Raw genomic sequence first — 54565 nt, 5'->3', positions numbered from 1 at the left:
CGGATACGCGACTCCGTGGCGTGGAGCGAGGTGACCGGGGTGAAGCAGACGACAGTGGTGGATTACGTCATGGGCTTCCACCGCATCGAAATCTCCAGAAGCCGTTCCGCCACTCCCCTCTGGCTGGTGGCGCCGGGAGCGAAGTCCGCCCTGGTGCAGGCTCTGCTCGACGAGGGCAGACGCAGCGGCGCCCTCCAGTGAAGCTCCGCCATCTTGAAGTGGCTGGTCAGCGGGGTGGCGTGACGTGACCTCGTTTCGGGGTGCTCGTGCTGGTCGTGGGCGGCAGTCTGGGGTGTAGATCGTCCGGCGGGGTGGTTTTGCCGATGAATTCACCGCCCTCGAAGGGTCTACTCAGCGACACGACCGTTCTCGACAGGAGTGCCATGTCCACCATCCAGCCAGTGATCATCACTGCCGACCAGGATGTCCTGGTCAGCTTCTATACGAAATTGTTCGGTGCTGAGGAGATCTTCCGGGTACCGGCGGAAGGCCCGGCCTTCTACCTCGGCTTGCGCATCGGCGACACCGACCTCGGGCTGGTGGCCAAGACGAACCCGGGGACCGGGGCGGCACCGCGGATCCTGCTCAGCATCGGTGTCGACGACGTCGACGAGACGCTCGGCCGGGTGGAGGCTCTGGGCGGCTCGGTCCGCGGCGGCCCCAACGACATGCCGTGGGGACAGCGTGTCGCCCACATCCAGGACCCCGACGGCAACCCGGTGAACCTCACCCAGCCGATCCCGGCTCAGTGACGCTGATCCGGGGTGCTTGTGCTGGTCGCGGGCCGCCTGCGGTAGAGATCAATTTCCTGTAGTGGCCTCGATGTTCGTCAGTACGAGCAGCGCGCGAAGCAGGTGGGTGGCGCGGGCGGGGTCGGTGCGGAGCTTGGTGAGGATCCGCCAGTTCTTCAGGTGGGCGAACCCGCGCTCGACGGGCGCGCGGCCAGCGGCCAGAACCCGGTTCGCCGTCTTCTGCCCGGGGGTGAGCTTGCGGTAGCGGGTGGCCTTGAAACCGGTCACGATGACCAGGTCATCGGGGTCGTCGGGCTTGTCCACGCCGAGGAAGCCCAGGTCGGCGAGCGCGCCGAGGCCGGCCACCCTGAGATGTTCGACGAGATGGTCGTGGCGGGCGGCGGTGGCGTCGTGGGTGCGGCCGGGCCGCGCGGCGGAGATCCAGATCAGGCGGCCCCTCTCCGCGAGAGCGGAGGTGAGCCGACGTCGAGTTGGGTGTAGTGGTCAGTGGTGCGGTCCTCTCCGCGAGAGCGGAGGTCGTCGGGCTGGGGGAGAGGGAAGCCCGCTCGCGTCTGATCCGCTACCAGCTGCGGAAGTGAGCCTCTGGACGCCAGTCAGGGCGCTGCCAGCCATCCAGAGGCTCACGCGGCGATCGGCCGCTTACCTACAGGTTTGTCTTCCACGCGCGGATCTCGAGGCCGACGATCGGCGCATCGGGATCGAGACGCCCGGTCATGACGAGCCAGTTGCGTACGGCGGCGGCGACGTCACCGCTGGCTGCGTCGACCATCCTTTTGAACTCGACGGCATCGAAGCCCTGCTCGCCGGATCCGGGACCGCCGACGTTGTGGCCGTACGCGCGTTCCTCGGTGCTGTCGGGGCGTTGGACGACGTTGCGTCGCACGCCGGGGGAGTCAGCCAGGCGGCCGGCGTCATGTGTGAAGGCCTTCTTCTTGGCCCGAACGGTAAATGCGATTTTGCCCTGGTTTGCAGCAGCTTCCTCGACGATCGGGCGGAGCCGGGATGCTCCAGAAGCAATATGCTGCCGACCGGCCCGTGCAAGGGACGACGTCCACTCCTTGTGCCGTTCTGCGCCCCTTCCCACCGCTTTCTCAGCGCGCACCACTTCTTTCCCCCGGACGTGGGCCCTCTTGCCTTCCCTGGTCAGTCGCGGCCGGACGTGCCCCGCCGCAAGGGCCTTGAGGCTGTCGATGTCGCGGGGACCGCCGGCCTGGACCTCCTGGACTACGGCGCGCAGGGCCTCCACGAAGCTGGCCCCCTTGTTCTTGGTGAAGAACTGGCTGACCAGGGACGGGTTGCGGCCGATGATCTCGCCGACCTGCTTCTTGTTGAAACCCTCTCGGATCAGCCCATCGGTCAGACGCGCGGCCTCATTGCGCTGGGCACGGCGCCCGCGGCCTGTCGTTCGCCTTCTGCGCGGCGTCACGCGGCCACCCCCTCATCCCGGTCGTCGTCCTCGGCGCACTCGTGATCGGCGTACGTCGTGGTGTCATCGCCGAACTGGGCGCCGCAGCCGTGGCACTCCCATTCGGCACTCCACGTCACCTCTCCGTCGCAGCCGCAGTCGTGCCCGGACGCCGCGGTGTCCTCGTCGTCCCACACTGCCTCGCCGGACGCGCCGCACTCCGGGTGCTCCCACACCCCGCCCCATGCCACCTCAGCGTTCACAGCTCTTCCGCCTCCAGGGCCTGCCGGCCGAGGGCCTGCAGCACGTAGAACTCCTCATCGCTGGTGGGGGCAGTCTGCTCCCAGACCATGGCGCCCTTGAGCAGGTAATCGCCCGGCTCACCGCTGTAGGGCCAGTCCGGGCGCACCGAGCTGTAAATGGCGTCGGTGCGGAACGCGAGGATGCTCCCGGCGGGCAGGTGCAGCGCACCGGCACGGGCGGGCTTGCCCGTCTCCGGGTCCTTCGTGCCGGTCGGCCCGGACAGCAGCGCGGCCCGGGCCGCCGACCACACGCCGGCCGCCCACTCCGGGTGCGCGTACGGGTCGCGGGCGAAGCCGCCGTTGCGCTCCCAGGTGACGTGCGTGTCCGTCAGGCCGGTCAGCCGGGCGCCGTCCGGGATCTCGGGGACCTCGCCGCCGGCGCCGAGCTTGAGCGAGCCGGTGGTGATGCGCGGCCGTTGCGCGAACGTGCCGATCCCGTACAGCAGGATCGACCGCACGGCGCGGGAGGCCAGGCGCGCGGCCTGCCGCTGCTGCTCGTCACCGTGGACCTCGCCCACGGCGCGCAGCGAACGCCACGCGTCCTTCAGCTTGTTCGACCAGTCCTTGAGCGGGTCGCCCTTCTCCCAGACCAGACCGTCCAGGATCTCGATCCGCCACGGCTGGAGCGGGTTGCGCAGCGCCAGGTTGACCTCGGCGCCGCCCGCCCAGGTGACGAAGGTGCGACCGCCCTCATACGGGTAGTGCCAGGACCGCTCCCCGGGTGCGGGCGCCGGCAGCAGCCCAACGTGGTCCCAGTCCTTCGGGATCGTCACCCGAACCTGCCAGTGGCTGGGGGAGAACAGCGCGTCGGCCTGTTCCTTCTCGCTCATGGCGGCGAACGCGGCCGCGGTCACCCGCTGCGGGATCCCGACGCCGGAGGTCCAGGTGTGCTTGGCGTAGGCGAAGGTGCGGTCTGCCTCGTACCAGCCGGGCACCCGCTCCGGCACGCGCGGCGGCGTGATCAGCTCGGTGCGGCCCTGCCCGGCGGTGGCGTGCAGCAGACCGCGGATCTCCTGCGACATGACCGGGTAGCCGTCCGCCCACTTCGCGCCGGCCTTGGCGGGGATGGTCCGCGACCACAGGTCCCGGCCCGTCTGCGACGGCGAACCCATCAGCACGACATCGTCCCAGTGCCGGCGCAGCGCCTTCCACAGTTCGACGAAGGCGGCGCGAACGGTGGCCGGGTCGACGCCAGCCGGATCGAACCACTCCCCAACCGACCTGATCTCGGTGTGCTGGTCCTTGCCGCGCTGCCAGCGGCCCACCGGGTTGCGGGGGTGGACCAGGTGCCCGGCCTGCCGGTCCTTGCCCCGCGAGGACTCCACCTGCCATCCCTCCGGCAGCGGCCCGTTCAGCCACTCGGCCACGGCGTCCTTGAGGAACTGATGGCGCCCGGCGTTCCGGTGCCATGGGTCGCCAGCCGTGATGTAGATGCGCTCCACATCCGCCGGGACCGTCGCGTACACGGCGGTGAGGATCTCCGCGACGCTCGCGCGCCCCAGATCCAGGGTGACCGTACCGGCCTGCCACACGAGCACGCCGGTCGCGGTGTCCAGGAAGGCCATCTGCCGCGTGGCCTGCTTGAAGTTGGGCCTCTTCGACGTCAGGTTCGGCTCGGCGTAGATCCACCGATCGCCTTCGGCGCCCTCGGGGATTGACGGCAGCGTCCGCTCCCGTGTCCCGTCCGGGAGGGGCGCCAGGGTTGGAGTGGCCGGCACCGCGGGCGAGGGGGCCGTCGTCTTGGCAGTGACGTGGTCACCGGCGGTCGCTGGCAGCTCCTGTTCCTGGTGCTCGCCCTTGCCGGCTCGCGCCTCGCCCTCGCCGGTGGCCGCCGCGCGCTGCGTGGGGGGACGCAGATCGGGCGCCGGGGCACCGGCCGGTTCCTTGATCGCCTGTGCTGCCGTCTGCGGGTCTGTCCGATCTTTGGTGGGGGAATTGGCCGACGTGGCCTCCTCAGGCGCGCCGGCGGGCGCTTGGGGGCCCAGAGAGGGCACCAGGGCGACGACGTCGATGACGGATACGCCGGCCGACGTCGCGATCCTCTCGGCCTTCGCTTTCTCGAACCCACCAAGGTCCACGATCTTCTGGTTCCGCAGGGCCTGCAGCTTCTCGAGCTCGCTCTGGATCTTCGCGAGCTGCCGCGCGAGGGGCTTGATCTCGTCCCGCACGTCGCGGAGCTCGGCCAGGCCTTCGCTGTAGGTCTTGTTGTCCATCTGCCTCATCCCCCTAGACCTGCGCCATGTCCTTGAAGCGGCTCATGTGGAGCTGCGAGGCGACTGTGATTGTGCACTTTGGGCCGCCCCTGTGCTTGGCCAGGATCAGATCGGCCTCGCCTGCCCGCGCGGACTCGACCTCGTACGCGTCCTCTCGGTGGACCAGGATCACAATGTCGGCGTCCTGCTCCAGGCTGTTGTGCGCGACGATGCCGTCCGCGATGAAATTGTGGGTTCCCTTCACTGTGGCGTCGTAGACCTGCAGCGGACCGAGGGGCTCGATCTCGGCAACCTCGTCCCAGAACACGTCATTGGTGGCGTGTTCGCGGAGGATGTCGGAGCCGAGGGCTTCGGCACACCGCATCAGGCGTTTCCGGGAGGGCTTGAACTTGTAAAGCGAAGTGCCGCAGTATCGGAGATTGATGGCGGCCTGGAACTGTCGTTCGGTAAGCCCGGCGCGCCTGCGCTCCTGCTTCACCAACTCCCAGACTTCCCGGGGGAGCGTGTCCACGTTGGTGTTGGTGCGACGTCCCTCGATCTCTGCGAGGAGCTGCTGTGCGCGCTGACCGCGTGCCCCGTGCACACCGATCTCCCGGCAGAAGGTCGTCATACCAGGGCCGCTGGAGATGATGACGCGGTAGCCAGGCCGTGTGGAGTTCTCCTCCTTGGTGGTGCAGAGGCTACCGGTGATCCCGAACCGCCCGAGCAAGCTCAGGATCGCGTCGGCCAGGGCGCGGCTCGTAGTGGCGTACGAGATCGACGGGATACCGGATGCCATGCTGGACGGCTCGGCAACCCGTCCATCCGTTACCCACAGATGCCGCAGGAAGATCGCCACTTCTCCGTTGGTGGCTCGGTAGAGCACGTTGGGGATCTGCTTGTCTTGAGAGCGCAGGTTCTCGATGCCGAGTTTCGTGAACCAGGCGTTGATCGGGTTCCGCTTGCCGTGAGTGCAGTGGTAAGGCGCCGGAAGGTAGACGTGCTCCCAGTTGCCCTGCTTCACCCTGCGGGGCGTGATTCCGAACTCCGCACGTGCCGCAGCTTCCACGAACAGCCGGTTCGCCTCATCCCCGGAGGTGTAGTGCACCGGTTGCTTCTGGAGCACGCAGCCGTCTCCGATCAGGTGAGCGAGAAGACCGATGCGATGCTCCGTCCACCCCAGGCCACTCACCAGCGGTTCAGGTGTACGGCGTGGTACGGCGATGCAGTCCTTGGGATTCAGCTCCTCCAGGGGTTTCCAGCCTTCGAACGTGAGGAACTTGTAGTTGCCGGAAGCCTTTACTTCGTGGCCGGAGCGCATCGTGAGGCGGAAGACCTCCTTGACACCGGAGGGGAAGACGTTGGTGACGGGTGCGGGAACGAGGCGGTGCTTCTCATCGAGCGACCACACCAGGACGCCTTCGTAGCCGTTCTCCATCAGCTCGGAGAAGGTGATCGGGGCGCCCGTGTCGGCGCGCATGAGCGTGGTGTCCGCCGTAAGGCAGCCGCTTTCACGCAGATCGGAAACCATGGGCTTCTTGTCGGCGCGCTGTTCCGGGCCTCGGGTGAGCTGGCAGAGCGCGATCACGGGCACGTCAAGCTCCTTGGCCATGAGCTTGATGTTCCGGGAGATCTCGGTGACTTCCTGCTGCCGGGTCTCGGCGTGGCGACCGCCATGGCGCAGCAGCTGCACGTGGTCGATCACGACCAGGCCGATGCCATGACGCTGCTTGAGTTTGCGGGCCTTGGCGCGGATCTCCATGACCGTCATGTCCTCGGTGTCGTCGATGAACAGCGGCGCGCTCTGGATGTCGGGCATACGGCGTGCCAGGCGGTCCCAGTCCTCGTCGGTCATCTGGCCGGACTTCACGTGCTGGAAGGCGATGCCGGCCTCGGCGGAGAAGACCTTGGCCATGAGCTCTTGGCGTCCCATCTCCAGCGAGAAGAACGCGGATGGGATCTTGTCTTTGATCGAGACGTGTCGTGCGATGTCGAGGGCGAACGTGCTCTTCCCCAGGCTCGGGCGCGCGGCGACGATGATCATTTGGCCCGGCATCAGGCCGGACGTCACGCCGTTGAGGTCGGTGAATCCTGTGCTCAGACCGCGCAGGCCCGCACCCTGTGTCGCTCGTTGCTCGAGCGCGGCCAGCCCGTCCAGGGCAGTGTCGGCGAGCGCGAGGGGATCACCCTTGGTGCCCTGCTCAATGACGGCGAATAGCTCAGCCCGGGCGCGATCGGCGGTCTTGGCGGGGTCTCCTTCGCAGGCGTATCCCCACTGCGTGATCCGCGTTCCGGCCTCGGTCAGGCCGCGGAACACCGCCCGCTCGCGGACGATGCCGGCGTAGTGCGCGGCGTTCGCAGCGGTCGGGACCGACTGCACCAGGGTGTGCAGGTAGGAGGCGCCGCCGACCCGATCCAGGGCGCCGGCCTTCTTGAGCTCAGCAGCGAGAGTGATCGGGTCGATCGGGTCGACCGGCTCGCCCCGACCGTACATGTCCAGGATCGTCTCGTAGATCGTCGCGTGGGCCGGCCGGTAGAAGTCACCGGCTCCCTTCAGCACCTCCGTGACGTCGGCGATGGCGTCCTTCGACAGCTGCATACTGCCGAGGATGGTCTGCTCGGCGCCGATGTCCTGGGGCGGGACGCGCTCGAAGTCGGTCGGCAGACGCCTGCCGTCACGCGCGGCCGGTACGAAGGCTTCGCCGCTGTAGCCGTGTCCGTCCTCGGGCGGCGGGTGCTCTCCCCGGAACGTCTGGGGGATACTCAAGGTGACTCCTTCGAGAGTTGAGCGGCGGCCGGGCCTTTCCAGGGGACTACCGGCCGTCGCGGCGTTTTTTAGTGATTGTCTACTCAGCCGTACGCGCTCGGCCGGTGACTGCGGGGTGGCACTTCGGGCAGCGCTCCTGCTCGTCATCACCCACATCGATCAGCCGCTCCATCAGCGTCCGCGGGCGCTCGCCCCGGTTGCACTCCCCGCACCATTCCGGGATGCCCGGACGGGCGGAGGGAATCATCGGCCCGACATTGTTGCCGCTGGTCGGGAAGATGCTGGACCTGCGCTCGAGCTGCTCCACGCGGTGACGCAACACAGCCTTGTGGTTGTCGGGGGGCCTTCTTGCCGTCCTCAGTCCGACACAGCCATAGGGCCAGCGAGCTATCCAGCGCCCACCCCGCCTCCAGCAGCGCCTCGGCGAGCTCTGCACCCAGATCCCTGGCCTGCTTACGGCCGACCGCCCAAGGGCGTTTCAGTTCAAGCAGGAACTCCGTCGCTGCCTGGACCTGCTCGTCGGTCGCATGCCGCACGGACTTTGCCTTCCCCCGCGCCGCAGGCGTCTGCTTGTTGGAGGAGGAGGTTCCTACCTCCCCCTGGGGGGTGTGTGGTGAGCACTCCCGCTTCCCGGAACGCCGGACACGGTGCGACCTGCAGGAATACGCCGTCGACCGCTTCCCGGAACGCCGGATGCGGCGTTCCCGGTTCCGGCGTTCCGGGAAGCGGTGTGACCTGCGCTTTTGCCATCCGTCTTGTCCGGTTCCGGCGTTCCGGGAAGCGGTTGCTCGGCGTGCGGGAAGTTCGGATCCTCCTGAGGCTCCCAGGGCTCCGCCGGCGGGGCGTAGTCGGGGTTGTACGCCGGCTGCCGGTACAGCTCGTAGCGCACCTTCCCAAACCGGCCCGGAGCGCCCTCCCAGTCCGTCCACTCTCAGGAGCCCGCGAAGGACTGCGCGATCACCTGCGCGCCACCGCGTACGACGTCGTCATGACCAACCGCCATGACAGCGATCCGCGGTGTGTGCAGCAAGAAGAATCTGTCCTCGCGCCGGAAGAGGGTCAGGTGTGCCCGAGCGCGACACCTGGCCTGATCGGACAACTTCAATGCACAGCATTGGCCGGCCCGACCGACGCGAACCGGGTCACCACCGGGCGCGCAGCACGCCGTCGCTGTCGGGCAGGGCGGCGCAGAGCAACGGGTGGCGTTCCCCGAGGTACGCGGGCAGGGCGCAGGCTGCGCGGGCGTCGGCCACCAGGTCTGCGAGTTCCTGGTACTCGGTGTCGTCGACGATGGCGTGGCTGATCGTCCCGTCCTGCGCCTCCCAGACGAATTCCACCGGTCCCATCGGGCGGGAAGAGCCCGCTCAGGCCGTGTCCCTCCGCAGGCGGCTCCACGCCGAAGTGGGCGAAGCCGGTGACTGCGGGCTCACGGATCTCGAGGCGGTCGATGCCTGAGGTCTCCGCGAAAGCCGCGATCGCCGCCAAGTACGCCGCTTCGACCGGCCCGTGGTCGCTCATCGTGTCCTCGGCGCCGACGTAGTGGCCACGCTCGTCACGGTCGGCGGGGTCGTACTTGGTGATCCGGTGGACGAAGGCCGGTGACACGCTGCTCCCTGGACGGTCAGAAGGGGTGCCAGCGTAGTCTCCGGTCCCGGTTCCGTAGTCGGGGGTGCGTAACCCGACGGCCGTCTGCCGGCCGGTCCCGAGAGAGAACCCGACAGCCGACGGCATGCAACGTCCACGAAGGAGGTCTGGTGCACGGTCACATCAGGCACGCCATGGCCACGGTTCTGCTCGGACTGTCGACGAGGTGCCGGAAACGCTGACGCGTCCGACGTCACCCAGATAATCGAACAGGTTTACGATGCGAGGGTGGCAAGCGAGTACGATTTTCCCAATGACCTGCGCCCAGCAGGAGCTTCACCAGAACCGGGCCCGCTACGTAGCGCTCTGCCGGGGGCTCCCTTGGTCCCTGGTCCCGCTCCCTGGGTACAACGACACGGACGTCTGGCGGCACCGCTCTCGGCCCGACTCGCCGGGCTACACGCCCGAGCAGGTTGCAGAGGAGAAGGAGTTGCGGGAGCGGCTGACTGAGCTGTCCATCACCGTGGCCACCCATCCGTACTGGGAGACCTTCACTGGCGAGGACCGCGTGGCCGCGCGAATGGCACTGAAGCAGCAGACCCTGCCCGATGGGGAGGCGTAGCTGTGGACCATGGCGGACGGCCCCGTGGCCCGGTGGGCGGCGGCCCGGCTGATGTGGACGAGCTGCCACCGGATCTGTCGCGGCTGCGGGTACTGGAGACCTGGCTGACTCTCTATCGGGACCGGGTCCGACAGCGGATTTCAGTGCTGGAAGCCGAGCAAGCCAGGCGTCCCACGGAACCACCGAGGCTCCCGGACTGGGTGATCGAGTACGGCATCGGGCAAACACCGTCGGCCGTTCATATCGGCGCCTGCAGCATGATCGGGAAGCGCGGACGGGGAGTCCCGCGGGATGCGGCCCGGCGCGCTCTTGCTGAAGGCGTGGTCGCCTGCACCTTCTGTCCGCCGGACAGTGAGCTGGGCTTCGTCGGCGCCAGTCGGCTCGGTCCCAGGCCCCCAGCTCACGCTCGCGCTCGACGGGGAGCTGGACTTCCACGAGGTCCTCGGGGGCGATGCGGAGTTCCGCGATGGCGCGGCCGGCGCGCCTCACGTCCCGGTCGTCGTACGTCCACCGTGCCTTGTGCTTGTAGCTGCGCAACGCGAAGTCGCCGATGACAGTGGCCGTGTTGGCGGAAGAAGTCGGTACGGAGCAGAACGTCGGGGGCCACGAGGACGCCGCAGTCCTGCGTGATGTCGGCGAAGATGACGCGGGCTGACTTCGGGCTGATGAGCATGGCGGGATGGTGGCAGCAGGATCTGACATCAGACGAAGGCGGCGCGATCCTCAGCGAGCGGACCGGCCGCTGGGCCTACCTGACGCCGACCGCGTCGGCCGCGGTGATGCTCCTGCTCGCCTCCACCAGCCAGAAGGAGGCCACCGGCCAGTACGCCGAGCGGTATGGCATCGGCGTGGAGCAGGCCGCCGCCGAGGTCCGAACGGTCGCCGAGGCACTGGCCGCGCAGGGCCTCGCCCTGGGCGGCCAGGCACCTGCCCCGACGCGCCGCCGCCGGTGAGGGTGGCGGTCGTGACCAGCATGGAGGCGTACTCCACCGTCCGCACCGGCACCTTCCCCGAGCGCCTGGCCGCCGCGGCCGGGCTCGCGCTCGGCCTGGTGCTGCTGCGGCTGCCGTTCCGGCACACGGTCCGGGCCGCCCGTCTCGCCCGGCGCCTGGGCCGGCGCGAGCTGGACGCGGCCCGGGCCGAGGCCCTCGTCGGCGCAGTACGGCACACCGCCCGCTGGTGGCCCGGGCGTGCAACGCGTTGCCACCCGGGCGGGGATGACCGCGAGCGGGGAACGGCTCCGGGAGCACATCGGCTGGCTGACGACGTGGGTCTGCGAGCTGTACGCCGTGTCCGCCTGGACCTGGGAACCTGAGCAGATCACCATCTTCCTGTTGCACCCCGGCTGTCCGCGATCAGGGAGACCGTCCTTGGCTTCAGTTCAGGATGAACATTCCGATCTCCGGAGACGACCCGGCCGATCAAATCGAACACCTTGAGGCGCGTCTCACGGCCGAAAGTCCCCCCTTAGTGGCTGTTGTCGTTCCTGGAGTTCAACTCGGCGTCTCCGTCCGAGGCATGGCTTATGTTGCCTGTTCCGCGCACCCTCCAGCCAGGCACCTGAGCAGCTGCGAAATCAGCAACACAGCGGTACCAGGCAACCCATTCGCCGCAGCCTGAGCAGCGCTGACCGACCGTCGAGCGCTTACGCTCGAGGGCAAGGCCAACGTCGCTCTGCTCGGCCCGCCCAGGGTCGACAGGACGCACATCGCCGTCGCCCCCGCGGCCTGCCGAGCCGGCTGCTCGATCGGGGCGGCCGGCCGGAGGTCTATTGCCACCGGGCCATGCTCACTGCGATCCGGTATCTCGTGGACAACGGGATCAATTGGCGGGCGATGCCCGTCGACTTCCCGCCGTGGGACCGCACCTACGCATTCTTCCGCCGCTGGCGCGACAACGCCTGGTCAAGGAGTTCCACGACCGGCTGCGCGCGAGGGCCCGCGAGGAGCTGGGGCGGGACGCGCAGCCGACGGCCGGTGATCGACTCGCGGTCCGTCAAGGCGGACGCCGCCGTCGGCGCGGACAGCCGGGGCTTCGAGGCGGCAAGCTCGTCAACGGCCGTTATCTTGAGCCCGCACCGGGGTGTCCTTCATTGTGCGTGAAGCAGTCTGAAGTTCGCCCGTCTCCCTTGGCGGATGCGGTTATCTGCCGCTGTCCATCACGCAGGAGCTGGAGGTGCGATGCGTGTACAGCGGGTGTTGGCGCCCGACTCGATGGCGGAGTCGTGGACACCACTGGGGAACGATCTGCGTCCGGTCGGTCCGGTGGAGTCGTTCCTGTCCTACTTGACGGCGATCGAGCGGTCGCCGAACACCATCAAGGCGTACGCCCACGACCTGAAGGACTGGTGGGGCTACCTCGACGGCCGCGGCCTGGACTGGACGACGGTTGATGATCCGCACCGCGCCGCCTCGACGGTCCAGCACCGCCTGTACGAGGTCAGCGACTTGGGTCTTCCCCGCGCCCGGCCGGCCGGCGACGGTCACGACGACCGGCCGGTCCTGGCGAGCAGCGCCTTTGGTCCATGCCGGAAGGATCACCCGGGTCAGAACGTCGCGGCTTTCGTCGTCGGACAGCATGGCCGATACGACGTCCCTGTCTCTCACCGGTTCTCCTGGGCAGCCACGAGCGTCTCTTGCTGATCTGCAAGTCCTGCTCTTCGTAGGTGTCTTCGTGTGCTGGCCAGCCGCCAGAACGATAAGACAACTATATCACATGTGCATCACGATCGCGGAATATGGCATGCCTGAAGGTGTCTGTTGTGCTGCCTGGCTGATGCGTGACGGGGGACGGCCTGGCGATTCGCGGGCACGCAAAAGGCCGGCGCCCAATCCGCCGAAGCGGGTGGCAAGGGCGCCGGCCAACCGAAAACACACACTCCGCGGGAGAACCCGAGAGGCGGTCTCATTGGTGAGTGTATCCGTCCGGCGCCACGTGAGGTACGCGCTTCCTTGTCGATGGTGACGTGAAGGGGTTATTGTTGTCTCGCTGGTGTGTCGTGGCAGCACGCCGGCACCGAACACACCTCACGCAAGGAGAAGCTCATGCCCGTCTACCTCGCCCGGCGAGATGCCGACCACCACGTCCAAGAGCTCGAAGCCCCCGCCGTCACCGACGCCGCCGAGCGCGCCTCCGGCTTGAGCGCGCAGCTGGCCTGGCCGGCCAGCGCCGCGGCCGCGTCCGCCGGACTTGCCGAGCTCGCCCGTGGCCTGGCCGATGCCGATGTCATCGCGCAGTGGCACCCCGACGGCCTCCTCCTGCCGGACCTCGCCTCGGGCCCGGGCGACACCGCCGGCATCCGCGTGACCACCACGCGCCGTGCCCCGCATGCCCTCTATGTCATCACCGCCGCCGACCTGGTTCCGCTCACCCACGCCGCCGTCGCCCTCGCCTACCGCCGAACTGCCTGCCGGACCCCTCAACCACCTGACGCCCGCCCTGGGCGGGGCACCCTCGCCGGCGCCCCGCCCGCACCGTGATGGAGAAACGAAGAAGATGATCCGCGCCGGACGCCTCAAGTACGCACAGACCATGGCCGACCTGGCCGCCCAGCTGGGCATGCCGCTCGGCACCTTCCGCAACAAGAAGCCCCACACTCAGGAGGGGCACCCCGCCCCGATCAGCTCGCCGACCTCGAGGGCGCTGCTGTGGGACAGCGAGCAGACCGAAGCCTTCCACGCCGGCCAGCCCGTTCCGGCCCTGCCGGAGGTCGACGACGAGGAGGACCTGCTGGACCGCCACGAGGCCGCCGCCGAGCTCGGCGTCTCGCCGGCCAGCTGGAACAAGTACAAGGGCGACCCCAAGCTGGCCGAGCACGTGATCCTCGTCCCCGAACAGGACGGTACGGAGCACTGGCCGCGCCGCGTGGTGCGCGAGTACAAGGCATCCCGGCCCGGCCGCGGCGCAGGCGGCGGCCGCCGCACCGGCAGCGGCGACATGATCCCGCGCGATGAAATCCTGCCCCGGATCGCCGAACTCCTCGACGACGACCCGGCCATCACGCTCACCGAGGTCGCCGACATCCTGGGCATTGCGAAGTTCCCCACCGCCCAGGCCGGCCTCGCGCAGCTCCGCGGCCGACGCATCGCCGACCTGGTCGAGGTCACCCCCGAGCTCAGCCCGCTCGAGGCCGCCGAGCGCCTCGGCTACCCCACCGTCACCCACCGCGGCGCCGCGACGATCGCCGAGGCTGAACTGCGCATCCGCCGCGCCCGACCGTACCTGCAGCAGGTCGCCGACGCCCTGGCCGAGGCCGGCGTCGCCGAGCCGGTCCAGGTTCAGGTGCGCCAACTCGCAGGCGAGCACCTGGCGGCAGCCGTGCCGCTCGCCGCCGGTCAGAGTTCCCCGGCGCTGGTGTGGGACGAGCGGTACGGATGGCGCACCGCGACCAGCCGGCGCCACCCGATCGGCAAGGACGCCGGCACCGCTCCGGAAGGCGAGGGCATCCGCTACCTCGGCAGCGGCACCCGGCCGGAGCCGGCCGAGCTGCTCGAGCAGCTCGCCGACGGCCGCAAGGGCTGCAAGCGCCCCAAGGTCTGAAGCCGCGGAGGAGTCATCCGGCCTGCGGGTAGCTCGCCGCGGGTCCCACGGTGCCGGAGGCCGCCGGTACTGCACCTGGCGATGCCCGCCTGCGCCATGCCGCGGGCAGTGAGCGTGAAGCTGCCACGGCGTAGCGCAGGGATCGTGGAACCAGGGTCCGAGATCGGTGTCTGTACGCGCAGCCGTCCGTACAGGTCGGGATCCGGTTGGCGGTCCACCAACGGTTGGTCGTCCACCGGCCCAGTCGGCAGGATGACGCGCGCCCGACAGGAACCCGCTGGTCACGCAGTTGGCGGTACAGCTAGGGTCGCCGTATGCAGCGCACGACCGTGGACGGAGTGACTGTCCTGTGGAAGCAGGGGCCCGCGCCCCTCACAGCGACCCTCACCTTCGGATGTGGTGTGCGTGACGAGACGTACCGGACCCGAGGGGTCACGCACCTCATCGAGCACCTGGCGATGAGCTCGCTGCCACGGCTCCATCACGACCACAACGCGTCGGTGGACCTGGAGGCGACCCGGTTCACGGCTTCCGGCCGGCCAGAGCAGGTACGCGCGTTCCTCGAGACCGTGTGCGGGGCGCTGTCGGACCTGCCGTTGGAGCGCATGGAGAAGGAGGCCGGCGTCCTGACGGCGGAGGGCTCCGCCGGCGCGGGACGCAGTGCGTCGTTCCTGCTGAACCAGCGCCACGGGATCAGAGGGGCGGGGCTCGCCCTCTACCGCGGTCCCGGCTACGACCGGCTGACGGTCGACGCGGTGCGTGCCCACGCCGCCACCTACTTCACCCAGGGCAACGCCGTACTGCAGCTGACGGCCCCGCCGCCCGACGGCCTGCGCCTGCCCCTCCCCGCTGGCACGCGCCCCTTGCACCAGCCTGCTCCGGCGCGCTCCGGCCCCGCCTGGGAGGAGTCGCCCGTAGGAGGGGCCGCGATCGCGCTCGTGACACCCGTCGGATCGATGGCCGCCAGGCTCGGCTTCGCGCTGCTGACGCACCGGCTCACCGAACTCGCTCGGCACCACCGCGGTCTGAGTTACGCCGTCGACACGGAGTGCGTGCTGCGAGACAGCCGTACGCAGGAGACCATAGTCGAGGTGGACGCCCGTGCCGGGCAGGAGACGGAAATCGCGGAGCTGCTGTGGGCCGAGGCGGTCCGCCTCGCCACGGACGCATGCACGAAGGCGGAACTCGACGAGGAGATCGAGGGCTTCCGCGAGGCGTACGGGGACCCGCGCGCCGCGGAGCCCGAACTCGACCTGGCTGCCTGCGCCGAACTATTCTCACTGCCCTACCGCGACGCGCAGACCCGGATCACCGCCCTGCAGGCGGTCACCCCAGAGGAAGTACGGGCCTGCTTCGAGAAGGCCCTGTCCGGCGCGCTGCTCGCCGTGGCGGAGGACGTCGAGCCCCGTCTGGCGTTCCCCGACGGCAGGGTTCTGCCGAAGGGCGGGTGCGGGAGGTCCGGTGAACTTCCCGCAGGCGAGGTGTTCCGTCCGCCGCTGTTCGCCCGGGCGTTGTTCCGCGAGGCGCGGGCCGCCCGCCTGGTGCTGACCGCTTCGGGCATGGTCGAACGGGACGGTGACGGAGAACTGCACGAGATCCGTTTCGATGAGCTCGCCGGCGTGGAACGGGACGGCGATGACCGCACGCTGTTCGGCGCGTGCGGATGCGTGATCGTCGTCTCCCCGGACATGTACAACAGTGCCGACCGCTTGGTGCATGCGGTGGACGCCGCAGTTCCCGCCGGTCTCTCGTACGAGGTGTCGGAGCTAGCACCACGGGACTGCGACGACGCGTGAGGTCACGTGCGGGCAGCGGCCGGATTCCTGCGCAGCGCTTCTCCAGGAATGCGCAGGCCTCCGGGAGAGGCTGGCACCACCACGTCACCCTCGTCTCCGTCGCATACGCCTTCTGCACCCTCCAGCGCATCACACGGTCCCCGAAAGAGACGGCGTCGGCCTGAGTCTCTACCAGGCCGCCCGCGCAATGCAGCTACTCCTCGCGGTCCGGACCGGCGCCTGCCCCACCTGTCACCGCGACATGCCAGAACCGATACCGAACTGACCAAGCACTACTAAGAGTTGTCCCGTAAATGATCTTTGAGTTGCCTCGGGCTGGTGGGCTGCCGTACCGGCCGTCCGCCTATCCGGCGAGGGCGAGGTTGTGCATCCGGGCGATGCCGAGCATGGCGTGGTGGATGCCGTCGCCCTTGAGACGGCAGTCGCGGAGGATCTTCCAGGTCTTCATGCGGGCGAAGACGTGCTCGACCCGGGCCCGGACCTGCTTGTGGGACCGATTGTGTTCCTCTTTCCACTCCGGCAGTTCAATCTGACCGCGCTGCCGGCGGTGCGGGATGGCCAGTCCAGTGCCCGGGTATCCGCCGTCGGCGATCGTGAGGGTCTTGCCGACGGCGGCCTTGGCGCCGGACTCCTCCCACGCCTTGCAGTCGTTGCGGTTCCCGGCCAGCGGCCGGCCGACCACGACGACCAGGCGGGTGTCGGCGTCGATGACGACCTGGTGGTTGGTGGAGTACCGGTAGTTCTTGGACCGCTCGGCGATGGTGTGATCCCGGGTGGGGACCAGGGTGCCGTCCACGATGAGCACGGTGTCCTTGGCGAACCGCTTGCGGGGCCGAAGGGCAAGCATCGGCCCGAAGTGGTCGATGATCCGGTCCGCCGCCGACTTCGACACCCCGAACAGCGGCGCGAGCTGCCGCATCGTCAGGTTCGTCCGCCAGTAGGCCGCGACCAGCAAGGCACGGTCCTCCAGCGGCAGGCTCCACGGCCGGCCCTTGCGGACCGCATCCGCACCCTCACGCCGCAGAACCGCCACAAGCTTCCCCAAGGCACGTGGGCTCAGACCGGTGAACGGGGCTATCTAGGTCGGCTGCGACGCCGTGATCACAGCAGTCACACGGAGATCATCTCCTGGCCCGGGAGGTCCGCGTGATGTCGCGCAGAATTCGATGGTGCGGGCACGGCTCTGGCGTCAAGAATCACCGGATGCATGAAGTGAAGCTGTCCGACGGGATCATCACTCTGTCCCCTCTCCGCCTGGACGATGTGGAGGCGCACCTCGCGGGGGAGGACGAGCTACTCGTTCGTTGGCTCAACGGCGGTGCCGGCACCCGAGAGGGCGCCGAAGCGTACTTCCGGCACTGCCGGGAGCAGTGGGACACCGCCGGGCCGCTCCGCGCGTTCGGCATCCGGATGGGTGCCGACGAGGTGCTCACGGGCACGATCGACTTGCGGTTCGCAGGAGAAGGTCTGGCGCCCGGCCAGGTGAATGTCGCCTACGGCCTCTATCCGTCCTGGCGGGGGCGTGGCCTGGCTACCCGCGCGGTCCTGTTGGCGTCCCAGTACGCGGCGACTGAAGGCGGGGCGGAGGCGGTAATCCAGGTAGAGCCGGAGAATCCCGCATCTGCCGCAGTCGCGCAGCGGGCAGGGTTCACCCCCGGCAAGCCGACGCACAGCAAGGACGGCACACGCTTCGACTGGTACACACGGGACCTGCACGCCGCCGCCCGGTGACAACCAACAGTTACGGGACAGCCCTTCGCCCGGCAGCTTGCCAAAGAGCAGCGCCAGCGCCGGGCAGCTGGCCGACTCCTGCGCCATTTCGACGGCTCGGGCGGTCCGTGAGGTCTGGGCAAGCCTGCCGGCGTGCCGCCGGAAGAGGGTTGCACCCACAGTTGTCTGCACAGTTGTCTGCACAGGCGGACCCAAAGTTGCGCCGGAGGTACTACCGGAGGTGTGAACCCCCCTTTTCGTGATCTCGAGCGTTTTCCCTGCTCAGACCCCCTGGGTAAGCCCATTTCCTGCGCCGACACCTCTAATTCGTTAGTAATTAGAGGTTCTGGTTCTCGGATGGGCCCGGGGCGGCGTTGTCCAGCCCGGGGCAGGACGTGTGTGGTCCGGTCGGTGCCGTGGTGACCCCTACGACACCTCCGACCGTCGAGGTCTGTTGAAAGACTGGTGGCGCTGGGCGCCGGCCGGTCCTCGCACGTTCTGCCCCAAGGGCCAGTCGGGTTCGGGACCCTTGATAGATGAGCTGCCGTACGGTGACGCGTTCTTCCTCACGAGCCTTGAGCTCTGGACACGGCGTGCGCCCGTGCGGCCTTGCGGTGCCGCGCACCCCGCGCTGCCGCCGTCTGCACAAGGTCGTCGACCAGAACGGCGCACCGGTCGACACGGAACCGCACTGCCCCGGAACGGACTCCCGGTGCCGCGGCAAGCAGCAGAAGGACAGGCCTGGCGCTCGCTAAGGACCGTCTATGAAGGCCCGCGTGAGCGAGCCGAACTCATCGTCAGCGGCTTCGCCGAGCGCTTCCCCGAGAAGGTCCGGCTGGTCACCGGCGCCACCTCCGGAATCCGGCGTGCCCACTACCTTCCCGACACCGAAGGCCTGCCCCGCACCGAAGCGTTCATCGTCGCCGCGCCCGCCGGAGTCGCTGACAAGCAGCGGCCCGGCTTCGAGAAGAAGTGGAACGAGCACACCGGCGGCAAACCCGTCTTCCCGCCGCTGCGCGCTATGCCCCAGCCGGTGCGCCGCAAGAGGTCGAAGGGCGAACCCGTGCCGGTGCTGCGCGCCCGGGTGATCGGAGATGTCGTGCTGATTGCGGGACACCCCTTGGCGTCCGTGATGAGTGAGGGATATGGTTATCTCGTTGTTCGGGGTTCCGGCCAGCACCTCCCCCTCTCCCATCTCAAAGGAGTTCGCCATGACCGTCGCCACCGCCACCACCACCTCCCCGGTCGTCCTGGCGGCGGGCACGGTCGTGCGCGCCCCGCGCTACATCGACGGCAAGAGCACCGGCCTGCGCAAGGCCGTCGTGCTCGGCCTGTTCAGCGAGAACGACCCCAACGGTGGGTACCGCGTGTACTTCTACACACTCGGCCCCGCCGCGTTCGAGCCGCGCACCGTCGGATTCGTCTTCCCCAGCGAGGCCACTGCCGTCGGCGCGATCGAGGACATGTCCGAGCGCACTGTCACCAAGCTCTACAAGGGGCTCGGCGAGTTCCCCGGGTCCGCAGCTGTGCGGTACCGCGCGGGCCGCTGGGCCTACCACCTCCGCAAGGCCCGCCTCGCCCGATAGGGCCCCGCCGGAGGGCGGCGGACCACCGCCCTCCGGCTCCGCCCACCACTCCTCACGGCGGCAGTGGCAGCCGCCAACAACCGGAAACCACCAACGCGACGGGCAACAGCCCGCAGAAAAGAGAGAGCCATGGCCTCTACCCCGGAAGAAGACGAGCGCTGCGGCTGGCTCGTCGAGTTCGACACCGAAGACGGCCCCGCAACCCGCGATTGCGGTGCCGCCGTCCGCACCACGCACGCCGGATGGTCGTGCGAGCGCGGGCACTCCCACACCTACGCGGACGTACGCGCCGCCGAAGGGTGGGACTACGCCCACGACGAGGCCGAGGCCGCACTGCTTGGCCGGGCGGGCATCTACGCAGTCGGCATGGACGGACACCCGTTCTGACCCGTTTCCCCGCGCAACGCCGAGGCGCCCTCAGGGGCGCCTCGGCCACCGCCACCATCTTCTACGGCTGGTCGACACCGCTGGACGCCGCTGCCGACGCGGCCTTGTGTGCCGGCCACGTCACCGCGTGGCTCCAGGGCTACCTCGGTCACTTCCCGCCTCGCCCGCAGCGGTTCTGCGCCTCGAGCTGACCGCACCATCCCAGCCGGGCGGCAGTGGCAGCCGCCCGGCGCCGAGAACACCACCGCGCACCCGTGAGGACTCCCATGGACATCAACGACCGCCTGCAGCTGCTGGAAGCTGTTCGGCGCGCCGACCAGGCCGACGCCGCGTACACCGCCGCCGGCCGCGCCTGTGCCCGGGCAAGCCAGGCCGCCGTGGACGCGCTCACCGGCAACGGCCGCTGCGAGCAGCAGCTGGCCACCCCCCGGGGCCGCGCCCAGAGGCGGGCCGCCGCCGACGTGCTGGAAGCGGCACGGGCCACGTACGCCGACCGCGGCCGCCGCAGGCAGACTGCCAGGCCAAGGTGCGCCGCGCCTTCACCGCGGCCCGTACGGCCAACCGCGAGCTCGCCGACCTCCACGCCCCGCACGCCCGCGGCCGCGCCACTGGCGGCAAGCGCCGGTCGGCCGTCGCGGCCGGCGTCCTGGACGAACTGGCCGCCATGCCCCTGGAGCTGATCCGCGCCGCCGACGCCATCCTCGTGCACTCCAGTGCTGGCAAGGGCTCGCTCGTGATGCTCCACCGGCTGGCTACCTGGGCGGCCCGGGTCGGCTGCAAGGACAAGGTCGTCGTTGTCCACTGCGACCTGGGCGACACCTCGGAGTGGCCCGGCGTGCGCGAGCTCGCCGAGCGTCGGGCCGAGCGCTACGGGCTGCGTTTCGTCGCCGTGGACTCCGGCGGCGGCCTGCTCGGCCTGGTGGAGAAGCGGGGCATGTTTCCCGACGCAGCCCGAAGGCTCTGCACTTCGTCTCTGAAGCGCGACAAAGCCAACGTGCTGCTCACCGAGATCGTCGCCGCCCTCGGCCTGGACCGGCAAGCGATCGTCATCAACTGCCTCGGTGTCGGCCGTCACGTAATTCCCCATCCTCGATCGGTTCCGCGTCACGTAATTCCCCACCTGCGTGGCCAGAGTTCCCCAGGGGGATCGCCATCGTGCACGTACATTGACACGCCTCCGGTCGTGGTCGATCTTGAGTCGCTGGGCGGGTGCGCCTGGAGGCCGCCGGTACACCGTGGGGCGGGTCGCTTACGTGCTCGGTGGTGTCGTGCGCAAGCCTTCGAGGAGGGCGGCGAGGTAGCGGTGTGCGGTGTCGACCCGGTCGGCGGGGGTGCCGCCGTGGACGCTCACGGCGTGGGCGATGCCGCACATGAGCGGGACGAGGTCGGCGGCGGCGAGGTCGGGGCGGACCACTTCGGCATCGCGGGCCCGGGCGAGGAGGGTGGCGCCGGCCGATGCCAGTGACTTCTTGAGTTCCGTGGTGCGCGGCAGGGCGTCCGTGGCCGCGGCGGCGACGGGGGGCAAGGCGGCGTCGGTGACCTGCGCCTCGACGGTGTGGAAGAGGAAGCCCGTCAGGCTGCGCCAGGGGTCGGCATCGGTCAGCGCCTGCTGGCCGTGGGCGGCCAGGGCCTCCAGGCATGGCGCGGCGACGGTCTCCAGCAGCGCCTCGGGCGTGGCGAAGTGACGGTAGACGGTGCCGACGCCGAGCCCGGCCCGGCGTGCGACGTCGTTGAGCTGCAACGGTGTGCCCTCGTCGACCAGGTCGCGGGCGACGGAGACGATCCGCTGCCAGTTGCGGGCCGCGTCCTTGCGTAGAGGAGTCGTCATGAGGCCATGCTAATCGGATGGTTCATCCGGATGGTTCCGCCGCCCGCCGGGTACCCGCAGCGCCGCGCCGCCCGCTCGACGCTCAGGCGGGGGCGAGCGGCGCGTGCCGTTCGCTGAGTCGGCGTACGGCTTCGGCGACGCGGGGGTCGGCCGCCGCCCGGTGCGGGGCGACCGGGTGCGCCTGGGCGCCGATGACGATGCCGGTTCGGCCCGTCAGCGTCTCGTCGGTGGCGGCCGCGATGGAGGGCCTGGCTGCCGCGGAGGCCGGACCCGAGGTCGAGCGTTCGAATGTGCGGCGCACCAGGGGCCACAGCAGCCGCAGGGCGGGGGAGACGATCTTCGGGTCGGTCATGGTGCCGTTGGTCATGTCGGTCGCGGCGCCTCCGGGATCGGCGGCGAAGACCGAGACGCCCGTGCCGTCCAGCCGGTCTGCCAGGTCCAAGGTGTAGGCCAGGTTGGCGAGCTTGGCGCGACCGTACCAGTGGAAGCCGTAGTAGCCGCCCGGCGGCTCGACGGCGTCGAACACGCGCTTGGCCACGGCGACCGCGCCCGACGTCACGTTCACGATCCTGCTCGGCGCACCGGCCGTGAGTGTGGGCAGCAGCAGCTCGGTCAGCAGGTAGGGCGAGAGGTGGTTGACGACGAACGACGCCTCGACCCCGCCCCGGGTCTGGCGCTCGGCGAACATCGCCCCGACGTTGTTGACCAGCACCGTCAGCGGTTCCCCCGAGGCGGCGTGGTCGACCGCGATCGTCCGGGCGAGCGCACGTACCTGGTCGAGCGAGGCGAGGTCCGCGGACAGGAACCGGGCCGGGTGCACCGGGCCCGTCGCGTTGATCCGCTCGACGGCCTTGGCTCCCCGTTCGGCGTCGCGCCCGATCACCGTGACCGCGAACCCGGCGACGGCCAGCCCCAGCGCCGTCTCCAGGCCGATGCCCCCTGTTCCGGCCGTGACCACTGCTGTCTTCTTCATGTGCGCCTCCACCCCAGCAACCAATCGGATAGGTCATCCGCTCAGCCGGACGGTAGCACACATTCGGATGAGCTATCCGGTTGAGGCTTCGGCGGCAGCGGCAGTCCGCCGACAGGAGACAGACGGATGCCTGGGGAATTACGTGACGTTTGCCCTGGGGAATTACGTGACCGTCGACACTCGGCATCCGCGCCGCCGAATCCACCGCTCGCCGCCAGCAACTTCGGCTGTTCATCGATACGCGCACCAGCGACGGCAAGCGGCTTGTACTGACGTGGCGCCCGATCTTCATCCTGTCGAACTGGGAGGTCTGGGAAGAGATCGCTTCCGAGGGCCTGGAGTACCACCCGATCTGCGACACGCTCCTTCCGCGGCTGAGTTGTGTGTACTGCGTCCTGGCCGGCCCTGACGCGCTCGTGCCGCTTCGCTCTCGGTCGCTCGCTCCCGACCACGTACGTGGCCCTGGAGCAGAGGATCGGCCACACGTTCAAGCAGGACCTGCGACTGTCTGCCGTCGTGGCCGCAGCCCGAATGCTCGACGCCCTTGACGGCCAACTGCAGTGGGCCCGTGGCGACGCGATCCGCCACCAGCTCGGCGAGGCCGCAGTCGCCGACTACCTCAGCCACCTGGCCTTGGCCGCCTGATCCTGCCCCCGGGCCCGCCACCTGCCGCGGCGGGCCCGGCCTGCCTCCATGCGAAGGACACCGCCGTGAACACCAGCCCCGTTTCCGCCGGCGACGGCCCCGTCGTCGTGGTGCCGTGCAGCGCTGCCAAGCTCGCCACGACCGTCCCCGTCCCGGCCGCGGACCTCTACGTCGGTCCGTTCCACCGGCTGTGCCGACGGGCCGCGCACGCCATCGCCGGCAGCGTCGGCACCGTCCTGGTCCTCTCCGCGGCCCACGGCTTCGTGTCGCTCGACGAGCTGCTGGCCCCGTACGAGCTGCGCATGGGCGAGCCCGGCAGCGTCCGGCCCGACCAGCTGCGCGCCCAGGCCGGCCGCCTCGGCCTCCACCACGTCGCCAGCTGGTCGTCCTCGGCGGCCGCGCCTACGTCGATGCCGTCGCCGCCGTCCGGCCGGACGTCCTGCGCCCCTTGGATGGCTGCCGCGGCATCGGACAGCAGCGCGCCCGGCTGTCCCGCATCGCCGCCGCCGCGAGGCCGGCGACTGGCACGCAGCCGCCCGGAGGAACCTTTTCGACCGGATGATCGGCCAGCTCTACCACTGCCTCCGGAAGCAAGAACTCTTCGACGAGCAGTCCGGGTTCCCTGAACCGCCCTCGGCGGCGGAGGCAGTGGCTGCGTGATCAGCGAAGACTTCTGTCGGCGTGGTTGTTGAAGAACCGAGTCGGCTACCCGCAAACATGCTGACGACCGCCCACTGGTTGACCGCGTGGCAGAACGTCGATTTACGGCTTGGACGGTACGACCGACGTGGGCAGGTCCAGGGCGCGGGCGACCGCGGAGGTAACGGAGGCGGCGTGGTCGGGCAGGTGCCGAGCAGCCCAGTCGGCTGTGAGGGCAGCGAAGCCAATCAGGTCTCGCTCGGCGCCGGCGAGAAGACGGCGCAGTTCGGTGACGGATGCCTCGATGACCGGGCTGTCGCTCTGCTCGGCGTCAACGGTCAACCGGACCCTCTCGCCGAAGCGCTCGGCGAGAGGGTCCGGGTCGTGGCCGAAGGAGGCACTCCCGCTGCCGTCGAGGACCTCGTGCCAGTCACGCCAGTCTTCCAGCCCGCTGCAGCAGCCCGGAAGGAACGAGATCCCCGTGGAGCCGTCCGTGACCCGCAGGCCGCCGGCCGCGAAGAGGTGGTCGAGGGTGAGCAGCCCGTGGAGGAAGGATCTGAGTGGGTCTGCGGGCCGAGGCGGGCGGTCGTCCTCGTCGGGGTGTGGATCGATGTTGTTGCAGTCGGCGATGCGCATCAGCGCTGTCCCGACCTCAGCGGGATCGAGCTGGCCACTGAGTGGCAGGAAGCTGTACGGCTCGACCTCAGCGACAGGCCATAGGGCGAAGCCGTCAGGGATGGAGATCTCCAAAACGGGCTGCATCACGATCACCAGGGCAGTGTTCCTGAACCCCGCTCATCTCGCCTCTCAGTTTGCCCGAACCCGCGCTGAGCACCGGCCCCGACGACGACCCGGATGACGAGGACGACACCCAGCACTGGGTCGTGGGGTGGATCGACGACCGCGGCAGCGGGCAGCCGGCGTCCCGCGAAGCCCAGCGGGACTGATCGTTCTCAAGGCCGGGGCCATCGCCTTGGCCCTGCCCCGGCCGGAAGCGCGGCCCTGAGCACCACTCTCCCACCGTCGACGAAGCCTGTCAGCGGCTTCATGCACCAGGTGCCGGGGCAAGCCAATCCGGAAAGGTCAGCAGTCATCGTCATCTTGCCCACTGTGGGCAGAACTCCACGTGGAGCTGTTCCCAGTTGTGCTTATCCAGTTCGTCCCATTCGTACATGCCTCGGCAAATGTGGTAGTTGCAGGCGCCGGGAAGGTAATGCCTGGTCGCGGCATGAGGAGGTCCGTCCTTCGTTACGGCGAATATCTCCTTCGCTCCCTCTCGGAAGGCCGCGGGTCCGCCGGTCAGCAGCAGCGTCTCGGCGTAGACGTGCTGGTAGAGCAGGATCTCGTTCGGCTCCTTCGGATTGTCCGGAACGTTGTAGTCAGCCTCAAGGTCGGGAAGGTCTCGCTCCGGGACACTCGCGGTGTGTAGCTCGCGGGGAGCATTGGCCGTGTTGAGATGCTCCCGGATCTGCTTCCAGCGGGAAGGACGCAGCTGCACTGCGCGGGGCGCCAGCACGAGGTCGAGTGGCTGCTCGTCTTCCCAGCCGACATCGGGCGCGGTCGGAGTGGTGCGCATCGGCAGGTAGACCAACGATCGTGGCGATCGCGCTGCGAGCAGCCATAGGGTGCCGATGCGTCTGCCATCGGTGCGGTCCACGTACATGTCGTAAGAGTCACGGGCCTTGTAGAGCGCCCCGTTCTTCAATGGTCTGGCCGGCCGGATCACGCGGTACTCCGTACCTGCCAGCCGCACCCGCTGCACGACAATCTTCACGCGCAGGCTGTCCCGGGTCAGGGGCGCCCGTGACGCGGTCATGTTGGCCTCTCCTAGCTGTTGATTCAGTCGGCTGTGTCGGTGAGCTCATTGCCGCTCAGGTACAAGGTTGTCGAGGTGGTTTTCCGCAGCTGGAGGGCGCTTTTACGGCGGCTGCGAAGATCTTCAGAAAGCAGATCGGACGAGTAGCCCCAACGGAACGACTCTAGATCGGCTCGCTCGCCAGAAGCCACTCAGGTTCAGAAACAGGTGCAAACAGAACGCGGCAGGGGCCGTTCTGGAGCACTTCCCGCACCGCGCCGAGGGCGAGGGCGGCGAGAGTCCCGAGACCCTCTGGGGCGGCGGCAACGGCGCCTACGTCGCCGTGGTGTTCGAGGGAGACCTGCGTACCCGGGCCATCGAGAGTGCGACGTTCGAGCTGATCGCATGACCGCAGCAGCCACGAGGACGTTCACCGTCATCGGCCTGACCCTGGACGTCGACTGCACCGGGCTGCTCATCGCCGCCGTCCTGCCCGGCCCGGTCGCCGACCAGATCGAGCTGCTCGCCACCAGCGAGGCCGACTTCACCCGCTGGGCGGAGGAGTTCGACGCCCCCGGCCCCGACACGGCCGCCGCCCTCGCCTGCGAGCACTGCCGAAGGTGGGACGACGGGGTCTGATCCACGGGGCGCAGCCTTCCGGCTGCGCCCCTCACCTCTCCGGCCCCCCTTCGGTCGCCGGGTAAGGGGAGGCCGGGCGGCCGGGGCCTGGCCGGAGCCGTCGGCCTCGCGTCACCGCCTGCGGGGGGCCGGGCGCAGCAGTCCGGCCTGGCGCATCATCGTGGGGGCGCGGTGCCGGTTCTCTTCCCGGGTGCGGGGCGCTGTGCCGTCCGCGCCGGTCTGGTGGGGCGGTCCGCTTCGCTCCCCGCCCCGCCTCGCTGCGTGCCGGGCACTTTGCTGCGCTGCGGCCTGGTCCGGGCGCTGCGCGCTCTCACGCTCCGGGGGCCCGGCAGCCGGTCGTGACGACCGCCCGCCGCCACACGCTACGCCTGGCCCGCCACTGGCAATGGACCGGCATCATCACCAGCGCGTTCGAGCGGCTGCGAGCCCTGCCGAATCCGGGCTGACCAGCGGCAACGACCTGCCCCGACGAGCACCCGTCACACCCGGAGACGTGGAACCCGGCGCCCACCCGACGCGACAGCCGGGCCACCAACCTGTCCACCCGCAGAAAGCTCCACCTCGAACAAGCGGAAAGGGTCCGTCAGTAAGCTGACGGACCCTCATGCAAGATCGAGGCTGAGCCCTACTTGGCAGTGTGTGTATAGCAGTAGCCGATCACCTTGTACGTCTTTCCCTTGCCGAAATAGTCGCCGGTGATCTTGAGGTACGCCTTGAAGGACTTCACCTCATAGAGCGGATGTGCTTGCAGGGTTCCGTACTTGCCGCGCGGCACCGTGTATGAGCCGGACATGGTCATCGTCCTGGATTTGGTGACGTCGTATCCGACGGCAGCCGAAAGGTCGCCCACGTTGACCCCGATGTTGGCGGAGTAGGTGTTGCTGACGCTGGCGGAGTGCGCCAGCGTCAAGGTCATGGGGCCGCGGCCCCGTACCTCGGAGACGACCTTCTTGCCGCATTCCTTGCCCAGATACTTGACGTCCTTGTACTTGAAGAGGTGCATCGGCCGGAATGCGGTCGGCTTGTCGGCCGGTGAAGTGCTCGCCGCTCTGGGCGCACGAACGTCATGCGCGTCGGCGGCGGCTGCAGCGGTTCCGGCAGTTCCGATGAGCATGGCGGCAGTAACCGCTGATATCTGCGCCAGGTACCGGGGTGCCAAAGTCCTTGCCTTCACAGGCTCTCTCCGTTCTTTCCGACCGCTACGACCTCGTACCGGTCCCAAGGGCGAAGCCAACCAGTCCATGCCACTTGCGGGCGAACGTTTCGAACAGGTTCGAAACGTATGCTGGACTAGTTTCATGATCGACATCTCTCTGGGGGCCCGCGCACTGGCCGGCACACGGTTCGCCGTGTCTCCCGTCATGCAGGCAGCGGCCGTCTTGCACCCGCAGGCTCCCGCGGCGTCCGGCCTGACGCAGGCCGTTCGGCATGCGCTGCGCCTGACCTTCGCGGACGGACGCCTGCCGCTCCTGACCGCACTACGTCATGACATCCGTGACTACGCGCCGGACTTCCTCACCCCGGCACTGACCGCACACGACGCTCCCGCTCTCGACGACGAACTCCACCGCATCACCCGTACTCCCGCCGGCGTGGTCGCACGGCAGATGACTCGGCTCGTCGACGGCCGCGGGCCGGCCGCGCAACAGCGGACGGCCTCAGCCGTGCGTCCGTTCCTGGACCTGGGAGAAGACCACCTTGCGGAGCAGGCAGCCCGCGAGATGGAGGCCCTGTGGAAGGCAGTCATCGCACCGGTATGGCCCGTGCTCCGGGCCCGCGCGAACGACGACATCGACCATTGGGCCCAGCTCACCGTCCGGTGTGGCCTGGCCACCGCGCTGAACTCCCTGCACCCGGCGATAATCTGTTACGCGGACGCCCTGAGCCTGCCCAGCAGCCGAGCGGTGCCAACCTCGACGGACCTGCCCATCGTGCTGTTCCCGTCCCCGCTCGCCTCCAACTGGCTGCTCAGCATGGATCCCTGGAACCAGCGCGGCCCCTACCTCATCTACCCGGCCACAAGCGGAGCCACCACCGCCCGCCCCGCCGCAACAGCGCAGCATCCCCTCGTCGACGTCATCGGACACACCCGGTTCGCGCTGCTGATGAGCCTTGCCTCGGCCCGCACAACCAGCGACCTCGCCAGGCACCACCATTTCAGTCCCTCAACGGTCTCCTACCATCTTGCCCACCTTCACCGTGTAGGCCTGGTCACCAGGGCCAGGACCGGAAAACAGGTCCACTACCAGCAGACTGCTCTGGCCGCAGAACTGGTGGACAAGGCATGTTCCGGTCGCCGCAGAAGGCTCGCACCGCCCGGCACGGGGCAAGGGGCCAAATCCCCGGAGGGCGTGGTCTCGGCATGACGCGGCGGCATGGCCCGCGCAGTGCCCCGTCCCCCGGAGTCCAGAACCCGCCCCGGCCACGGGAAGCTCTTCCTTCTTGGCCGCACGGGCGGCATCGGTCTTTGGCGACGTGAAGTGTCTGGTCGGCTCCGCCCGGAGCCGGGTGTGTTTCGTCCTGCATGAGCTGCCCGCGGCTGATGCGGCGGGTAGCCTCCGGGCGGGGAGGGCGTGCGATGGTGAGCGAGAGTGCGTGGGAGCGGCTTCGGGGGACCCGGTGGAGTCCTCCTGGCCGGGCGAACAGCGGGTCCCGGAGGAAGACCTACGCCGCGGCTCTGGAGCAGGCTGAGCAGCTGTTCCGCGCATCCGAGGCTGTCGGCCCTGCGGCGCGCCCGCTGACGCTGTTCTACGGGCTCAGCCAGGCCGAGGGTGCTCGAGCAGGTTAAGGACGCTCCTGCTGGCATCGCCCGGGCCGCACTCGTTCCCTTCACCACGATCGCGTCGCTGCGCCATGCTCGCCAGGCGGCGGCCATGCTGTGGTCTGTCGGCTGCTGGAGGTGATTGCTGCCTGCACCTCGCGCGGCTCCCGGGGCGCTCTCCTGCCCGCCGCTCAGCGGGCTCTGGCCTCGTCGGCCGTTCTGTGGTGCGCCGCCTTCGGGGTCGGCCCCGCGGGGTTCTGCGTGATTGTCCCGGCAGGCGGCTCCGCTGCCTGGCAGAGTTCCGACGGTTGGGTTGGGGTGGGGGTGCCTGGGTGTGAGGGGGAGGGTCTTGGCACTGTTCAGGCGTCGTAGCGGGGATGTGGGCACGCGGCTGAGTACGGAGTTGCCTGGCGCGAGCAGAGAGGTCCGGCGCTTCTTCCGGAAGCTGGTGGAGCACCACCAGAATTCGGTGATTCTGTTGGCAGCCCAGGGGGCGGGTCCGGAGGCCACGTGGGACCAGGTGGAAAGGACCGCTGCCCTGCACGATGGTGCGGTCCGGCGGACGCTGCGCGATCTGGGCCCCGGGCCGATGTGTTTCATCCGGAGATACAGCGCGCGATCACCGTCGCCCTGGAGCAGTTCGCGGGTGCCCTGGGGGTGCGCGGCACTCTGGTCCAGGCGTGGGGAACGGCCATCGCCATGAACAGGGAGACCCGAGCCGGTAGTCCGGCCGACCGGCGCGTCTTGTGGTGGAAGGACAGGCCCATTGCCTTCGCCTGCATCCTCCATCCGGCGGCGGATGGACAGCCGCTGGTCGACGGCCTGCTGCTGTATGGCGGCGGGCAGTACCAGTTCACGCCCGCTCTTCAGACCCAGGAGCAGACGAGCTGGGACAGGTCCAAGGTGTGCGCCGAGGACCGGGATCCCATGACGGCGGTCCTGCACCTCGATCTCTCGGCCGGGTGGCGACGCGCCGACATCGCCTGCCGCACGGTCGTGATCGATGGATTCTTTACCCGGTAGGGTTCCTCACCGGCTGCCCGCAGCAGCCGGCGTCCTTTGAGAGCCCGCCGCCGTTCGTGTCTTATCCGCGGGGGATGACTTGTTCGGCCTGGGGTCCTTTGGGGCCCTGGGTCACCTGGTACTCGACGTGTTGTCCTTCGCGGAGTTCCTTGTAGCCGGTGGTCTGGATGGCGGAGAAGTGGACGAAGACGTCGGGGCCGCCGTCGTCTTGCCGGATGAACCCGAAGCCTTTCTCGGGGTTGAACCACTTCACCGTGCCGGTCGCCATCGCTGCTGATCCTTACATCTCCCGATGCGGCGCGCGGTCGGGCGCACCGGCCGCTGCCGGTGGGCGCGGCGGTTGTACCGTGCCCGATCCGCTCGGGCCTGGCGTTGAAGGCGCGCGCAGCCGTTCGGCGCTGTTCGTCGTGCTGATCAACCATGGGCCGGGCGTGCTCAGGCGCGAGTCCTGCAGGGGCATTCCCGGCCCGTCAGGGTCGGTGGGCCCAGGCCCGCACGGGGCTCCCGGGCCCTCAGGGGCCTGGCCCTGCCGCCCGCGAAGCCCCCGGCCGACGGCCTCGTTCGTGGCGTTCGGGGCTCCGTAGGGGGCCGCCCTCCGCCACCCCGCTGCTCCGTCAGGGGGCAGCCCCTGGACAGCCGACGGCCGGCCAGTCCCGGGCCCTGCGAATCGTCCAGGACTGACCAACCTCCGGGCGCAGTCGGTGTGCTGCGCCCCGGCGCCCTGTGGTGGGGGTGTGGCACTCCTGCCGTGCCGTGGCCCGTACGGGGGCCCGGGGCGCCGGATGTTGGGGCAAGGGCCTGGGGGAGGGCTTCCCGCGGCCGGTGTGGCCGGCCTGGTGGGAGGTATGGCGCTCGAGGCCGCACCTTTGGGCTGACACCCGGGCGGAGCACCCTTCCGTCCTGGCGGGGCGCTCTCGTCTACCCACGGCAGCCCGGCGGCCGGGTCACGGCCTGCGGTTCTTCTCGTCGTCCTTGAATACCACGTAGACGAACGCGACGACTGTCACCGCCACGACGAGCGCGATACCAACGGCGGGGTGCGCATAGGCGGCATAGCCGACGGCCGCAGCAATGATCATCAGCAACACCATCGTGCGAGCATCCATGGGGCCACTCCTGGTGGTCCGGGAGGCCCGCCGCGATGCCTCCGGGAAGATGCCGCGCGGCGGGTCTCGTCTCTTCCGGGCCCCGCCGCAAAAGCAACAAGGCCCACCTCTCCTTTGAGAGGTGGGCCTTGGCAGACCATCGGGCTTTCCGGAGCAAAGCAATATCAGATTTCGACGGTCTCCGCTTTCGAACTTGATGGGTACATCAGTTCCTGGGAACGGTCACGCGTGCGAGCTGTCGCGCTCCACGCATCCCGCCCGTTTCGTCGCGGACATCGTCCCTGTGCCCGAAGCCCTGCCCGATGCCCTCGGGAGCGAGGGGTTGTCCGCAGCCGTCGCGACTACGCTCGCCGGGTACGGAAACCGCTGCGGCGGACAGTGCGCTCACGCCGTTCCGCATGGTTGCGGGCGCTGACTGTGCTGCTGTCGGTTCGGTGACAGGCGAACGGGCCCGCCGCGTGTATGCGACGAGCCCGTTCCTTCGTGGCCGAGGCGGGATTCGAACCCGCGACCTCTGGGTTATGAGCCCAGCGAGCTACCGACCTGCTCCACCCGGCGGCCACCACCGTAAGACGAGCCGGCGGGCGGGTGCGACCTGTTTTCCGGGGGCACAGGCCGGCCGGTCTCGGGGGCTTGGACGTGAGCTGCCGGACGAGGTCAGGCGATGGGGCCGGTGGAGATCCGCAGCGGCTTGCCTGATTTGGTGCGTGGCATCTTGCGGCACGTCGATGCCACTGGGGCACAGTCCGACCGGCTGCGCCCCACCCGGCCCGGAGCGGCGGAGCGTTTCCCTGCCGGTGCTGGGCGGTTCCCATGGACGTCGGTGATCCATGTGGGGCATAGTTGTCTTGTTGGTCGGTGGTGGCAGTCGGCCCACACCGAGAACACATCTCTGCGAGAGATGGAGTCACCCATGACCCGCACGCCCGGTGCCCTGCTCATCACCCCCGAGGCGGACATCGTCCCGGTCAACCTGCCCGCCGACTCCGACTCCGACTCCCGGCTGACCGTCATGCGCTCCGTTATCCGCTGCGAGCGGGTGGACGTCGTGGGGCTCACCAGCCGGCTCGACATGTGGCTGGACGACGAAGGGCTCTACAACCACCCGGTCAACAAGCTCGCGACGGTGCTGGCCTTCCGTTTCGGTTTCACCTACCAGGACTACCACGGGCCCGTCCTGCTGACCGGCGGCGCGGACGCCGAGGGCGAGACGGTGCCGCTCTCCAAGGACAAGCTCCTGGCGCTGCTGACCAGCCTCGAAGAGCTCTGACAGCACCGGCCGGAGCAGCCGTCCGGCTGCTCCGGCCCGGGCGGGGGAAGTGGTACCCCGCCCCGCCAGGGCGCTGCGGTTGTTGGCCGGTTGTCACAGCCTCGTACTGCGCGCGTTGCCCCGCGCACGCCTGTCCGCACCCGGCGCCGTGGCGCGGTTGTGATTTCGCAAGGGTCCCGGTCCTGTCACTGGCGGTCCGAGGCGGGGTACCGGCTCCGCACCGCGGGTCTGTTCCGGGGTCAGCTGACCAGCGTGGGCTGCTGCCGGGCCGCCTCGCGTACCGCCCGCATGCCGCGGGCGGTGTCGGCTCCGGGTGGCGCCGTGGGGCTGGCGGCCGGTCCGTCGCCGGGGCCGTGCCGCTTGGCTTGGGCGATTCGGTACTCGTCGTTGAACTGCGCCGCCCGGGCATGGTCGAGGGCTGCTGCGGCGAGGTAGATTTCGTGCGCTTCCGGCCCGCCCAAGGCGAGCAGTAGTCGTCGGGGCCGGCTCGCCGATCGCGCTCCGGTTCTTCCGAAGACCCGGTGCCGGCGCCGCTACGCCAGGTCGAAGAGCCCCGGCCCCCGCTCGCCAGAGGGCGGCACGCGACACCGTCCACCCCGATGCACCACGACCGCGGCCCGTTCAGGAGACTGGGGCCGAGTAGTGGTCGAGGTACTCCCGGAGGTGGGGGGCGAGCGCGTCCTCCCCGCCGGTCCCGTTGAGGTACGTCCACAGCTCGTTCTCCACGACGAACCGGTAGGCGAACTCCTCGAAGCTCGTGGCGCACCGCACCAATGACTCCGCTGCCGCGGCGCGGAACTCGGCTCGGTCCTCCTGCGCCAGCTCCCGGTAACCCCACTCCAGATCCAAGTGCGAGCAGACGACGAACGACTCCCCCGAGGGCCGCAGGTACAGGTACCAGATGACGCAGTCCTGCTGGTCCCGCAGGAACCGTACGAGGCGGGCCCCCTCCTCGACGGGACTCTCCAGCGGGCCGGACAGGTCGCTCCAACAGGCCGTCACCGACACCTGGTCGCACATGCGGGCCAGGCGGTTGCTGCCGTAGCCGGTCCGGAAGTCCTCGGGCAGGTGCAGGCCGAGGGCCGTCAGCTCCGCCCCCAGCGACTCCAGGTGCCCGGTGTGCTCGGACGGCTGCTCGCCCGGCCCGCCGCACCAGCCGAAACGGCCGTCGAGACGGGCGGGGTCGACGGGCGGCAGGCTCTCCGGCGGGTACACCTCGTAGGTGAACTCGCAGGGGCGGTAGGGGCCCAGATCGGTCGCACACCATCCGGAGGGGAAGTCGACGGACGCGGAGGCGGGTACGGATGCGGGTGTGGGCGCGGACATGGAAATCCCCTGGGTCAGGGCCCGTTCGAGGCCTCGGTGGTTCAGCGGTACGACCGCAGACTCGCACCCGCCACTGACAACGGGGTCCCGCCCACTGCGCCGCCCTCCCCGTGCGGACGTAGAGCCTGTCTGATAATTGATCTTGTGGCGGGTCGAGGTGAGTTGACGGACGCGGCGTGGGAGCGGATAGAGCCCTTGTTGCCGCAGGTGGATGGGCGTGGTCGGCCGTGGCGTGATCACCGTCAGGTGGTCAATGGTGTGCTGTGGCGGTTGCGGACCGGGGCTCCGTGGCGTGACCTGCCCGAGCGGTACGGGCCGTGGCAGACCGTCTACGAGCGGTTCGCCCGCTGGGAGGCGGACGGCACATGGGCCAGGCTGCTGGAGCACGTCCAGGTCCGCGACGACGCGGTGGGCCGGGTGGAGTGGACCGTCGCCGTCGACTCCACGGTCAACCGGGCCCACCAGCACGCCGCCGGCGCCCGCAAAAGGGGGCCGCAGACAGGGACGAACTGGAAGATCCGGGCCGCTCGCAGACGTGCCAGGCCCTCGGCCGGTCCCGCGGCGGGCTGACCACGAAGGTCCATCTCGCCGTCGACGGCCGGGGCCTGCCGCTGTCCACCGTGCTCACGCCCGGGAATGTCAATGACGCCACCGCGTTCGCCCGGGCCCTCGACGGGATCCGCATCCCGCGCGTCGCCGCAGGCCGCCCGCGCACCACGCCGGCGCGGGTGCTGGGCGACAAGGCTTACTCCAGCCGGGCCATCCGCCACCTGCTGCGGCGCCGGGGCATCGCCGCCACGATCCCCGAACGCCGCGACCAGGTCGCCAACCGCCGCCGACGCGGCGCCCTCGGAGGCCGCCCACCCGCCTTCGACAAGGAGATCTACCGCGACCGCAACGTGGTCGAACGATGCACCGGCGCGCCGCCCACCGGAGCCGGAGCGTGCGGGCGACCTCGGCCGGCCTGCCCACCCTCGGGGGGCGCTCCTGAACCGGACCGCACCGCCAGCCGCCCGTAGGCTTCCGGACGGCGGCGGGACCAGCCCGAGGCAGTGCTCGGGTGGAACGGCGACCCCGGCCTGCGTCCGGCAGACCTCCAGCAGATCGCGCTGCAGCTGACCGGCGCCGCGCAGTGGCTGGCGACGTCCGCCGCGCAGCTGACCTGCTGCCCTCCGACCACGCTGCCCGCGCCCTCGCGGACGTCGTCCTCGCCGAAGCCGAGCGACGCCTGTCCGCCGGTCTGCAGGGCACCGTGCGCTGCGCCCAGGCCCGGGCCCGACTCGTCCGCGCCCTCTACGAGCGCCTGGACCGCCTCGCCGAGGCTGCACCCCTGCCCGTCAGGGCCCTGTGAACCGCCGAACACCCGGACGAGACCACCATGACCACCATCATCCAGCCCGAGTCCCTCGCCGAACCGGCACGGGAGATCCTCGCTGCCTGGGAGGCTGATGGTGGTCACGGGCCGAGGTTACGACTCCCAGGCCCCCTGGCCCCGACCGCGGTCGACCGGTCTGCGCCCCCGGCCGGATGTGCCGTCCCGATGCGCATACGCATCGCCTGACGCATCCTCGCGGCGCGGGCCCTGCGCGGCTGGACACGGTCCCTGAGGGCCTTCGCCTCGTGCAGTTTGTCAGGGTCCGGCATCGGCGACACCACCCCAGCCTCGGAATCGTATGTAAATCCCTGCCCTCTTCGCACGGATTGCGTAGCGTTGGGTGCGCCGACGCGGGGTGGAGCAGCTCGGTAGCTCGCTGGGCTCATAACCCAGAGACAGCTCATGGTGCCAACTCGTCAAGCCACTGGCTGCGGTATTCGAACAGCGATCACTCATAGAGCTTCTCGATGGGTGCGGATCCGCCGCGACTTACTCCAGGTAGAGAGCAGCCAGACGCGGCAGGCGGCGAGCCATCTCGTCTGAGTCCGAGAAGTCGAAGTTCCAGGCAGGGTCCAGCTCCGGGTAGCGGATGGTGGGTGCCTCTGGTGGAAGCTGATCACCGGTCGCCGTGATGTGCGCGTTCCAGGCGATGACCAGCATGTCTTCGCCCTCCAGGTCGATGCCGGCGGCTGCGGCGGCTTGGACTATGGGCAGTGTCGCCAGGGCGTCAGGATCAGTGACGACGCGCTCGAAGACTTCACGCCCCTGAGCGATGAGCCAGCCGCGGAAGTAGTCGAAGCCGTCGTCGGAGCATCCTCCGTTGGCGGTGTAGGCGGCGGCCCACAGAGGGTTGGTGTAGGACTCAATCATCAGGTCCCACAGCACCTGCTCGGCAGCGACGATCTCCTCGACCGGCCGGGCGGCCAGCAGCGAGGTCGCTTCGCGGGCGATCGCTTCGCTGTCGTGTGGGGTGATCGCCCGGTCGCGGGCCGCCGCGATGAGCTCCCAGAACTGCTCCTTGTTCATGGCGGGAGAGCATGCCATCTCGTACTGACAGAAAGAGTTCTCGACGGTTGGAGATCAGGCTGCCGCCTTCTCCGCCTCCAGGCTCGGGGCCGGAAAGGCGACCAGTTCATCGAAGGGCGTGTGCTCCTGGAGGCAGCGATAGAGCTGGCCGAGCATCCGGTTGAAGAGGTTGCGCAGGGTGGCCGCGTGCCAGTCTCCGAGGACGTCGCGTCGGCGCCGGTAGTGAGCCTTGGCCCCGGGCGATCCGTTGGGGGCCGCGAAGGCCCACAGATAGCCGGCATGGTTGAGCCGGTCGTTCTTCACCCTCCGTCGGATGATGCTCGACTTCTTGCCGGACGCTCTGGTGATCGGCGAGGCGCCGGCATAAGCCTTCAGACCACGGGCGTCGGCGAACCGGGTTCGGTCATCGCCGATCTCGGCCAGCACCCGGGCGCCGAGCTGGACGCCAAGGCCGGGGAAGCTGAGGATGACCTCCGCGTCCGGGTGCTGAGGGAAAACCTCTTCCACCGCCTTCGCGAGGTCGTCGGCGGCCGTGCAGGCGGCTTCCAGCTGGATGAGGAGGGCAAGCATCTGCTTGCCGAGCGCGTCCTCGACCAGCGGCGGCTGGTGGGCGCACTCGGCGCGGAACACCTCGCGGATCCGGCCGGCCTCGGCCTCGATGCCACGCTTCCAGCCGGCTCGCTTGAGCGCGGCCTGAATCTGTGTGCGGCTCAGCCGCGCGGCCTGGGAGGGCGTGGGGGCGAGCCTGAGCAGTTCTCGTGCTTCGGGCCGACAGAGGCCGTTCTGCCAGGTGGCGAAGGCGTCCAGGGCGGATGGGTAGTACTCGCGCAGCAGAGATCGGAGCTGGTTGGAGTTCTGCTGCCGGTTCCAGGTGGCGTCCTGCTGAGCCCGGGCCAGGACGGCGATGGCGCGAGCCAGGTCGCTGTCCTGTGGTGGCGTTGACGGTCTGATCTGGCCCCACCTTTCCGGCCTCAGGTGGCTCCATGTCGTCGTGGCTGGGGGTCTGCCTTCCGGCTTGCCGCGGCCCCGGCTTCCGGTCTCGCGTGGCCCCAGCCGACGATGGGGCGGCGACCTCCTTCACCGCTCGTCACAAGTCAGACCAGGTCAGGTCGTGACTGACCGTGGTGGTACTCCTCGGAAGGCATCGAGTCCCATTCGGTATTCGCGCCGTCGCGCGTCACCATGAACAACGGGCGCGATCGCAGGACCTGCCCGACGCGTTGCCCGCGTATGACGACCCCGGGATCATCCGGTCCTGCATAGCCCTCGGGCGTGTAGCGAAAGTGACCATCCACTGCCTCGGCATGCGCGATTTCGTCGCTCTCCAGTTCCGACAGGTCCCTTCCGACCAGCGGGATTCCATCGTGTCCGACCTGGGGACCGTGGACGGCGTCGGCTGCGATGCAGAACAGCCCCGCGGCTTGGCTCACGTAGGCCGTGACGGCAGGCAGTGAAGAGGCCACCCCGCGGCGATGGACCTCGATCTTCCACGTGGTCGAGAAGATCGCGTGGACGTGCGGGCAATCGCTGACCTTCGTCTGGCCGAGAACCTGAAACGCGTCGACCACTTCGTCGACGGTCATACCGAACCGGAGCGGTCCGACGCCGACCGCTGGCGCATAGGACCACTCATCCCGATCGGCGACTCCGGAATCGGCTTCGGCCTTGAACGTCATCGTCGCCCCCTGGAGACAGCTGAAATCTTGCCGCAGCCCATCATGTCAATGGTTGACCAGCAGCCCGTCAGGTGCCTCCAGGCGATCGCTAGGTTCGCTGCTGGTTGGCTTTGGTCTGGGCGAGGCGGTAGGACTCGGTGCCGGTCTCGATGATGGTGCCGTTGAAGGTGAGTCGGTCGACGATGGCCGCGCAGAGCCGCGGGTCGGTGAAGGTCTTGGTCCAGCCTCCGAACGACTCGTTGGAAGCGATGGCCACGCTGTTCTTTTCCTCCCTCTCGGTCAGAACCTGGAACAGCATCTCGGCGCCCCGCCGGTCAAGCTCGAGATAGCCCAGCTCATCGATGCAGAGAAGATCGACGCGCCCGTAGCGGGCGATCGTCTTGGACAGTTGCTTCTCGTCGGCGGCCTCGACGAGCTCGTTGACGAGCTTGGCGGCCAGGGCATAGCGGACGCGGCAGCCAGCCATGGCCGCGGCCGTCCCGAGGCCGATCAGCAGGTGGGACTTGCCGGTGCCGGAGTCCCCGATCAGGCAGAGCGGCTCGCCCTTCTTGACCCAGTCGCAGGTGGCGAGGTTGTTGACCACAGCCGGGACGACGTTGGGGTTGGCGTTGTAGTCGAAGTCGGAGAGTCACTTCTGGCGGGGGAAGCCGGCCGCCCGGATCCGTCGCTCCGAGCGTCGCCGGTCCCGGTCCTCGCACTCGGACATCAGCAGCTCGGCCAGGAACCCTCGGTAGGAGAGCCGTTCGCGTTCGGCGCGGGCGACGAGGTCGGGGAACTGGGCTCGCATGGTGGGCAGCCGCAGGACTCGGCAGGCTGTGTCGATCGCTGCGTCGGAGGCGGTCTCGGTCAGGTTGTGGTGCGGGCCGGTCATGGCGCGTCCTTCCTGGAGCGGTTCAGAAGCTGGTCCCAGCGGTCGAGAGCGGGCAGGGGACGCTGGTCGGTGGGGAGGCGGACGGCCCGGTGGGCGTTCAGGCTGACCACCTCGCTGGGCTCCGGCCCGGGCAGTGCCGGTGCCGGCCCGGTGACCGTCACGGTGGGGGAACGGCCATCGCTCTGAGCGGCCTTGCGGGCCTCAAGGGCGACGATGTCGGCGGTGTGGGCGCCGACCGCGAGGGCTGATCGGATTCCGGCGATCACATCGCGGTGCTCGAGGTGGCGGTGCAGCAGGAGCACGTGGACCAGCTGCTTGGTCCCTTCGGTGTCGCCCTCGGCCTTCTTCGCCGCAGCCCAGAACGCTTCGTGGGCGGCGGTGAACGTGCCCTCGCGGCGGGCCTGGTCCAGGGCCTCGGAGCCGGCCATCGCGCCGGGCTTGGCCAGCAGGACTTCGAGAAAGTGGTCCAGGACGACCCGCTCGGCGCCCTTCGCCGTCAGGCGGGGGTGGCGGGCGATCTCGGTGCGGCCGTGGAAGACAACAAGGTCGCTGGAGCGGAGCACGACTCGGACGGTGCGGCCGATGAACCGGGCCGGAACCGAGTAGCGGCAGACCCTCACCGCAATCATCCCGTAGCGGTCCACCCGCGGGGTGAACACGACGCCGGTCTCGAAGGAATCCTGCGGCAGCGGCATCAGCAGCACGGACTCGTGGGCGAAGTCCTGGCCGATCGTGCGGATCCGCATCCCGATCCGCCGGCCTTCCTCCGCCCGCTCAAACTCGGCGAAGGACTCGTTCAGCTCGTCCAGCGAGCCCACCCGGGGAACGGGCGTGAGGTAGTTGCGGCGGAAATAGCCGACCTGACCCTCCACTCCACCCTTCTCATGGGCACCGCGAAGCCCCGGCTCGCAGTAGAAAGGGGTGAGCCCGAAGTGCTGGCGGAACTCCGTCCACCTGGGGTGTTCGTCCCGTGACCGGCTCTTGTGGATCACCCGGGAGACCGCTGGCGAGAGGTTGTCATAGCGGATCTGACCGCCCGGAACCCCGCCCAGCGTGCGGAAAGCGTGAACGTGGCCGTCCAGGAAAGCCTCCTGGCCGCACGAGGTGGTGATGCTTCTCTGCACTATCGAGGGCGCCTGTCGGCGTACTCACGCCTACGAAAATCTTGCCAGAGCCACGAACGTGCAGAGCCAGGTACGGATGAACGTGCAGAGTGCATCAGGCTGATTCCTGAGAGAATCTGCTTGATCATCCAGGGTCGGGGCCGACAACGAGGAGCAAGGTGATCAGCCAGGGCGTGAATATCGCAGCGCCGTGTGAGGCCTGCGGCGGTGTGCTGATTCGAAACATCGGCCAGTTCATCGACCGTGGGCGCCTGTGGTGGGGAACTGAAGGGGCCTGCCGGACATGCCCCGTCGGGTGGTGCGAGCAGGACAGCGGCCGTGAGACCCCAGAGGAGATCCGTCAGGCGCTCTTGGCCGAACACGGACCTGCTCGGCTCCGGCTGATAGAGCCCGAGGCGAGTCCGGTGGCCGTCCTGCGTGCTCTTCGAGAGGTGCATGACCTGACACTCGCGCAGGCAAGGACCCTGGCAGATGAGTTGGCGACAACCGGGCTGGTGGGGACGCTGGTCGAAATGGAACTCATAGCCGCCCGGCTCCGACACCGTTCAGTTCGAGTGTCAGTTGAGACAACACCCCGCTGATCGCCAGGAGCGAGACCAACGGGAGCCTGGTCAGGCGACGCCAGCCCCGCCTTCGATGGCGGTGAGGCGGTTCTTGAGCCGGTAGCTGGGGTCGCCTGACCGGTCTGACCAGCACTACTTGCTTCGAGCCCCATCGACCTCAGCGGCCAGCACGGCAGTCCCATGCAAGTGCGTGAAGTACTCGGTGGCGTACTCGTCATCGGCGATGGACGGAAGGATCGTTCCAAGGACCGTTATGCGTCCCTGCAGGATGTCTCGGTTCCGGTCATCCAGAGGGCCGTCCAAGGCCGACGAGATACAACCAGCGAGCGTCGAGTCCATCATCACCATGCACTCACCCTCGGGCTCTCGCAGGTAGAAGCCCTGGGGAAAGGGCATGGCCCTGAACTCATCCCACGACTGTGCCAGCTGATCCAGATTTGCTTCTGCCATACCCGCGATCATGCCTTACGGTCAGGAAGCACAGGACCGCGTTCTGCAGACAGCTCTGCACGTTCACTCGTACTTGCCTCTGCACTTCAACTCGTACGCCGACAGCGCCTGAGCGGATCCTGGTCAGATCGCGATCGGGAGCTCTTCAATCCAGCAGTCGACTGACTTTGCGGTGATCACGGCCAGGGCGTCCTCGGCGTCGGCTCTGGTCAGAAAGACGCCCGCTCCGGTGACGTCGGGCCCGTCGGAGCGGATCACCCGCGTCATAACGACGTAGACGCGGCGGTGACGCTCGCGGCGGACCGCGGCGTTGTCTTCAGCCAGCAGTGCGTCGATGAGCTCCTGGGACGAGGCGATGTTGAGGCCAGCGTCGACCCCGGAGAGCGGCTGGCTGGGCCAGATCGGCCTGTCGGGGTAGAAGTCGTTGAAGAAGCTCTGTTGCGTGCGGCCGAGCACCCCTTCCCTCCAACCGACGGCCATGGCGACCACGTAGTCGGACTCACCCTGGCTCTCCAGAACGAAGACGCGATCGTCCCGGCTGAAGGACATGCTGGCGTGGTCGGTCTTGACCTGCTCGCTCTCGGCCGCGGTCGCGCATCTGATCGCCAAGCCGCGGTAGTCGTCACGGATCTTCACCACGGCGGCGGGCTTGAAGAGCAGGTCAATCGTTGTCTCGGGCTCGCCGGGTTCGTCGGGCCGGCCGATGCTCCGCATCAGGAGCTGGCCGTGGCTCGCCGTGTAGGCCAAGAGGTGGAACCTGCGCTCGCTGCGAAAGACCTCCTTGCCGGGGATGAGCTGGTGACCGCGGTTGAGCCATGTGCTGTCCGTCATGGGCTCACGATCTCTATCTCGCCCACGCTGGTCAATGTGATTGTTCAGCTGAGGGAGCCGGGTCCGCTCTCTCCCCGCCGGGCCTGCCTCCGAAGGCGGTCGGCCTGCTTCTTCTTGTCGTTGATGTGCTGCAGGCTCTCCTTCAGGGCGGCGACCTCTCCCAGCCACTGCATCCTCTGGGCCTCTTCGAGCCGTTGATGCGTGTTGGCTTCGATCTCCAGCAGTCGGGGCACCTGGGCGAGGTCGAGACGGAGCATCGGGCAGCGGACGCAGGCGTTTTCATGCTGGCAAGGGGTCCCATAAGGCCGGTCACAGGTACCGAGCGCGACCTTGCGCAGGCTGAAGTGGTCACGGAAGTCCTGCCACTCGGTGTTGCTGGGCTCTCGGTACTCCTCGCTGGGACGGTGGGTTCGGCGCTGGTCGATGAACTGCCGGTAGTGGCGGATCACCTCTTCGGGATAGACGGCGACGTAAGCCTGAGTGGTGTTGAGATCGAGGTGGCCAAGGAGCTTCGCGGCGATGTGGATTGGCAGGCCGCCGTTGACCGTCTCGGTCGAGAAGATTCGGCGGAAGTCGTGCGGCGTGAACCTCAGCGGAGTCCCGTCGACGTCGACGATGCCGGCCCGCATCGCATGGTTTGTGAGGAGCTCGCGAATCCGGTTTGGGGAGATGACCTGGAGCCGGTGCTGGGACAGGCACTGGAACAGGTGCGGCAGCGGCGGCCCGAAGACCCGCTCGTAGCCGTCGTACCGGGTCAGCAGCGGCACCCTCTCGCCGGTGCCCTTGATGCGGCGAATGATCCGGGCGAGGACGGCGACCAGGTCCGGGTCGGCGGGGATGACGCGCTCGCGGTCGGTCTTGGATGGGCTGATCTGCAGTAGCGGCACTGTTTCGCCGGTGGGTGCCTGGTACTGACGCAGGCTCAGGTGGGTGAGCTCCAGGAGTTCCTCGATCCTGGCCCCGGTGCGTCGCAGGACCTCGATGCTCGCCCAGGTCCAGAAGGCGTTGTTCTCCTCGCATTCGGCATCGAACCGGGGGCCGGACTCGTCGACCGGGGCGAGGAACAGTGCTGTGGGGCGCCAGTGGCTGCCGTTGCGGCCCGTGCGTCGATAGCGCGAGCCCTCGACGGTGAACTCTTCTCCCGGTGTCGCCGAGCGGGCTGCCTGTAGCAGGAGCGTGGCGTGCTGCAGTCGTGCCTCGGCAGCGCGGACGAGCTGCGGCAGGACGGGGACCAGGGTGCGGGTGCGCTGCTGCATCCGTGCCTGCCGGTGGCGGGTCTCCTTGATGTAGCCGCGGATGTCGGCCTCGCTGATCGGGCAGGGTGCGGCCCAGGCCGCCCAGCGGGCCGGGTCTTCCATCGACCACTGTGAGAGGTCCAGGTAGAAGGAGCGGACGGCCAGGAAGACGGCGTGGGCGGTGCGGCGCGGTCGCCCGTCGGGCAGGACCCGGACGCGTTGTTTCCAGGCATGGGCGACCTCGTCGGGCAGATTGAGCGAGGAGATCGCGGGGTGGTGGCGTTGCAGGTCGCCCCAGAACAGGTCGGCCAGCATCTGGGCGTGGTTGACCAGGGAGCCGTAGTCCAGGACGGCGGATCGCTCGGCGATGTAGTGGACGAGCACGTCGCGGACCGCGCGGTTGGTGATGGGGTGGCGGTCGATCAGCTCGGCGGGGGTGAGCTGGCCACGGGCCTGGGCCTCGCGCAGGGTCGGCGGCGAGTCCTTGAGCCCGCCGACGGAGCGGAGGATGTCGTAGGCGAGGGGCAGAGCCGTCACCGTGCGGCCGTTGGCCCGACGGGCCCGGGCGTAGTCGGTGAGGTCTTCCAGGTCGAAAGCCAGCAGGTCCTTGCCGGTGGCGATGCTCATGCGGGTGAGCACGTTCAGGGCATCGGTCGCGTGCTCGTCGCAGCGCTGTCCGCCGACGTGCTGTGCGAGTTCCGCGAACAGCGCCGGCTGGTTGTGTCGACGGTAGGCGTCGTAGACGCCCAGGAGGCGGCTGCCGAAGAGCCAACTGTAGGAGGGCCGGATCGCCTGGAGGACGATCAAGGTGCCGAGACCGGCGGTGAAACGCGACCGGGTGCCCGCGCTGAGTCCCTGTGGTCCCCAGCCGGAGCCCAGCTCGTCGGAACCGCTCAGCAGCCATCGGTCCTGCCAGGTGTCGGCGGGGAATCCCTCCAGCCAGTCGAAGATGCGCGTCAGCGAGAGCCGCTGGCGCCACAGGTTGCGGCCGGTTGGCTCGATCAGCAAGTTCTCGGCCAGGCGGGCCAGTTCATCGCGATGCGCCTTCTCCCGTCCGCTGCCACGGGTCGTGCTCCTCGGTTCGGGCAGCACGGTGGTGAGGATGGCGGGGTCGCGTGGGCTGGGCGGGGTGCGGGCGACGCGCCCGTGCCGGGTCATCAGCGGTTTCCGAATACATCGGCGAGGTCGTTCGGGTCATACGTCCAGCCGGTCAGCGGCCGCGGCGGCGGCTTGGGGCGGGTGTAGTGCTCGTGGACCTTGGTGATGACCTCGTCGGTCCTGGGCCGTAGGTAGGTGCTGGTTGTGGTGATGCGCCGGTGGCGCATCACCTGCTGGGCGTCGACCAGGGTGACGGCCGGGTCTTCGATCAGGCGCAGACACAGGGTGTGTCGCAGGTCGTGCAGCGTGATGTTTGCCCCGATCCGGGCGTTGATCCGGTTTAGCACCGCTCGCAGGGCGGTGTAGGTCAGCGGGCGCGTCCGTCCGCGCAGGGTCCACTACACCGGCTCGTCCGGGGCGGGCCGGTGGCCGTCCTGGGCCAGGTCACCGAGGTAGAGGGCCAGCCAGGCGAAGGCTTCCGGGGAGGCCGGGCATGTTTCCTTCGCCCCGCCGAGGCCCTTGGTCTGGACGTAGATCCGGCCCTCGCCCGGGTGGATGTCGCCGATCGTCATGCCCAGCATCTCGGCGGCCCGTGCGCCGCTGGACAAGAACATGGAGAACAGTGCCCGGTCGCGGTGACAGCCCAGCGAGGTAAACAGGTCTTCGACGACATCGTCGGGGACAGCACGGGGCTCGCGGTGGGCCTGCTTCTGCCGGTAGGCGCCACGACGGTGCAGTCGGAACGGCTCCAACGGGTTGTGATGCGCCTCCAGCCGGCGCCCGTCACGGGACTGCGGCGGCACCGGGGAGACCACGGGCCCCTGCCCGGTCTGCAGATGGTGGTCGTAGAACGCCGCCAGCACCGACACCGCGTGGTTGATGGTTGCCGGAGCATAGCCCGACCTCAGGTACGGCTTGCCGGTGCGCGCGTTCAGCGATCCCGGCACGGGTGCATCCGGTCGGTTCCGGTCCCGCGCCGGGTTGTGGCACGTCCGCAGCCAAAGGACGAAGTCGCGTACGTCCACTCGTTTCGCACGGCTCCATTCCACATCCACTGCCGCGAGGAAGCGGAACCATCGCAGACGGTCAAAGGCATAGGAACGGCAGGAAGCTGGAGTGTTGCCGCAGGCCAGCAACTCCCGCAGGAACTCGTTTGCCGGCGTGATCGGCCGGCCCGCCCCGTCGAGAACCACCCAGGGCAGCGTGGCGGCACCGGTCGCCTCCACTCTGCCGACCCGGGCCACCACCAGCCCAGTCACCTCGCGTTCCGCCGTCACCGCAGCGTGATCCATCACGTCTCCGTCTCGTCGGGAACATCCCGAACGGAGACTCCTCGCCCTCACCGAGCCAACACGTAGGACACGCCGATAGTGCGGTCAACGGGTCGGTGCACCGCCTTGCCCGAGTAGGCCAGACGCAGGGCGAAGACGAAGCACTTCGTCCGTTCGCCCGCAAGATCCACCCATGCCTCACCGAAGTCGACCTCGGCATCCATGCCCGGCTGGTTGTGGCGGATCACGAACCCCGCCGCCGGTGCCGCCCCCGCAGCCTCGGCGATCTCCCGACGCCGACGGGAGACGTAGTCCCAGACCGTGGTGTAGGCGATCTCCGCCCCGCACTCCTGCCGCAGCCGGTTCAAGATCCGCTGGACCGTGTGCCGCTGCTTCGGCGGTGCTTCCAAGTCCCCCAGCAGCCACTCGTCGATCGTCTTCTTGAACGGATCCAACCTGGGCGAGGGCCGTACCGGGGTCTTCCGCGGCCTGGGCACCGGCGACGCCAAGGCTTCGCGTACGAGCCGGCGGTGCACGCCGTACTTGCGGGCCAGCGCCCGCATCGACAGCCCCTCCTGCCACGAGTCACGGCGGATCCGCAGGAACAGCTCTTCCCTCGACAACTCCATCCGGCATCGCCCCCACACGGTGGCCCGCCACGACCGTCCCACCGCCCGCCGCCCGGTGGGGCCAGATCAGACCGGAACAACCCCCGAACGCTCCCGTACGCCCCCGGGGGTGGGGCCAACTCAAGCCGGAAAGTGGAGCCGAATCAGAGCGTTAATGCCACTGTGGCAGGGGCCGGTGGGCGTGCATGTCGGTGCGCAGGATGTTCGCCAGGACCAGGGTGTCGCCGGGGTCCGATTTCTTGCGGGAGACGGAGTGGCGGTCGCGGTAGCGGGCGGCGGCCATCGGGTTGATCGCGAAGACCTGGCGCCTGCCGGTCCGCAGCACGGCGACCAGCAGGCCGCGGGAGGTCTCGATCGCGATCGGGGCTTCTTCCGTGTCGCCGTACTCGGCGAGCAGGTCGAGCAGCAGCTGGTAGCCGACAGCGTCGTCGGTAATACGCCGTTTGGCGAGCAGCTCGCCGCTGTCGTCGACTAGAGCGACGTCGTGGTGGCGCTCGGCCCAGTCGATTCCGCAATAGATCAAGTTGTTCCCTCCCTCAGGCGCGGGTGTTTGCGCTGGTCACGAGCGCATGCGGGCCACGCAGCGACCTAATTCCAGGACTCAGCCGCCGGGGCTGGTCCGACACCTCATCAGCCGTGTTCGTGGCACCAGCTCACCTCACGGGCCTCGGTCTACTCGGGAGCTCGAACCGGCTCAGGTATTTCAAGAGGTCACCGTGCGGAGGGCTCGCACCACCAACTCCAACGAGTGATCAAGCCGACGGTTGTTGACGGGCTCGAGGGGCGATCGCCGCCGCTCTGGTAGGAGGCGTCGAGGCCAGGCCTTTTACGGGCGTCCGATCGACTCTCGCGGGCCCGTCAACTTCCGCCTCGGTGGTGGCGGCCGCGAGAACGTCGAGCGCCGCCGTTCTCTGGGTAGGTCTCGCATGGACCAAGTCGCGTGAAGACATCCGCTCGACGCCCACGCGACCGCCACCACCGCAAGCACTGAGGCCGTGCACCGGTCTATCCGGAGGCTTTCATCAGCCGGAGTGGCAACAGATGTCACGATCCTCGTGCTCGAACAGAACCAGCAGAACCACCTGGGGGGTGGGTGATGCTGGATCCGTCCCGACCGGCGGGCCCCGTCAGGGGCCGGCCTCAGCCCGGCGGGGCAGCCCCCAACGGGGGCTGCGCCCAAGCCGGCCAACGGCCGGCCCCACGCCGGAGAGTGCCTTGTGCTGCGCCGTCGGCCGGCGCTCTCCGCCTCGCCTGCCGAAGGCGAACCGTGCCCGAGTATCGCGTGACCTGGGAGATCGATCTGAACGCGGCCGACCCGGTCGAGAATGCCGCAACGGTTCGCGCATTTCTCAGCGTGCTGTGAGGGGGAGGGCGTTCGCCGGTATTCCGGGTCCGGTGGCTGGGGCGGGACCGTTCGTGGCGAAGGTTCCTGTCGAGGGGGAGCCTCCGACGGTCTGCGGCCGTCCCTGTGCGGGGCTGGTGTCAGGTGTGCCGTTGCTGTTGCTGTGCTGTGAGTTGGGTGCGTGCGTGTTTGACGGCGCGTTCCCATTTCCAGGTGGGTTCGTTGTGGCGGGCGGCGAGGTGGGCGGCGGCGCCGCGGTGGTAGCCGCCGTGTTCTTGGAGGTAGGTGAGGGCCTGGTTGATGCGGGCCTGGGTTTGGGGGGTGGGGCCGCGCCGTTGCCGGGTGCCGGGTGGGCGGCCGGAGACGCTGGTGTTGTCGCCGGTGCGCCGTTGGTCGTAGGCCTGCAGGTCGCTGCGGCGGAAGGCGGGGATGGGGCGGCCGCTGGGGCCTTGCACGGTTCCGGCGGGCTCGGGGAAGTAGCCGGGGCTGGCGGTGAGGTATTTGCGGATGACGCCGGGACCGGCGAACCCGAACCAGTCGGCTGCCTGGTTGATGGAGACCAGGTCGCCGGGGTCGCCGTCGTACAGGGCGGCGTCGGTGGCCAGCAGCCGCCGCTGTTTGCGCTGCTGCAGCGCGGTGTGGAAGGTCTCGAAGGCCTCGAGGTCGTAGTAGTCGACCCGGTCGATGGTGACGGCCTTCTCGGGATGCCGGGCGTCTTCGGGCTGTTCGTGCCGCTTGGCGTACCACAGGTTCACCGTCGGCCGGCTCGCCCCGGTGTGCTCCGTCATCCAGTCACGGCTGACGACGGTGCGCCCTTCATGGACCCGTTGCCGCGGGTACGCTGGTTTGGTCACAGCCGGAACCTCGCTCTCTCGTCCTACACTGAACGGCACTCCCTCCCGTGGTGGGTTGGAGCCGGTGGCCGGCAGGCCTTCGGCCGGGGTTGCCGCCCTGGGCCGTCACCTTCACCGGTGCTTCCTGCCGGCCATCACCACACCGGCAACAACCGACACAGCTAACTGTGCTCCATGCGGCTCCAGAGGGTCAACCTCCCCCCGGCAGCCCCCCAACTGGGCAGCACAGCACCTGCGCGCCTTCCCCGCCGCCCGGACGTGTTCCCCAGGCGACGGCCGCAACCGCCCCGGCGCGGACCCGGCACCGCGGCTGCCCAGGCGCCGGCAGGCGCCCCGCCCCTGCACCCCCTTGCCCAGCCCCATCCCGGCCCGCAACAGGGCCCGCCCACTCGCCCGCACCCTCACGCTCCAGCGCCCCGGCAGGGGCCCGACCCACAACTGGCACGCAGCCCCCGACAGCCGCCAGTGATTACGCCGTAATCACCCCGACGTGCTTCAAGCGCCAAAGAGGCTGCCCCAGCCCGGGACAACGGCCCGGCCCGGACCTTACTGAAGAAAGGGGCCCGGGCTGCCCTGTGTGCCGTGCCGGCCTGAAGGTGCCCGGTGCCGGGCATGTTTGCTGCACGGTCGCCCGGCTGCCCGGAACGCTGTGGCAATGGAGGCTCCTCTCACAGGCTGGTCGGTGCCGTGGCGGGTGCCAGGGGGAGCTCCTGCTCCGCCAGCCGGGTACTCAAGCACCGGCTCGCAGACGCCCGTCAGGCCCGCGAGACCACCGAGCGGGCGTCCGTCGCCGGCCGCCCGCGCTCATGCCTTGACCCTCTCCGACGGTGGCGGCTCGCCCCGCCCGCTGCGCCCGGTCAGGCTGGGGGGCGTCTGTGCGGCGCGGCAGATGGTGCCGCACAAGGCGGGCCTCACAGCACCACTGCGGCGAGCCCCCTCGTCCTAGCGCCGAGTGGAGGGCTTGCTCGCACCCCACTTCCCCTGCCGGCCGGGCGGCTCCGCTCGGCCCGGGCGCGCAGCTCCGGGCCGAAACGGTCGCTGATCTTCAGGTCGCCCCGCTGCTACCCTGCCGGAATGAGTATTCCGACGACGGAAGAAATCCGCGCTCTCCACGAACGCTATGCCCCCTCGTCCGAGGCTTTCGACCTGGTGTTCACGCACTGCGAAATCGTGTGGCAGGTCGCGGAGCAGCTTCTGACCGGAATTGCCAGCAGTATCGACCGGGAGCTGGTACGCGCCGGCTGCCTGCTGCACGACATCGGTGTCTACCGCCTTTACGACGACAATGGCGCGCTTGACCACAAGAATTACGTACGGCACGGGCTGCTCGGGCACGAGATCCTCGAAGGCGACGGCCTTCCCGAGGTCCTGTGCCGTTTCTGCTCGTGCCACACGGGCGTGGGCCTGACCAAGCACGACGTGCTGTGCCAGCAGCTCCCTCTCCCGGCCGCCGACTATCTCGCGGTGACTGAGGAGGAGAGGCTGGTGATGTACGCAGACAAGTTCCACAGCAAGACCACGCCTCCGAAATTCCTCACCGCCGACAGCTATGCCGCATACGTCCAGCGCTTCGGCGACGACAAGGTCGACGCGTTCACCACGCTCCGCAAGTCCTTCGGCGACCCCGGCCTTGCGGCGCTGGCAGCCCAGTACGGCCAGGCAGTGGAGTAGGCGACGGCCGGCCGCGGCCGTGCCAGCGCCCGGTGGCTTCGCCGCGCGGCGCGCCCCAGCTCATCTGGGCGCGATCCGCGTTGCACGGCACGATGCGCCCGCGATGGTTTAGGCGACCACTGCCGTCCCCGTGCGGCACGCCCAGCAGCGGTAACGCTTCCCTGCCCCGGAAAGTGATGTTGCCAAGTTGCGGGAACGCCTTGGCGCTTGCTTCAGAGCCGTGGCTGTGCTCTGGGTGACGTACCGAAGACAAGCCGGGCCGACGTGTACAGGCGTCGTGTGTCATTGCCGGACGGGCTTGCGGCAAGCTGTTCGCGTGGCGTCTTCCCAGAGACGTACGGTCTTCGCATAACCAGGACCACGCCGGCCAGACCGGTATCCGTGGAGGCTGTGTTCCCGGACCTGGCCTCCTACCGGGGCCGGACGACCCGGCTGCACCCCAGGCCGGGGCGGCCCGGCATGTGCGACAGCCACGTCGGCGGGCCGATGCTGTGGCCGGACAGCGAGCCGTGGCCGGTCTGCCGCCAACCGCACCAGCCCGAGACCGAGGGGTACGTGCCGGACGAGATCCGCAGCGCTCGGGTCTCGGGCACGTGGCCGCAGAGCCGGCCATGGCCCGGCGTCGGCACGCCCGGGGAGGAGGGACCGGTGCCGTTCGTGGGGCTTGCCCAGATCTTCCGCCGGGACGTCCGCGGCCTGGCGGCCGGCCCTGACGGCGCGGACCTGGTGCAGCTCTTCCGCTGCCCGTTCACCCACGGTCGCTACCTGGAGCGCCGCTACCACCTGCGGTGGCGGCAGGCCGCAGAGACCGAGCGCGCGAATCGGTTCCTTGCCGCTCCGCCCGAAGTACCCCTGCTGCGATGGGAGCACGAACTTCCCCAGCCGTGCGTCCTGCACCCCGAAGAGGTGGACACCTATCCCTGGGCGGAGGACGACACCCTGCCCGCCGCGCTGATCGCCCTCATCGACGCCTGGGACGACGCCCAGACAGCGAAGCACGGCCGCGACGCCTCCAGCTACCAGGGCGGCCTGTCGATCCCGCCCGGCTGGCGGGTCGGCGGCTTTCCCAGCTGGGCGTCGACGGGCCCGATGGACATCGGCTGCGCGTCCTGCGCGGCCCCGATGCAGCTGCTGCTGACCGCTGGGGGCGACGAGATGGACGCCGGCTCGCACAGCTGGTACCGCTGGAAGACCGCGACCTGTCCCTGCAGGGGATGGCCTCGGTCCGGGGCAGAGCCTCCGTTGCCGATCCCACCCGACTCCGCTTCGGCCGGGACCGGGACCTGCACGTCTTCACCTGCCCAGCCGACCCCACACACCCACCCCAGTGGGTGCTTTCCTAAGCGCTTCAAGGCCACGGATCCGGCCAGCGATCCACCGTTGCGAGTTGCCGTCGCGCGACACGCATGAACCCTGTTCCTGCTTCTCGCCGACAATTCCCACAGCAGCCGTCCGCGGTCGTTCCCCGAACCGGCAACAACCGTTTCTCCATATGACCTACGTAGCCACTGGTGCGCTGCTCAGGGCTTTGTGCGCATCAGGCGACGGTGTTCGAAGTCAGCTGTGAGCCAGGCCAGTGCGAGTCCGCCGGCGATGCCGGCCGCGGTCCAGGACTGAGTGACAACGGCGATGATGGCAGTGATGCCGGCGAGGGCGGTGGATGTGTTGGCTCCCGATCGCCATGCCGCCGCGTCGCGCCGGGCTTCTTCTTTGCGGTCGTACAACTGGGCAGCGGCGCACGGGGCGCACAGAGGGATGGCCGCATATCCGGTGCCTCGCTGGCCGATGCCGACACGCGCGACGGAGGCCTCACCTTCGAGGTCGCAGGCGTCGGCCAGGTAGTGCGGATGGGCTATGCGGCAGGGGCAGCCGCAGCCGGGTCCCATCACCCGCTTCAGCAGCTCGAATCCCTCCGGTTCCCATGTGGTCTTGCGGCGGTCGCCCCCGACACCGGGTGCGAGATAGCCGTCGAGGTCCCGTTCCATGCGCCCTCCCCAGTGCCTGTGCGCGCTGAGTGTCCCACTGCCGCGGGCGCCAGAGCGGGGTATCGAGCACTTGGCCACGGCCAGCAGCCGTCGGCGCCCGGAGTACCCCTCACTGGCCCTTCGTTGTGGGACGTGGCTCCGCGGCCTTGGACTGACTGGGGGACGGATCTCTTCACGGAGGCAGAAGCCCGGCGCGGGGCCAGTTTCCGTCTGTCGCCAGAAGCGTGGTGATGACGCTGGGCACGATGGCCTCAGCGTGCGACCTGCGGTGCGAACGCCGGTTGTGCACCGGGAAGCGCGCACCTGCTCCAGGAGCTGCACAGCACCCGTTGGAGGGACTGGTGGCCAGCGAAGTCTTTGTGGCGTCCTGTGCTCACTGGCCGAGTGGGCGCGGCACGGGGTGAGAGCGCCCGCGTGGCGGGCGCGCTGGTGATCTTCTCTCTTTCTTTTCTGTGGGCGGGGCGCTGCGCCGTGTGTGCCGTTCGGCGGTTCGGGTCCGCTTCGCTTCCCCGTACCGCCTGGCCGCGTGCCGGGCTCTCCGCTGCGCTGCGGCCCGGTCCGGGCGCTGCGCGCCAGGGGGTTGACGGCACGCACGGCGCAGCGTCCCCGCCACGGAGCAGCCATCGGGCAGGCAGGCCCACTGCCGGGTGGTGGTGCCCGGGGGAGTCCCTGGGCACCACCGGTCCCGTTATCGGAGGGTGATCACGCTGCCCACGGGTCGTCCCTGGTCAGGGACCCACAGGAACCCTGACCGGTCACTGTCTTTGGGCCACCGGAGGTAGTGCCGGTTGCCGTGGCCGGTCACCCGTCCTTGGTGCGTGGTGCAGAGCTTGGCGGTCTGGCCGCCGTCGAGGAAGCAGCCCCATTTGATGTCTGTCTCCGACGCGATGTTCTCGGCCGCTTCGCTTGGGGTGACGCCCGGGAAGGTGGCCGATCCGGGGCGGCCGTCGAACAGTCTCAGGTGTGTGTGGCCGTCCGCTGTCCCGAAGAGGGCCATGCGGGCAATGCGCCGGTCGGTGAAGCCGGGGTTGTCGCCCAGGGAGAGGTCACGGTTGACGGGGTGCCCGGTGAAGTCGGCGGCGTCGAGGGCGGGCCCGACGGACACGGCAGCCTCCGGCAGGCAGGCGCCCGAAAGGGGGCCGATGCTGGTGATCTGCACCTGGTCGGTTCCGTCGCCACGCACCAGCGAAGCGGGGCAGCGCAGGACGAAGTCCGAGGTGAAGATGTCGAGCTTCCCGCCACGTGCCATTGGCGAGGAGACGAAGTGGCCGAGCGGGATGGCCCGGAAACCGATGTCTACCCAGTCCCTGCCTCCGGGGAGGGCCTGGGTGAACAGCGACCGTTCCACCAGCACCCGCGCTGTACCGGTGACCGCGTCCGGTTCCCGGACGATCTCGGCGTTGCCGTTGCCGTACACGTAGCAGTCCGCGCTGCGCCCGGTGCGCGAGCCTTCCCAGTGCAGGGCAGTGCCGTTGAGGGTGAGCTGCCCGCTGGCAGGCACGTGCGTGACTGAGAGGCGGCCAGCCTGGCATACCAGCGCTTCGCGGTCCGTCACGGGCAGACTCAGCACCCGCGCGTTGCTGACCGCCAGGTTCAGCGTTGCCTGGCGCGGTACGGCAGACGCCCGGTCCGCCAGGAAGAAGAACGCGCAGCTGGCCGTAACCAGTGCGCCCCCGGCCATGGCGTGAACCGGACTGACCCCGGCCGAGACAGACACCGATGCGGCGCCGCGCTCCTGCTTCCAGCTCACGTCGTAGACGTTGGTGAACGCCCCGTCGAGCAACGAAAGGGGACGGACTGTCAGCTGAACCCCGTTGTCCAGCTGACGTGCACTCACCTCGGAGGGACGGTCAATCTCTGACTCCATGTGTGCCGACGCCTCATCGAGCGTCGTGAAGAAGCGCATGAGAACTCCTTCTTCTCAGGGCAGCAAGAAGCTGCCTGATGTGGTGGGTTGAAGTCGGGAGCCGAGGTTGCCGCCTCGCTTTCCGACATAGATAACTCTACTCTCTCAGGGAAAGGGTGGCCGCCTTTTTTGAGTCGAATGATTTGAGCCAACGGTAAGATCGAACCAGGCGTACAGGAGCCCGAATTGGCCATGTGAAACCAACCGGAAAACAGCCCCGAAAGGGGCCTTTTCCTTTTCTGCCCCGTTCTTTCCACCCCTTTGTTTTGCCTTTCCGGCGGCGCTCTGATCCTTTCGCATTTTGTGATGCACCGTCAGGTTTAATTGTTGGTGAGGGGATGTTAGGTGGCGGTGTGGGGAATTATTCGGGCAGGTTCTGCGCCCCATCTGTCGGTATTTTTTATCCCCTGCATTTTCGGCCGTAAGGCCGTATGTGAATTCCTGGGCTGGCCTGTCTGTGCGGGGGAATTCCGACACGTGCCAGAAAGGGTGAGCGGATCGCCCGTCAGGGCGGCAGGGAATCACTCCGCGCCGCGCCCCGGAACGGGGCGGCGGCTCCCGGACACGTACCGCCATACCGGTACCGTCAACCCCACCCCTGCCCACCCGGCCCCGACAGGGGCCCACATACCACCCCGACATCCCGTCACCCTGCCTAGCAGGCAGAGGGCATGAGGACAGAACCCAGACTCTAGCCACGCCCCCGCTACGAAACACCCCCGCACCCCCGGCCCCGGCAGGGGCCCCACCCTCACCCCCACCATGTCCGCCACCGGCGGACATCCCGTCACCCAACACACCATCAAATCCTGCAACACGGGAATTCAAAAACAAAGCATGAAAGGCTTTCAAACCTCACAACCCGAATTGCCGAAAGGCAATTCAACCCCGCCCAGAATAAACCCCGTCAGGGGTTTAACGTAAACCACCCCAAATTCGCCGACAGGCGAATTCCTGCGGAATTCCGCCGAAAGGCGGAATTCAATAGGGAGCTAAAGCTCCCTCCGCCCC

Annotated in this window: 55 protein-coding genes, 1 tRNA gene and 8 pseudogenes (1 of these 64 cut by a window edge); 29 read left to right on the top strand and 35 right to left on the bottom strand. The window is 68.9% G+C overall.

Annotated features, from left to right (window positions below; genetic code table 11):
• Positions 1-201 carry the final stretch of a hypothetical protein gene (locus tag ACZ4Z5_RS17720; protein ID WP_468263399.1) on the top strand. Its footprint begins 279 nt before the window's first position, so 201 of the gene's 480 nt are visible here — the last part of the coding sequence; its start codon lies off the left edge, out of view; it ends in the stop codon at positions 199-201.
• 182 nt (positions 202-383) lie between these two features.
• Positions 384-752 (top strand): VOC family protein, encoded by a 369-nt coding sequence (locus tag ACZ4Z5_RS17715; protein WP_468263396.1) that lies wholly within the window; start codon positions 384-386, stop codon positions 750-752.
• Between the two features lie 48 nt (positions 753-800).
• Here ACZ4Z5_RS17715 and ACZ4Z5_RS17710 read toward each other — a convergent pair.
• From ACZ4Z5_RS17710 to ACZ4Z5_RS17680, 7 genes and pseudogenes are all read right to left on the bottom strand, one after another.
• Positions 801-1184: pseudogene (locus tag ACZ4Z5_RS17710) on the bottom strand (transposase family protein); the annotation flags it as partial.
• A gap of 211 nt (positions 1185-1395) precedes the next feature.
• The gene (locus tag ACZ4Z5_RS17705; RefSeq protein ID WP_468263393.1) at positions 1396-2178 is read right to left on the bottom strand and encodes a hypothetical protein; all 783 of its coding nucleotides are present in this window, start codon (positions 2176-2178) and stop codon (positions 1396-1398) included.
• Positions 2175-2420: a hypothetical protein gene (locus tag ACZ4Z5_RS17700; RefSeq protein WP_468263390.1), complete on the bottom strand. Its 246-nt coding sequence runs from the start codon at positions 2418-2420 to the stop codon at positions 2175-2177. The genes ACZ4Z5_RS17705 and ACZ4Z5_RS17700 overlap by 4 nt, the downstream gene beginning before the upstream one ends.
• Entirely contained in the window at positions 2417-4672 is a 2256-nt protein-coding gene (locus ACZ4Z5_RS17695) for a Mucin-19 (protein ID WP_468263387.1), read from the bottom strand. The genes ACZ4Z5_RS17700 and ACZ4Z5_RS17695 overlap by 4 nt, the downstream gene beginning before the upstream one ends.
• A gap of 13 nt (positions 4673-4685) precedes the next feature.
• The gene (locus ACZ4Z5_RS17690) at positions 4686-7316 is read right to left on the bottom strand and encodes a replicative DNA helicase (protein WP_468263788.1); all 2631 of its coding nucleotides are present in this window, start codon (positions 7314-7316) and stop codon (positions 4686-4688) included.
• Positions 7317-7497: 181 nt separating this feature from the next.
• On the bottom strand, positions 7498-7725 hold the full coding sequence (locus ACZ4Z5_RS17685) for a hypothetical protein (protein WP_468263384.1): 228 nt from the start codon (positions 7723-7725) through the stop codon (positions 7498-7500).
• 835 nt (positions 7726-8560) lie between these two features.
• Positions 8561-8755: a hypothetical protein gene (locus ACZ4Z5_RS17680; protein WP_468263381.1), complete on the bottom strand. Its 195-nt coding sequence runs from the start codon at positions 8753-8755 to the stop codon at positions 8561-8563.
• A 560-nt stretch (positions 8756-9315) separates the two neighbouring features.
• On the opposite strand from ACZ4Z5_RS17680, the gene ACZ4Z5_RS17675 reads away from it, so the two are divergent.
• The 6 genes and pseudogenes from ACZ4Z5_RS17675 to ACZ4Z5_RS17650 form a co-directional block, all read left to right on the top strand.
• Positions 9316-9624, top strand: a complete 309-nt coding sequence (locus ACZ4Z5_RS17675) for a hypothetical protein (protein WP_468263378.1) — start codon at positions 9316-9318, stop codon at positions 9622-9624.
• Between the two features lie 2 nt (positions 9625-9626).
• Positions 9627-10178, top strand: a complete 552-nt coding sequence (locus ACZ4Z5_RS17670; protein ID WP_468263375.1) for a DUF6233 domain-containing protein — start codon at positions 9627-9629, stop codon at positions 10176-10178.
• Positions 10179-10265: 87 nt separating this feature from the next.
• The gene (locus ACZ4Z5_RS17665; protein ID WP_468263372.1) at positions 10266-10577 is read left to right on the top strand and encodes a PqqD family protein; all 312 of its coding nucleotides are present in this window, start codon (positions 10266-10268) and stop codon (positions 10575-10577) included.
• Between the two features lie 11 nt (positions 10578-10588).
• Entirely contained in the window at positions 10589-10939 is a 351-nt protein-coding gene (locus tag ACZ4Z5_RS17660) for a hypothetical protein (protein WP_468263369.1), read from the top strand.
• A 469-nt stretch (positions 10940-11408) separates the two neighbouring features.
• Entirely contained in the window at positions 11409-11726 is a 318-nt protein-coding gene (locus tag ACZ4Z5_RS17655; protein ID WP_468263366.1) for a transposase, read from the top strand.
• 33 nt (positions 11727-11759) lie between these two features.
• Positions 11760-11966 (top strand): annotated as a pseudogene (locus ACZ4Z5_RS17650) (hypothetical protein); the annotation flags it as partial.
• Between the two features lie 105 nt (positions 11967-12071).
• Here the strand turns inward: ACZ4Z5_RS17650 and ACZ4Z5_RS17645 are convergent.
• Positions 12072-12203, bottom strand: a pseudogene (locus ACZ4Z5_RS17645) (hypothetical protein); the annotation flags it as partial.
• A 465-nt stretch (positions 12204-12668) separates the two neighbouring features.
• Between ACZ4Z5_RS17645 and ACZ4Z5_RS17640 the strand changes: the two are divergent.
• The 3 genes from ACZ4Z5_RS17640 (at position 12669) to ACZ4Z5_RS17630 (ending at position 15959) form a co-directional block, all read left to right on the top strand.
• Positions 12669-13103 (top strand): hypothetical protein, encoded by a 435-nt coding sequence (locus ACZ4Z5_RS17640; protein ID WP_468263363.1) that lies wholly within the window; start codon positions 12669-12671, stop codon positions 13101-13103.
• Between the two features lie 16 nt (positions 13104-13119).
• Positions 13120-14163: a DUF6292 family protein gene (locus ACZ4Z5_RS17635; protein ID WP_468263360.1), complete on the top strand. Its 1044-nt coding sequence runs from the start codon at positions 13120-13122 to the stop codon at positions 14161-14163.
• A gap of 314 nt (positions 14164-14477) precedes the next feature.
• Positions 14478-15959: a peptidase M16 family protein gene (locus ACZ4Z5_RS17630; RefSeq protein ID WP_468263357.1), complete on the top strand. Its 1482-nt coding sequence runs from the start codon at positions 14478-14480 to the stop codon at positions 15957-15959.
• A gap of 343 nt (positions 15960-16302) precedes the next feature.
• Here the strand turns inward: ACZ4Z5_RS17630 and ACZ4Z5_RS17625 are convergent, their stop codons facing one another.
• The gene (locus ACZ4Z5_RS17625; protein ID WP_468263785.1) at positions 16303-17037 is read right to left on the bottom strand and encodes a transposase; all 735 of its coding nucleotides are present in this window, start codon (positions 17035-17037) and stop codon (positions 16303-16305) included.
• Between the two features lie 125 nt (positions 17038-17162).
• Here ACZ4Z5_RS17625 and ACZ4Z5_RS17620 point away from each other — a divergent pair, with 125 nt between their 5' ends.
• Positions 17163-17690 (top strand): GNAT family N-acetyltransferase, encoded by a 528-nt coding sequence (locus ACZ4Z5_RS17620; RefSeq protein ID WP_468263355.1) that lies wholly within the window; start codon positions 17163-17165, stop codon positions 17688-17690.
• Between the two features lie 730 nt (positions 17691-18420).
• Here the strand turns inward: ACZ4Z5_RS17620 and ACZ4Z5_RS17615 are convergent.
• The gene (locus ACZ4Z5_RS17615; protein ID WP_468263352.1) at positions 18421-18894 is read right to left on the bottom strand and encodes a hypothetical protein; all 474 of its coding nucleotides are present in this window, start codon (positions 18892-18894) and stop codon (positions 18421-18423) included.
• Here ACZ4Z5_RS17615 and ACZ4Z5_RS17610 point away from each other — a divergent pair.
• From ACZ4Z5_RS17610 to ACZ4Z5_RS17600, 3 genes are all read left to right on the top strand, one after another.
• Positions 18881-19255: a DUF6409 family protein gene (locus tag ACZ4Z5_RS17610; RefSeq protein WP_468263349.1), complete on the top strand. Its 375-nt coding sequence runs from the start codon at positions 18881-18883 to the stop codon at positions 19253-19255. The genes ACZ4Z5_RS17615 and ACZ4Z5_RS17610 overlap by 14 nt on opposite strands.
• Before the next feature lie 129 nt (positions 19256-19384).
• Positions 19385-19642 (top strand): hypothetical protein, encoded by a 258-nt coding sequence (locus ACZ4Z5_RS17605; RefSeq protein WP_468263346.1) that lies wholly within the window; start codon positions 19385-19387, stop codon positions 19640-19642.
• Positions 19643-19908: 266 nt separating this feature from the next.
• Complete coding sequence (locus ACZ4Z5_RS17600) at positions 19909-20322, top strand: hypothetical protein (protein WP_468263344.1); 414 nt, start codon at positions 19909-19911, stop codon at positions 20320-20322.
• Positions 20323-20891: 569 nt separating this feature from the next.
• Here the strand turns inward: ACZ4Z5_RS17600 and ACZ4Z5_RS17595 are convergent.
• Both ACZ4Z5_RS17595 and ACZ4Z5_RS17590 read right to left on the bottom strand, forming a co-directional pair.
• Positions 20892-21470 (bottom strand): TetR/AcrR family transcriptional regulator, encoded by a 579-nt coding sequence (locus ACZ4Z5_RS17595; RefSeq protein ID WP_468263341.1) that lies wholly within the window; start codon positions 21468-21470, stop codon positions 20892-20894.
• An 82-nt stretch (positions 21471-21552) separates the two neighbouring features.
• A complete protein-coding gene (locus tag ACZ4Z5_RS17590; RefSeq protein WP_468263338.1) occupies positions 21553-22443 on the bottom strand; it encodes an SDR family NAD(P)-dependent oxidoreductase in 891 nt (296 codons plus the stop codon).
• Positions 22444-22628: 185 nt separating this feature from the next.
• Here ACZ4Z5_RS17590 and ACZ4Z5_RS17585 point away from each other — a divergent pair, with 185 nt between their 5' ends.
• From ACZ4Z5_RS17585 to ACZ4Z5_RS17575, 3 genes are all read left to right on the top strand, one after another.
• Positions 22629-22991 (top strand): adenine nucleotide alpha hydrolase family protein, encoded by a 363-nt coding sequence (locus tag ACZ4Z5_RS17585; RefSeq protein ID WP_468263782.1) that lies wholly within the window; start codon positions 22629-22631, stop codon positions 22989-22991.
• Positions 22900-23088 carry a hypothetical protein gene (locus ACZ4Z5_RS17580; protein ID WP_468263335.1) on the top strand — a complete coding sequence of 63 codons (189 nt, stop codon included), beginning with the start codon at positions 22900-22902 and terminating at the stop codon, positions 23086-23088. The genes ACZ4Z5_RS17585 and ACZ4Z5_RS17580 overlap by 92 nt, the downstream gene beginning before the upstream one ends.
• Before the next feature lie 65 nt (positions 23089-23153).
• Entirely contained in the window at positions 23154-23714 is a 561-nt protein-coding gene (locus ACZ4Z5_RS17575) for a DUF6884 domain-containing protein (RefSeq protein ID WP_468263333.1), read from the top strand.
• Between the two features lie 136 nt (positions 23715-23850).
• Here ACZ4Z5_RS17575 and ACZ4Z5_RS17570 read toward each other — a convergent pair whose 3' ends face one another.
• Positions 23851-24489, bottom strand: a complete 639-nt coding sequence (locus tag ACZ4Z5_RS17570) for a hypothetical protein (protein ID WP_468263779.1) — start codon at positions 24487-24489, stop codon at positions 23851-23853.
• Between the two features lie 50 nt (positions 24490-24539).
• On the opposite strand from ACZ4Z5_RS17570, the gene ACZ4Z5_RS17565 reads away from it, so the two are divergent.
• The gene (locus ACZ4Z5_RS17565) at positions 24540-24674 is read left to right on the top strand and encodes a hypothetical protein (protein WP_468263330.1); all 135 of its coding nucleotides are present in this window, start codon (positions 24540-24542) and stop codon (positions 24672-24674) included.
• 149 nt (positions 24675-24823) lie between these two features.
• Here the strand turns inward: ACZ4Z5_RS17565 and ACZ4Z5_RS17560 are convergent, their stop codons facing one another.
• On the bottom strand, positions 24824-25543 hold the full coding sequence (locus ACZ4Z5_RS17560; protein WP_468263327.1) for a hypothetical protein: 720 nt from the start codon (positions 25541-25543) through the stop codon (positions 24824-24826).
• A gap of 384 nt (positions 25544-25927) precedes the next feature.
• Here ACZ4Z5_RS17560 and ACZ4Z5_RS17555 point away from each other — a divergent pair, with 384 nt between their 5' ends.
• On the top strand, positions 25928-26161 hold the full coding sequence (locus ACZ4Z5_RS17555; RefSeq protein ID WP_468263325.1) for a hypothetical protein: 234 nt from the start codon (positions 25928-25930) through the stop codon (positions 26159-26161).
• Positions 26162-26786: 625 nt separating this feature from the next.
• Here the strand turns inward: ACZ4Z5_RS17555 and ACZ4Z5_RS17550 are convergent.
• Positions 26787-27275: a hypothetical protein gene (locus tag ACZ4Z5_RS17550; protein ID WP_468263322.1), complete on the bottom strand. Its 489-nt coding sequence runs from the start codon at positions 27273-27275 to the stop codon at positions 26787-26789.
• Between the two features lie 184 nt (positions 27276-27459).
• On the opposite strand from ACZ4Z5_RS17550, the gene ACZ4Z5_RS17545 reads away from it, so the two are divergent.
• From ACZ4Z5_RS17545 to ACZ4Z5_RS17535, 3 genes are all read left to right on the top strand, one after another.
• Positions 27460-28527 carry an ArsR/SmtB family transcription factor gene (locus tag ACZ4Z5_RS17545; protein WP_468263319.1) on the top strand — a complete coding sequence of 356 codons (1068 nt, stop codon included), beginning with the start codon at positions 27460-27462 and terminating at the stop codon, positions 28525-28527.
• A 158-nt stretch (positions 28528-28685) separates the two neighbouring features.
• Complete coding sequence (locus tag ACZ4Z5_RS17540) at positions 28686-28949, top strand: YaaC family protein (RefSeq protein ID WP_468263315.1); 264 nt, start codon at positions 28686-28688, stop codon at positions 28947-28949.
• A gap of 564 nt (positions 28950-29513) precedes the next feature.
• Complete coding sequence (locus ACZ4Z5_RS17535; RefSeq protein WP_468263312.1) at positions 29514-29945, top strand: hypothetical protein; 432 nt, start codon at positions 29514-29516, stop codon at positions 29943-29945.
• 61 nt (positions 29946-30006) lie between these two features.
• Here the strand turns inward: ACZ4Z5_RS17535 and ACZ4Z5_RS17530 are convergent, their stop codons facing one another.
• The 3 genes from ACZ4Z5_RS17530 to ACZ4Z5_RS17520 form a co-directional block, all read right to left on the bottom strand.
• A complete protein-coding gene (locus tag ACZ4Z5_RS17530) occupies positions 30007-30213 on the bottom strand; it encodes a cold-shock protein (RefSeq protein WP_468263309.1) in 207 nt (68 codons plus the stop codon).
• 676 nt (positions 30214-30889) lie between these two features.
• Entirely contained in the window at positions 30890-31051 is a 162-nt protein-coding gene (locus tag ACZ4Z5_RS17525; protein ID WP_468263306.1) for a hypothetical protein, read from the bottom strand.
• Between the two features lie 484 nt (positions 31052-31535).
• Positions 31536-31609 (bottom strand) — tRNA-Met (locus ACZ4Z5_RS17520).
• 355 nt (positions 31610-31964) lie between these two features.
• Between ACZ4Z5_RS17520 and ACZ4Z5_RS17515 the strand changes: the two genes are divergently transcribed.
• Positions 31965-32321, top strand: coding sequence for a DUF3846 domain-containing protein (locus ACZ4Z5_RS17515; RefSeq protein ID WP_468263303.1), 357 nt, complete (start codon positions 31965-31967; stop codon positions 32319-32321).
• Positions 32322-32560: 239 nt separating this feature from the next.
• Here ACZ4Z5_RS17515 and ACZ4Z5_RS17510 read toward each other — a convergent pair whose 3' ends face one another.
• Together ACZ4Z5_RS17510 and ACZ4Z5_RS17505 are read right to left on the bottom strand one after the other, a co-directional pair.
• A complete protein-coding gene (locus ACZ4Z5_RS17510; protein ID WP_468263300.1) occupies positions 32561-32782 on the bottom strand; it encodes a hypothetical protein in 222 nt (73 codons plus the stop codon).
• A 160-nt stretch (positions 32783-32942) separates the two neighbouring features.
• Entirely contained in the window at positions 32943-33647 is a 705-nt protein-coding gene (locus ACZ4Z5_RS17505) for a hypothetical protein (RefSeq protein ID WP_468263297.1), read from the bottom strand.
• A 144-nt stretch (positions 33648-33791) separates the two neighbouring features.
• Between ACZ4Z5_RS17505 and ACZ4Z5_RS17500 the strand changes: the two are divergent.
• The 3 genes and pseudogenes from ACZ4Z5_RS17500 to ACZ4Z5_RS17490 all read left to right on the top strand — a co-directional run.
• Positions 33792-34561 (top strand): annotated as a pseudogene (locus ACZ4Z5_RS17500) (IS5 family transposase); the annotation flags it as partial.
• A 132-nt stretch (positions 34562-34693) separates the two neighbouring features.
• Positions 34694-34998: pseudogene (locus ACZ4Z5_RS17495) on the top strand (restriction endonuclease); the annotation flags it as partial.
• A 27-nt stretch (positions 34999-35025) separates the two neighbouring features.
• A complete protein-coding gene (locus ACZ4Z5_RS17490) occupies positions 35026-35208 on the top strand; it encodes a hypothetical protein (RefSeq protein WP_468263822.1) in 183 nt (60 codons plus the stop codon).
• 303 nt (positions 35209-35511) lie between these two features.
• On the opposite strand, the gene ACZ4Z5_RS17485 is transcribed toward ACZ4Z5_RS17490, so the two are convergent.
• From ACZ4Z5_RS17485 to ACZ4Z5_RS17425, 13 genes and pseudogenes are all read right to left on the bottom strand, one after another.
• A complete protein-coding gene (locus ACZ4Z5_RS17485; protein ID WP_468263295.1) occupies positions 35512-36048 on the bottom strand; it encodes a DUF4240 domain-containing protein in 537 nt (178 codons plus the stop codon).
• Between the two features lie 54 nt (positions 36049-36102).
• Positions 36103-36981 (bottom strand): annotated as a pseudogene (locus tag ACZ4Z5_RS17480) (transposase); the annotation flags it as partial.
• Positions 36982-37142: 161 nt separating this feature from the next.
• Complete coding sequence (locus tag ACZ4Z5_RS17475) at positions 37143-37724, bottom strand: hypothetical protein (RefSeq protein ID WP_468263292.1); 582 nt, start codon at positions 37722-37724, stop codon at positions 37143-37145.
• Between the two features lie 88 nt (positions 37725-37812).
• Positions 37813-38595, bottom strand: a pseudogene (gene istB, locus ACZ4Z5_RS17470) (IS21-like element helper ATPase IstB).
• Positions 38592-39467, bottom strand: a complete 876-nt coding sequence (locus ACZ4Z5_RS17465; RefSeq protein WP_468263289.1) for a Mu transposase domain-containing protein — start codon at positions 39465-39467, stop codon at positions 38592-38594. The pseudogene istB and the gene ACZ4Z5_RS17465 overlap by 4 nt, the downstream one beginning before the upstream one ends.
• Before the next feature lie 947 nt (positions 39468-40414).
• Positions 40415-40732 carry a hypothetical protein gene (locus tag ACZ4Z5_RS17460; RefSeq protein WP_468263286.1) on the bottom strand — a complete coding sequence of 106 codons (318 nt, stop codon included), beginning with the start codon at positions 40730-40732 and terminating at the stop codon, positions 40415-40417.
• A gap of 123 nt (positions 40733-40855) precedes the next feature.
• The gene (locus ACZ4Z5_RS17455) at positions 40856-41563 is read right to left on the bottom strand and encodes a hypothetical protein (protein ID WP_468263284.1); all 708 of its coding nucleotides are present in this window, start codon (positions 41561-41563) and stop codon (positions 40856-40858) included.
• A gap of 44 nt (positions 41564-41607) precedes the next feature.
• A complete protein-coding gene (locus tag ACZ4Z5_RS17450) occupies positions 41608-43956 on the bottom strand; it encodes a tyrosine-type recombinase/integrase (protein WP_468263281.1) in 2349 nt (782 codons plus the stop codon).
• Positions 43956-44267: a tyrosine-type recombinase/integrase gene (locus ACZ4Z5_RS17445; RefSeq protein ID WP_468263776.1), complete on the bottom strand. Its 312-nt coding sequence runs from the start codon at positions 44265-44267 to the stop codon at positions 43956-43958. Before ACZ4Z5_RS17445 ends, ACZ4Z5_RS17450 begins: the two co-directional genes overlap by 1 nt.
• Positions 44268-44294: 27 nt before the next feature.
• The gene (locus ACZ4Z5_RS17440; RefSeq protein ID WP_468263279.1) at positions 44295-45188 is read right to left on the bottom strand and encodes a tyrosine-type recombinase/integrase; all 894 of its coding nucleotides are present in this window, start codon (positions 45186-45188) and stop codon (positions 44295-44297) included.
• A 47-nt stretch (positions 45189-45235) separates the two neighbouring features.
• On the bottom strand, positions 45236-45796 hold the full coding sequence (locus tag ACZ4Z5_RS17435; protein WP_468263276.1) for a hypothetical protein: 561 nt from the start codon (positions 45794-45796) through the stop codon (positions 45236-45238).
• A 163-nt stretch (positions 45797-45959) separates the two neighbouring features.
• Positions 45960-46319 (bottom strand): annotated as a pseudogene (locus tag ACZ4Z5_RS17430) (IS110 family transposase); the annotation flags it as partial.
• Positions 46320-47278: 959 nt separating this feature from the next.
• Positions 47279-47992: a hypothetical protein gene (locus ACZ4Z5_RS17425; RefSeq protein ID WP_468263273.1), complete on the bottom strand. Its 714-nt coding sequence runs from the start codon at positions 47990-47992 to the stop codon at positions 47279-47281.
• Between the two features lie 1074 nt (positions 47993-49066).
• Between ACZ4Z5_RS17425 and ACZ4Z5_RS17420 the strand changes: the two genes are divergently transcribed.
• Both ACZ4Z5_RS17420 and ACZ4Z5_RS17415 read left to right on the top strand, forming a co-directional pair.
• Positions 49067-49663: an HD domain-containing protein gene (locus tag ACZ4Z5_RS17420; RefSeq protein WP_468263270.1), complete on the top strand. Its 597-nt coding sequence runs from the start codon at positions 49067-49069 to the stop codon at positions 49661-49663.
• A gap of 381 nt (positions 49664-50044) precedes the next feature.
• Positions 50045-51073 carry a hypothetical protein gene (locus ACZ4Z5_RS17415; protein WP_468263267.1) on the top strand — a complete coding sequence of 343 codons (1029 nt, stop codon included), beginning with the start codon at positions 50045-50047 and terminating at the stop codon, positions 51071-51073.
• Positions 51074-51183: 110 nt separating this feature from the next.
• Here ACZ4Z5_RS17415 and ACZ4Z5_RS17410 read toward each other — a convergent pair whose 3' ends face one another.
• Positions 51184-51648: a hypothetical protein gene (locus tag ACZ4Z5_RS17410; RefSeq protein WP_468263264.1), complete on the bottom strand. Its 465-nt coding sequence runs from the start codon at positions 51646-51648 to the stop codon at positions 51184-51186.
• 688 nt (positions 51649-52336) lie between these two features.
• Complete coding sequence (locus ACZ4Z5_RS17405; RefSeq protein WP_468263261.1) at positions 52337-53554, bottom strand: hypothetical protein; 1218 nt, start codon at positions 53552-53554, stop codon at positions 52337-52339.
• Positions 53555-54565: the final 1011 nt, after the last annotated feature.

It is taken from the genome of Streptomyces sp. NPDC030222 (genome assembly GCF_055573115.1).
The sequence above is the reverse complement of the archived record's forward strand: the minus strand, read 5'-3'. Positions and strand labels throughout refer to the sequence as shown.

Coding starts and splice junctions, on each gene's coding strand:
- ACZ4Z5_RS17715 (WP_468263396.1), top strand. CDS start 384: ATGTCCACCATCCAGCCAGTGATCATCACTGCCGACCAGGATGTCCTG.
- ACZ4Z5_RS17695 (WP_468263387.1), bottom strand. CDS start 4,672: ATGGACAACAAGACCTACAGCGAAGGCCTGGCCGAGCTCCGCGACGTG.
- ACZ4Z5_RS17675 (WP_468263378.1), top strand. CDS start 9,316: ATGACCTGCGCCCAGCAGGAGCTTCACCAGAACCGGGCCCGCTACGTA.
- ACZ4Z5_RS17665 (WP_468263372.1), top strand. CDS start 10,266: ATGACGCGGGCTGACTTCGGGCTGATGAGCATGGCGGGATGGTGGCAG.
- ACZ4Z5_RS17655 (WP_468263366.1), top strand. CDS start 11,409: ATGCTCACTGCGATCCGGTATCTCGTGGACAACGGGATCAATTGGCGG.
- ACZ4Z5_RS17640 (WP_468263363.1), top strand. CDS start 12,669: ATGCCCGTCTACCTCGCCCGGCGAGATGCCGACCACCACGTCCAAGAG.
- ACZ4Z5_RS17635 (WP_468263360.1), top strand. CDS start 13,120: ATGATCCGCGCCGGACGCCTCAAGTACGCACAGACCATGGCCGACCTG.
- ACZ4Z5_RS17630 (WP_468263357.1), top strand. CDS start 14,478: ATGCAGCGCACGACCGTGGACGGAGTGACTGTCCTGTGGAAGCAGGGG.
- ACZ4Z5_RS17620 (WP_468263355.1), top strand. CDS start 17,163: ATGCATGAAGTGAAGCTGTCCGACGGGATCATCACTCTGTCCCCTCTC.
- ACZ4Z5_RS17610 (WP_468263349.1), top strand. CDS start 18,881: ATGACCGTCGCCACCGCCACCACCACCTCCCCGGTCGTCCTGGCGGCG.
- ACZ4Z5_RS17605 (WP_468263346.1), top strand. CDS start 19,385: ATGGCCTCTACCCCGGAAGAAGACGAGCGCTGCGGCTGGCTCGTCGAG.
- ACZ4Z5_RS17600 (WP_468263344.1), top strand. CDS start 19,909: ATGGACATCAACGACCGCCTGCAGCTGCTGGAAGCTGTTCGGCGCGCC.
- ACZ4Z5_RS17595 (WP_468263341.1), bottom strand. CDS start 21,470: ATGACGACTCCTCTACGCAAGGACGCGGCCCGCAACTGGCAGCGGATC.
- ACZ4Z5_RS17590 (WP_468263338.1), bottom strand. CDS start 22,443: ATGAAGAAGACAGCAGTGGTCACGGCCGGAACAGGGGGCATCGGCCTG.
- ACZ4Z5_RS17570 (WP_468263779.1), bottom strand. CDS start 24,489: ATGCAGCCCGTTTTGGAGATCTCCATCCCTGACGGCTTCGCCCTATGG.
- ACZ4Z5_RS17560 (WP_468263327.1), bottom strand. CDS start 25,543: ATGACCGCGTCACGGGCGCCCCTGACCCGGGACAGCCTGCGCGTGAAG.
- ACZ4Z5_RS17555 (WP_468263325.1), top strand. CDS start 25,928: ATGACCGCAGCAGCCACGAGGACGTTCACCGTCATCGGCCTGACCCTG.
- ACZ4Z5_RS17550 (WP_468263322.1), bottom strand. CDS start 27,275: ATGCTCATCGGAACTGCCGGAACCGCTGCAGCCGCCGCCGACGCGCAT.
- ACZ4Z5_RS17545 (WP_468263319.1), top strand. CDS start 27,460: ATGATCGACATCTCTCTGGGGGCCCGCGCACTGGCCGGCACACGGTTC.
- ACZ4Z5_RS17540 (WP_468263315.1), top strand. CDS start 28,686: ATGAGCTGCCCGCGGCTGATGCGGCGGGTAGCCTCCGGGCGGGGAGGG.
- ACZ4Z5_RS17530 (WP_468263309.1), bottom strand. CDS start 30,213: ATGGCGACCGGCACGGTGAAGTGGTTCAACCCCGAGAAAGGCTTCGGG.
- ACZ4Z5_RS17525 (WP_468263306.1), bottom strand. CDS start 31,051: ATGGATGCTCGCACGATGGTGTTGCTGATGATCATTGCTGCGGCCGTC.
- ACZ4Z5_RS17515 (WP_468263303.1), top strand. CDS start 31,965: ATGACCCGCACGCCCGGTGCCCTGCTCATCACCCCCGAGGCGGACATC.
- ACZ4Z5_RS17505 (WP_468263297.1), bottom strand. CDS start 33,647: ATGTCCGCGCCCACACCCGCATCCGTACCCGCCTCCGCGTCCGTCGAC.
- ACZ4Z5_RS17490 (WP_468263822.1), top strand. CDS start 35,026: ATGACCACCATCATCCAGCCCGAGTCCCTCGCCGAACCGGCACGGGAG.
- ACZ4Z5_RS17485 (WP_468263295.1), bottom strand. CDS start 36,048: ATGAACAAGGAGCAGTTCTGGGAGCTCATCGCGGCGGCCCGCGACCGG.
- ACZ4Z5_RS17475 (WP_468263292.1), bottom strand. CDS start 37,724: ATGACGTTCAAGGCCGAAGCCGATTCCGGAGTCGCCGATCGGGATGAG.
- ACZ4Z5_RS17460 (WP_468263286.1), bottom strand. CDS start 40,732: ATGGCAGAAGCAAATCTGGATCAGCTGGCACAGTCGTGGGATGAGTTC.
- ACZ4Z5_RS17455 (WP_468263284.1), bottom strand. CDS start 41,563: ATGACGGACAGCACATGGCTCAACCGCGGTCACCAGCTCATCCCCGGC.
- ACZ4Z5_RS17450 (WP_468263281.1), bottom strand. CDS start 43,956: ATGACCCGGCACGGGCGCGTCGCCCGCACCCCGCCCAGCCCACGCGAC.
- ACZ4Z5_RS17440 (WP_468263279.1), bottom strand. CDS start 45,188: ATGGATCACGCTGCGGTGACGGCGGAACGCGAGGTGACTGGGCTGGTG.
- ACZ4Z5_RS17435 (WP_468263276.1), bottom strand. CDS start 45,796: ATGGAGTTGTCGAGGGAAGAGCTGTTCCTGCGGATCCGCCGTGACTCG.
- ACZ4Z5_RS17420 (WP_468263270.1), top strand. CDS start 49,067: ATGAGTATTCCGACGACGGAAGAAATCCGCGCTCTCCACGAACGCTAT.
- ACZ4Z5_RS17410 (WP_468263264.1), bottom strand. CDS start 51,648: ATGGAACGGGACCTCGACGGCTATCTCGCACCCGGTGTCGGGGGCGAC.
- ACZ4Z5_RS17405 (WP_468263261.1), bottom strand. CDS start 53,554: ATGCGCTTCTTCACGACGCTCGATGAGGCGTCGGCACACATGGAGTCA.